The organism is Agromyces aurantiacus (assembly GCF_016907355.1).
Taxonomy (GTDB): domain Bacteria; phylum Actinomycetota; class Actinomycetes; order Actinomycetales; family Microbacteriaceae; genus Agromyces; species Agromyces aurantiacus.
Window position 1 is genome coordinate 3,613,938 of the sequence record NZ_JAFBBW010000001.1, and the last position, 53,991, is coordinate 3,667,928.

Genomic DNA, 53,991 nt, shown 5'->3' on the forward strand with positions numbered 1-53,991 from the left:
CTCGGCGCACCGGCATCGGGCCGCTGCGTGCTCGACTCAACTCGAATCGCGAGGAACTCGTCGCCGCGCTCGCAGCGCTCGGCGCCTCGAACATCCGCGTATTCGGGAGCGTCGCCCGCGGCGACGAATCGGCGTCCAGCGACATCGACCTGCTCGTCGACCTCGCCGACGACGTCGGCCTCTTCGGTCTCGGCACGATGCGCAGCACGGCCGAGCGGATCCTCGACGCGCCGGTCGACATCGTCCCGGCGTCGAGCCTGAAGGCGGATGTCGCCGACACCGTGCTGCGCGAAGCGAGACCGGTGTGAGCCGTTCGTCGCGTGCTCGCCTCGGCGACATCCTCGCCGCGTGCGCCGCCATCGAGGACTACGCCGCCCGATCAGACGACGATCCGATCGTCTTCGACGCGATCCGCATCCGCCTCGTCGAGATCGGGGAAGCGGTCAAGGATCTCGACCCGTCCGTCACCTCGGCGGAGCCCGACATCCCTGGGTCGAGATCGTCCGAATGCGGGACCAACTCGCGCACCGTTACTTCGACACCGCGCACTCGATCGTCATGACGACGGCGCGAACCGATATTCCTCGCCTGAAGGTCGCGGCCGAGCGACTGCTCGAAGCCGACCGCGGCGAGTAGCTCGTCGCGGGCCCGCGCAAGGGGGCATCGGGGTGATCGCGCGACACGCAGCAGGAAGGCTGTCGACGTGGGCGCTCTCGGCCGGGCTCGCCGCGCTCACCCTCTAGTCGGGTCCGCTCACCAAAGGATGGTGCCCGCCGATTCGGTCGTGCAGCGGTCGACCGCCGCCGCGTGCTGGGCTCGCGCGACCTCGTCGGCGGTGGGCAGGTCGGCGCCGACGCGACTGACCGTGACGCCGGCCGCGGCGGCAGCGAAGCGGCCGAGGCGGAGCAGGTCGGGTTCGCGGAGCTCGAGGAGCGGTTCGGTGCTGTCTCGGTTGAGTACTCCCGCGATGAGGGCGGCCATGAAGGTGTCGCCTGCGCCGACGGTGTCGCGAACGCGCACCGAGAGCGGCTCGACCTCGACTCGGGTCGTGCGGGTGGCGAGCAGGGCGCCGGCGCCACCGCGCGTCACCGCGGCGAGCGCGACGCCGAGCTCGAGGAGTCGGTCGAGCACGGCGGCGAGCGACTCGTCGGGGTAGAGCCAGGCGGCGTCTTCATCGCTGAGCTTGACCACGTCGGCGGCGGCCGCGAGTCGTTCGAAGGTCGCGCGAGTCGCCGTCTGCTCACCGAGCAGTGCCGGGCGGATGTTGGGGTCGAGCGAGACGAGCACGCCCTCGGGGCGCGCAACGAGCGCATCAGCGACGGCCTCGGCGCCCGGCTCGAGGAACAGCGCGATCGACCCCGAGTGCACCACCGCCGCCGAGCCGACGTGAATCGGCGAGGCCACGCGCCACTCGATGTCGAAGTCGTACTCCGCCGCGCCCTTGCCGTCGAGCACGGCGAGCGCGGTCGACGTGCGGTCGAGGCACATCGACTCCGGGTCGACGGCGACACCCGACTCCGTCAGCCGGGCGAGGATGGCGCGGCCGTCGTCATCGTCGGCGAGCGCGGTGCGCAGTCGCGTCGGAACGCCGAGGCGCGCCAAGCCGAGCGCGACGTTGGCCGGCGAGCCGCCCGGCGAGCGCGTGATCGAGCGGCCGTCGTCGACGAGGTCCATCAGCGCCTCGCCGATGACGAGGGCGCCCGACCGCGGCTCAGGCATCGGCGACCAGCTCGGCATCCGGGACAGACGGCGCACCAGACGCACCGGGCACCGCGACCTCCGCCACCATTGTCAGCCTCCCCTCGACCCACCCGACCGGCATCGGGTCGGTGATCTCCCCCACCCACGCGCCATCCGCCGTCGTGTTCTTGAAGGCCATCATCCACCACCGACCCGCGCGATCGCGCACGAGCCGCCCGACGTACAGCTCCTCGTCGGCAACGCGATACGCGGCAGCGACATCGAACGGCCCCGCCGGATCCTTCACGTTCACCGCCCAGATGCCGCCGCGCTCCCCCGCCGCCCGGCGGTCGGCCGCGAGCTCGGTGCCGAGACACGAGAAGAGCAGCACCCAGCGGCCGTCGACCTGCTCGAGCTGCAGCACCTCGAGCTGCCCGAAGCCTGAGACGGCGGCCGAGCGCGGCGGCTCGACGCGCCACTGCTCGAGGTCGGGCGACCACGCGGTGCCGACGACGCCCCGCGACGACGGGTCGCCGACGTTCGCGCGCGCGGTCACGAGCATCCGCCAGCCCTGGCCCGACGGGTCGCGGAACACCCACGGGTCGCGCCACGCCTCGTCGGGCCAGGCGCCGTCGGCCAGCCGCTCATACCAGCGCGAGTCGGGTTCGACGAGCGCGCGGCCGGTGGTCGACCAGGTCATGAGGTCGTCGGATGTCGCGACGCCGATGCGCTGCACGAGCCCGCCACCGGCGCGGTCGACGCCCGTGTAGAACATGCGCCACGTGCCGTCGTCGGCGCGCACGACGGAGCCCGTCCACGTCGCGACGTCGTCGAACGCAGGCGGGTCGGATGGCACGATCGCGTCGGCGACCTCCGCCCAGTGCACGAGGTCGGTCGAGACGGCGTGTCCGATCGTCGCGCGCCAGTGGCGGCGATTCGGGTCGTGCAGGGCCCGCGACGCCTTGAGGAAGAAGAGGTGGAACCGGTCGCCGTCGTCGGCGAACCAGAAGTCCCACACCCAGGATGCGGCGAGTCGGAGCATGTGCGGAGAGCCTTTCGTGTGCAGGGTACGGCGACCGGCGCGGCGTCGCGAGCGGGTCGGCCCGGTGAAGTCGGGAGCAGAAGCGGAAACAGAAACAGAAGGAGCAGCAGAGAGCGCAGCAGGGCTCAGCGAGCCGGGCCCGCGATCGACCCGCGCTCCACGATCGGACACGGCAGCAGCGTCGGCGCCGGCCCCGCGGCATCCGCCTCGTCTCGCCCCTCGATCATCGCGGCGAGCGTCGCGACCGCCCACGCGCCCATCTCGTAGTGCGGCAGCGCGACGGTCGACAGCGCCGGGAACAGGCTGCCCGCGATGGGCGCCTGGTCGTCGAAGCCGACGATCGAGACATCCGCCGGCACCGACAGCCCCAGCTCGGCCGCCGCGCGGTAGGCGCCCATCGCCATGCGGTCGTTGTAGCAGAACACCGCCGTGGGCCGCTCCGACGGCGAGCGCCCGTGGTCGAGCAGCGCCATCGTCGCCTCGTAGCCGCCGGCCGCCTCGGACACGGCCTCGACGACGTGCGCCGACGGGTCGAGCCCCGCGGCGATCATGCCGTCGCGGTAGCCGCGCAGGCGTCCGCGCGTGGCGGGCACGTCGACCGAGGTCGCGGCGAACGCGATGCGCCGGTGGCCCGTGCGCACGAGCAGGTCGATGACGGATGCCGCGCCCGCGCGCTCGTCGGGCATGATCGAGGGCACCTCGCCGTCGCGGTCACGAGCACCGATGAGCACGGACGGCACGGCGTGCATCTGTTCGGGCAGGATCACCTCGTCGTGGTAGACCGTGGCGTAGATGATGCCGTCGACCTGGCGGTCGAGGAACGCCTGCACCTCCGACGGCTCGACATCGGGCTCGTGCCGCAGCGTCGAGTTGATGATCGCGAGCGTGAGGTTGTGGCGGCTCGCCTCCTCCTGCGCACCGAGGATGATGCGACCCGCGTGCGGGGTCGTCGCGATCTCCTCGGTGATGAGGCCCACCATGCCGGACGCCTGCGTGCGGAGGCCGCGCGCGAGCCGGTTCGGGTGGTAGCCGAGCCGCGCCGCGGCCTCGCGCACGCGCGACTTCGTCTCGTCGCTCGTGCGCGTGTGGGGCGTGTCGTTGAGCACGTGCGAGACCGTCGTCACCGACACACCGGCTTCGGCCGCGACATCGCGGATTCCGACCTGCTTGCGAGGCATCCGTCTCCTCATCTCACCGCCTCCCTTCGTACCATCCCGAACCGCCTCGGGGCGGCGTCATCGCCGACGCCGCGCCGTCGGCGGGTGCTTCGGGCAGATCGATTCGTCATCGGATGCCGCCACGAAGCGCCTGCACGTTCGGTGACGCCCGCGTGGGCGGCTCGTCGTCCACCCACGGGGTCGGCCGGACGGCGTTCCACGCGGTGTCGACGACGAGCTGGTCGGCGCGGCCGGAGTCGAGGATCGTGTTGCGGGTCGACGCGGGGTCGACCCGGACGCCGATCACGTCGAGCGGCTGCGACTCCTCCGAGAGCAGGGCGTCGACCTGCGCCTCGAAGCACGAGTCGCTCGCCGTGGCCGTGACGTCCATCGCGACGACGTGGTTCGTCGAGACGAGATTGCCGTGCCCCTCGACGAGCCGGATGATCACGGGCGTCGCGCCGCTCGGCCGGATGCGGCCCGACTCGACGACCTCGGAGACGTGGTTGCCGATCACGGTGTTGTTGCTGCCGCTGATGCTGAGCAGGCCGAACACATCGTCGAGCCCGTTGTCGATGCCGAGGAACGGCGTCCACGGCTCGTGGTCGCGCAGGAGGTGGTTCGACGCCACCAGGTTCTCCGAGCTGTCGGCCGCGAGCACCACCATGCCCGGATAGAACGAGTGCAGGCGGTTGTTCGTCACGCTCGAGCGCCGCACCCCGTGCAGGTGGATGCTGCTCGCACCGCGCGGGAACACGTTGTTCGCGGTGATCAGCAGGCCGCCGTGGTGCTCGGCGTAGATCGAGTGACCGTGCGGGCCGGCGCCGATCAGGTTGTCGGTGATCTTCGACGCCTGGCCCCAGCCGCGCAGCTCGATGCAGCTGCCGCACTCCGCGATGAAGTTGTCGTGGATGGCGAGCGCGTCGGCGTGGTGGATCGTGAGCGCGTGCTCGAGGTAGACGAAGCCCATGCCGGTGATGCGCACCGAGTCGTTCGCCGTCTCCACGAAGATGCCGGTCTTGCCATTGACGTAGGAGTTCTCGGGGTTGCCGCCAGGGGCGCCATCCGGATGCTCCGCGGTGAAGTGCAGCCCGTCGATGCAGAAGTCGACGAACTCGACCGAGCTGATGCGGGGGCTGCCGCTCCGCGCGATGCGGAAGGCCGCGCCATCCGCTTGGCTCTGGATCTGGTGGGCCGGGATGTCGACCATGACGCGGCTGCCGCCGGGCCACAGTTCGTGCAGCCCGGGCCAGTCCGCTTCGGGGACGTTGAACCGGATGCTCGACGACGTGAAGCCGTGCCCCGCGCCCTGGATGCGCAGGAAGCTGAGGTCGATCAGCACCTGCGTGCGCAGGCGGTAATCGCCGGGCGGGATGTGGATCACCGCGCCGGGCTTGCCCCGGCCGTCGGCGTGCGATTCGGTCTGGCGCGTCTTGACGTCGGCGATGATGCCGTTGATCACCTCGCCGAGGTCGTCGTAGGGGTCGCCGTGCGGCCAGTCCGTCACGTCGTAGGTGTTCTCACCGGGCATGGATGGTGCTCCGTTCGGGTCTCGGCTTGTCAGCCCTTGACGGCGCCGAGGGTCAGCCCCGCGACGATGTGCCGCTGGAGCAGGAGGGTGAGCAGGATGACGGGAACCGAGTAGACCGCGGCGAGCGCCGTCATCCCGCCCCAGTCGAGGCCGAACTGCGTCTGGAAGTTGGCGATCACGATCGGCGTGGTCTGCGCCCGCACGCTCGTGAGGAGCAGGGCGAAGAGGAACTCGTTCCACGACGCGAGGAAGGCGAAGATCGCGGTGACCGCGAGGCCGCCGGTGACCACGGGGATCACGACCCGCCAGAGCGCCTGCAGCCGGCTGCATCCGTCGACCTTCGCGGCCTCGTCCAGCTCGTCGGGCACGGCCTCGAAGAAGCTCGCCATGAGCCAGATCGAGAGCGGCAGCGAGATGGTCGTGTGCGCGAGGGCCAGGCCGAACGACGTGTCGGTCAGGCCGAGGTTGCGCATGACCTCGACGAGCGGGGCGCCGACGGCGATGGTCGGCACCATCCGGGTCACGAGCGCGGCGACGATGAAGACGCGGCCGCTCGGGGTGCGGAACCGCGTGATCGCGTAGGCCGCCGGCACCGCGAGCACGAGCGAGAGCACCGTCGAGATCACGGCGGTGATGACGCTGTTGACCAGCGCCGCCGGCACGCCCTGGCGGCTGAGCGCCGAGACGTAGTTCTCGAGTGTCCACACCTCGGGCATCACCGTGGGCGGCACGGCAATCGCGTCGAGCGGGGTCTTGAACGAGGTCAGCAGCAGGTAGACGAAGGGGAACGCGTAGAGCACGATCGCGAAGGCGAGCAGCGACCAGAGGATGACGCGGCTCACGCGTCCGCGGGTCTCGAGGGGATTCATCGTGCGTTCCCTCCCGGGCGCCAGATCAGGGCGATCGCGGCGATCGAGACCGCCAGCATCGCGATGAGGTAGACCGTGCCCATCGCGCTCGCGAGACCGGGGTCGCCGAAGCGCGTGAGCGTGCGGTAGATGAGCAGGCTGAGCGTGGTCGTCGAGCCCTGGGGCCCGCCATCCGTCTGGATCAGGATGATGTCGAACGCGCGCGCCGCGTCGATGCCGCGGACGATGAGCGCGACGGCGATGACGGGGCGGAGCAGCGGGATGATGACGCTGACCAGGAGCCGCCAGTAGTTCGCACCGTCGATGCGCGCGGCCTCGACCACGTCGCCGGGGATGTTCTGAAGCCCCGCGAACAGCACGAGCGTGATGAACGAGGTCGTCAGCCAGATGTCGGGCAGCGCGACCGAGAAGAGGGCGATGTCGGGGTCGCTGAGCCACTGGATCTGATCGGGGCTGTCGAGGATGCCCCATTCGAAGAGCAGTTGGTTCACGATGCCGAAGTTGTCGATCAGCAGGAACCGCCAGAGCAGGCCCGCGACGACCGGGGCGATCATCAGCGGGTACATGAACAGCGTGCGGAACGCGTTCGACCGGCGGCCCAGTGCGGTGAAGAGCAGGGCGACCGCGAGGCCGAGCACGAACTCGGCCGTGACGACGATCAGCGTGTAGACGACCGTGCGCCACGCCGCGCCCTGGAACGCCTCGGACGCGAATGCCGTCGCGTAGTTGTCGAATCCGACGAACTCGCGCGGTCCGCCGGCGATCGGCGAGATCTCGAAGAAGCTGTCGGTGACGAACTTCACGAGCGGCCAGCCGACGAAGACCGCGAGGAACAGGGCGGCCGGGAGCATGAGCAGGAGCGCGAAGCGGCGGTCGCTGAGGCTCGTGCGGCGGCGGGGGCGGCCGAGGGCGCCGAGCTTGGGCGGGCCGGCGGGGGTGGTGCCGTTGGGGGCGGTGCCGGTGGGGCTGGTGCTGGTGGGGCTGGTGCTGGTGGGGCGGGTGGGGCCGGCCGGGTCGGCGGGGGTGACGGATGCCGCGACATCCGCCGCCCCATGCGAACCGGGGCCCGGGGCCGGGGCGGCGTTCGCCGCCCCGGCCGTCGTGCTGGTGATGGTGCGCATGGTCAGCCGACGATCGCCTCGATCTGGGCCTTCGCGTCGGTGAGGAGCGCTTGGTTGTCGGCGCCCGGCTCGACCGCCTTCTGCAGCATCGGCGTGAGCACGGTGTCGACGATCTCCTGCCACTCGGGCGTGGCCGGGCGGGCGAGGGTCTGCGGCGCGTTGAGCGTCTCGAGCAGGGCCGCGTAGTGCTCCTTGCCCTCCTCGCCCTGCTTCGACTCGAACGCCGAGATGCGAGCGGCGAGGCCGAGCCACGAGTCCATCGAGAGCTCGTTGTGCTCGTAGGCGTAGGCGATGAAGTCCTTCGCCTCCTCCTGCTTGTCGGTCGCGGTCGGCACCGAGAGGTACCACGCGCCCGGCACGCCGGCGACGCCGCCGGGGCCGGCGATCATCGGGGCGGCGCCGATGCTGTCCTTGACGACCGCGTCGTCGGGCGTGCCCGTGTAGGCGTGGCCCCAGAAGCGCATCATCGCGAGCTTGCCCTGGTAGAAGAGGTTCTGCGCGCCGGCCCAGTCGAGCTGCGCGGCACCGGATGGCGCGAACGGCAGGAGGCTCGTGTAGTAGTCGAGTGCCTCGAGGTGCTCGGCGTCGTCGATCGTGACCTCGCCCGACTCGGGGTCGAGCACCATGTGCTCCTCCCCGGCCTGCGAGACGGTCGCGAGCCACTCGGTCTCGACCGCGCCCTTCACGTCGGTGCCGTACAGGTCGACCTGGCCGTCGCCGTCGGTGTCGCGCGTGAAGAACTCGGCGACGTCGCGGTACTGCTCCCAGTCGGTGGGCGGCGCGAGGTCGTAGCCGTACTTGGCCTTGAACGCGGCCTGCTCGGCCGGGTCCTCGAAGAGGTCGGTGCGGTAGAAGAGGATCTCGGAGTTCGTCCAGACCGGCATGCCGACGAAGGAGCCGTCGACCTGCGCCTCGCTGACCAGGCCCGGGAACAGGTCGGACTTCACGTCGTCGGTGAACAGGTCGTCGAGCGGCGTGACACCGTCGGCGAAGGCGCTCAGCCAGATCGCGTCGAGCGCGGCGACGTCGAACGACACCTGGCCCGACTGGAGTTCGGACGAGATGCGGTCGTAGAGGCCGTCGTACGGCAGCTCGACGAGCGTGACGGTCGTACCGGTCTCCTCCTTGTAGGCGTCGGCGACCGGCTGCAGCTCGGCGAGGCCGCCGCCCTCGACGAGGACGGTCAGCTCGTCGCCGCCGGCTGCGGCGTCGCCGGTGCCGCCGACGCCGCAGCCCGAGAGTACGAGGGCGGCGGCGCTCATGGCCGCGATCGAGAGGGTGAGGGTGAGGCGGCGGCGCGTGGCGGGCGCGGTGGTGCGGGTGCGAAGCTCCATCACTTCGGCTCCATTCATGTCTGGGGTGCGTGGGCGGGGACGTGATCTGCTGTGTGCCTAAACGTTTTGCCAAAACGTTTGATCAGACAGTAAGGCGCGCGGATGGCGCTCGTCAACACTTCGCGGGTGCCAAAATCCCGCGGTCTCGGTTTGGCATGGGTAGGGCTCGAGTCGCGCCGCCACGGCGATACGAGCTCCACGCCCCGGCTATGACGGCTCCCCCCGCGCTCGAACTCCGTGGCGCTCGCGCCGCGGCGACACCGACTCCCCCGCGCCTGACCTACGTGGCGCCCGCGCCGCGGCCACACCGACTCCCTCGCGCCTGACCTACTTGGCGGCCCGCACCCCGGCCCCGCGCGCGACGCTCGCGTCGCGTCATCCGGTCGCGCTGAACTGCGCCTCGACTCGCTGGTCGCAGACGGTTTCCGAATGGCTCGTGTGAATGCGGCCTCATTTGAGGCGAGGTCGAAATGAGCGGACGGGAACCATCCTCGACCGACATCGGGGGCCGCATCCACGACCTCACGTGAGCTCGCGTCGCGACATCCGGTCGCGCTGGACTGCGACACGACTCGCTGGTCGCAGACGGTTCCGGATGGATCATGTGAACGCGGCCTCAATTGAGGCGAGGTCGAAGTGAGCCGACGGGAAACAATCCTCGACCGACGATCGGGGCTGCCTCCCCGACCTCACGTGAGCCCCAGCTGACGCCGACGTGCACCGGTCGACCGCGCCTCACGGTGCGACGAGCGCGTCGAGCTCGGTCGACGGAAGTGCGATCCATCCCTCGCGGTCGGCGCGTTCGCGCTGCGCAGCCGGCACCGGATGCGCGCTCCCCGTCGCATGCGCCCGCGCGATCAGCGCCGCGATGACCGCATCGAACGCGTCATCCGTTCGGATCATCTCGTCGGCGACGGCCGCGAGATCCAGCCACGCGTGCCGCTCGCGGAGCACGTCGAGCATCGCGGACCGCACCGACGCCTCGGTCTTGTACCTGGGCATGATCAGGCCCCACACGCGGAGCGCCGCCGCCGGGTACACCTCCACGACCGGTCCGGATCCGCTCCGAGCCACCGGTCCGAGCCGGTCGCCGAGCTCGTCGAGCAGGGCGGCGCAGTGCATCGCCGTGAGCCCGAGCCGGTCGGTCGCGACGCTCAGCGGTCGGAATCCCGTGCGGCGCTGGATGTCGCGGTCGGTCTCGCGGTAGGCGAGCCGTCGACGCCAGTCGGCGCCGCGATCGCGCGCGAGGTCGACCCGTTCGCCACGCGCGTGCCGGCTGACGAACTCGACGAAGTCGTCGGGCCACCCGAACGCGCAGTCGATGCCGATCGCGTCGACCTCGGCGGCCACCTCGACGATGCGGTCATCGCCGACCGCGACCTCGACCCGTTCCGCGACGCCCCGGCCCGACTCCCATCGCACCGTCGCGAGCGCGGTCTTCTTCGACTCGGCGGCGAGGTCGACTCCGGCGGTGCGCATGCTCGCATCGTAGGCGGCGACGGCACCGCGGCGATCCTCGAGCGATCGCACCAGCGGGGCGGCGGCTCACGCCGCGGCGGTCGGCGACCCCATCGCCGCCGAGGCGGTCTCGCGGTGCAGCCGGCCACCCGTTCGCTCGACAGGCCGCGCGGCCGCACGGATGTCACGACGTGCCGCCCGCACCGCTTCGCTCGCCAGGCCGGCGATGCGCTCGGCGGCCCCCATCGCCCGTCCGCGGTGCGCGTCATCGAGCGCGGCATCCGCGGCACAGCCGTCGAGGTGATGGCGCAGGTCGAGCCGGAGGTGCTCGGCGCGCGCGAACCGGTCCTGCGCCTCGGCGCCGATCACGCCCGGATGGCCGGCGACGACCTCGCGCGCACGGTCGAGGACACGGTCGGCATCCGCGACCGCGCGACGAAGCTGCGACGCCGACGGCACAGGACGCGCGGCGCGTTCGCGAGCTCCCGTGATCGCGGCATCCAGTGCCTGGCCGGCCGAGCGCAGCCGCTCGAGGTGGGCGATCGGGTCGGTGTTCACGCCGACGGCGGGAATCGCGGCGAGTGCGGCCCGCAACTCGTCGATCGCGTCAGCGACCCCGTGGCGGCGGGACTCGGCGAGCGCGGCCGCGAGACGTCGGCGGGACTCGTCCACCAGGGCACCCAGCCGCGACTCGGCCTGCAGCGCCTCGACCTCGAAGTCGTCGACCGCGTCGAGCAGCGTCGCCGCGCGATGCACCGCGTCGACCGACGCCTCGAGCGCGATCGACGCCGCCCCGTGCTGCCCGGCGGACCGGCGCCGCTCCGCCACGGCGGCCGAGTGCTCCGCGAACCCGAGCAGCTGCGCGGCCTCGGCGGGATGGCCCTCGATCCCGGCGAGCGCCGCCCTCGAATAGCGCGCAGCCAGCCGCTCGACGAGCTCGCGCGCCTCGGGCACCTGCGATCGCAGCCGCTCGATGTCGCCCCGCGCGGCGGCGACGATCTCGGGCGCACGGCGCGCCCGCGCCATCCGCTCGGCCAGGGCCGACGTGTGCTCGTCGAGCAGGCCCGCAGCCTCGTCGCACAATTGCACGACCCGGACCCGGTGACGCGCCGCCTCGCGGCCCGGCCCGGGCTGGTTCAAACGAAACGCCTCCGTCAGCAGCGCCTGCGCCTGGACGATCGCGCCGCCCAGGTCGCCGGTCGCGTCGGCCCCGAGTTCGGCCTCGGCGAATCCGAGCTCCTCGATCGCGCCGCGGAGGCGCTCGTCGGCCGCGATCAGGGCTGATCCGGCCCGCCGCGCCAGCTCGACGTCGGGGGCCTGAGGTTCAACGGCGTCGCGTCGGCGCCCGGCTCGGAACCCGGCCATGCTCCATCGTACGTCGGGCCGCGCACGAGCGGAGGAGGTGCGCCCGCGCCATCCGCCCTGCCGACCTACCCGTCGAAGAATCCGTCGAGGATGCTGCCGATGACCAGGCCGCCGAGGATGCCGCCCATGACGTCCGAGCCGCCGCTGCGGCGCCCGCCGCCCCAGCCCTGGCCGTAGCCGCCCGGTCCGCCCCACTGCCCGGGGCCCGGGCCGGGCGGGCGCGACGCGTCGATGTCGCGCTTCGCGAGCTGCAGCGCTTCGCCCGCGAGGTACGCCGCGCGGCGGGCCATGCCCATCGCCTGCTCGCGGTGGTCGTCGTCGATGACCGACACGGTCGCGGCGGGCGTGCCGAGGTAGTGGTCGAGGTCGAGGCGGATGCGCTCGGCCTCGGCGAGGCGCGTGCGGGCGTCGGCGCCGATCCATCCGCGGTACCCGGCGATGAGGTCGCGCGCGACCGCGAGCTGGCGGTCGGCGTCGTCGATCGCGTGGTGCACTTGCTCGAGCGGTGGGATGGGTCGGGCCGCCCTGGCGCGAGCGGCCGCGATCGCGGCATCCAGCCCCGCATTCGCCTCGCGGAGCCGGTCGAGGTGTGTGAACGGGTCGGTATTGACGCCCGCCGGCGGGAGTGCCTGGAGCGCGGCCTGCAGGGTGGCGATCGCGTCGGCGACGGCGGGCGAGTGCGGCTCCTTGAGCGCAACGGCGATGTCGCCGCGCGAGTCCTCGACGATGGCCGCGAGCGTCGACTCGGCGCGCAGCGCCTCGACCTCGAACGTCTCGACCGCGTCGAGCAGGGTCGCCGCGCGGCGCACCGCCTCGGTCGCCGCCTCGAGCGCGAGGTTGGCCTGCTCGCGCTGCCCGGACTCGCGCCGGCGCTCGGCGACGCCCACGCTGTGCTCGGCGAACCCGAGCAGCTGGTCGGCCTCGGCGGGGTTCGCGCCGACCTGCGCGAGCGCCTCTGCGGAGTAGCGCTTGGCGAGCCGGTCGGTGATCTCGCGGGCTTGCGGGATGCGCTCGCGCAGCAGCTGGATGTCGCCGCGCACGCCCGCGATGATCTCGGGCGCGCGCCGCGCCCGAGCGACCCGCTCGGCGAGCGCCGACGTGTGCTGTTCGAGCAGGTCCTCGGCCCACTCGCTGAGCTGCACGATGCGCGCGTTGCGCGTGCGCAGCTCTTCGGCGGTGTCGGGGATGTGGTCGTAGTTCAGCTGGTTCAGCCGGAACGCCTCGCCCATGTGCACCCGCACCGCGACGAGCGCCTCACGCAGCCCGCGGGTCGCGTCGGAGCCGAGCTCGGCCTCGGCGAAGCCGAGCTCGTCGTTCGTGACCCGAATGCGCTCGTCGGCGGCGACCAGCGCGGCGCCGGCGCGCTTGGCCAGGTCGGCGTCGCGCGCGTCGAGTTCCTGCTGTTCCTCGCGCTTGCGCTTGCCCCAGAAGCCGGCCATGCCTCGATCCTAGGGTCGCCGGGTGGGCGGGCGCTGGGGGTGGCCCGGCCGCGACGCCGGCGGGCCATCCGGATCCCTTGACGCTGTCCGCCGAGGGGAGAACACTCGGCGGCGGGGGAAGGGGGTGATCACCATGCCTGCGAACAAGTTGAGCCTCGACGACGCGATCACCGCGTATCTCGACGGCACTCGCGAGACGACGAAGCGGTCCGAGGACTTCGCCGTGTTCGACGACTTCACGTCGAGCGTCGAGTCCGTCGCCGAGAAGGAGTTCGGCGCGTCCGGCATCCACTGCCGGATGGAGCTGGTGTGCAACACGCAGGGAGTCTGCGAGATCAAGCTGGTCTGCGACTTCTGAGCGGACGACCGGGGGCGGGCCGCCGCGGCGACCCGCCCCCGACGGCGCGCGGACGGCAGCATCACGTGGCCGGCTCCATGCGACCGGCGTCGGCTGAGGGCCGGATGCCGCGACGAACGGCCGGGCGCACGATGACGTGTTCCGGCTGGCTCATTGCGGCGTGGCCTCATTTGAGGCGACGTTGAGATGAGCCAGCCGGAGACGGTCCCGCCGCGGCGGTGAGTCACGCAGACCGGGCGTAGGGGCGAGCACCCGCTACGAGACGCGCGTCCACCGGTAGTCGGCGAACAGCACCGCGTCGCTCGGCATCGGCGCCTGCACGTTCGTGAAGGTGAGGCCCGTCGCATCCACCGCGAAGTCGGCCACGAAGACCGTGCCGCCAGGGCCGCAGTCGCCGCCGCCACGGACCGAGATCGTCACGCGACCGCCGTCGACCGTGTAGCTGCCGTCGCAGTGCGCCGGGCCGCCGTTCGTGCCGTCGGCATCGAGCGCGAACGTGCCCTGATCGAACGTGAACCGGAACGTGCCGGCCGCCTTCGCGGCCTCCTCCGGCGGCATGCCGAGCTCGACGAGCTTCGCCTCGGTGAGCTCGGGCGTCTCGAACGCGCCGTCCAGGGCGGCGACGTCACCGGATGGCGCGGCCGCACCCACCGCGGCCGCCTCGCCCTCGCAGCCGGCGGGGATCTCGGGCACGGCGGCCGGGCCGCGCGCGTCCTTCAGCTCCTCGATCGCGTCGAGCAGCGGTGCGGCGGCCGGATCACCCGCGATCGCGTCGTACGACTCGGCGACGGCGTCGCGCATGGCCGCGAGCTCCGAGTCGGATGCCACCGCGAACCGCGCACCGGCCGTGCACGCCGACTCGATCGCCGCCTGGTCCATGCCGGCGAACTCGCTCGTGCGCTCGACGACGTCGGCCGCCGCCTCCTCGAGGATCGCCATCCCGCCCTCGCCGAGCTGCTCGGCCAGGGCCGGGTTCGCGATGAGCGCCGAGCTCCGCGGCCACAGGGCCAGGTTCACGGTCGCGTTGGGCACGATGTGCTCGCGATCGAGGTCGAGCATGACGAACGAGTTCTCGAGCGTCGAGATCGTGCCGTCGTAGAGTCCCGCGTCGCGCTCCTCGAACCCGACGTCGAGCGGCTCGGCGCCCAGCTGGCGCAACGCCTCGACCGCGGCCTCCGAATGGAACGAGGCGATCGTGCGGCCCTGCCAGTCGGCCAGCGTCCGCACCGGGGCATCCGACGCCAGCGGGGAGCGCAGCGAGCCCGGCAGCACCGCGATGCCGGCCACGCCGAGCTCGTCGAGGCCGCCCAGCGCCTCGCGCGCGGCGTCGCTGGCCGCGGCATCCTGCTGCAGCTCGTAGTCGTCGACGAGCATCGGCGCGGTCATCGCCGCGAGCGCGGTGACGCCGAGCTCGGCGAACACGCGCGTGCCGACCCAGCCGAGATCGGCGTCGCCGTCGGCCACCGCCGTGACCAGCTGCTCCTCGACGTCGATCGCGTCGCCGCAGCACGAGCGCACGACCTCGATGGTGATCGCGCCGTCCGACAGTTCGGCGACCCGGTCGACGTACCAGTCGACGGCGGGATCGAGTTCGGGCCCGCCGTCGATGTGGAACAGTTCGAGCGTGACGGGCTCGAGGTCGGCGGCGGGCGCGGTGCCCGTGGTGCAGCCGCTCACGGCGAGCACGATGGCCGCGGCGACCGCCGCGGCAGCCGCAGACGCTGGAGCGAGGGTGTGATCGGTGGCTCGCATGGTGGGTCCTTCCGTCCTGATTCCTCGGACGGTACGCAGCCGGCCAGCCTGCCGGATCGTGGCGACCACCCGATCGGCGAGCGGATGCCTCGTGGCCAGCCACGAGGCATCCGTTCGCCGCGGTCACTCCACGCGCCGCCACGGCCGGCTGCCCCACAGCACCTCGTGGAACGCCTGCCACGCCGGGCCGTCGGCCTCCGACCCGATGATGTCGGTGAAGCGCAGCGTCTCGCCGTCGAACGTCCATTCGGCGCTGAAGAGCATCGCGCCGGCGGCGGTGCCGCACGACTCGCCGACGGGACCGAGCCGCACGGTGACGCGGCCGTCCCGCACGCGGTAGGTGCTGCCCGGGCAGCCCGGGTCGACCCAGGTCCCGTCCTCGAACGTGAGCGACCACACGCCCGCGTGCTCGTACGCGGTGCTCTCGTCGACGCCCGCCGCGAGAAAGTCGTCGGCATCGAGCACCGCGCGGTACGTGCCTTCGGGGAACGCGGCGGTCTCGGCGTCGACGCCGGCCGCGGCATCCGCCTGGTCATCGGTCGCCAGCTCGCACGGCGCGACCGGACCCGCGGGCTCGACCCCGCGCTGCAGGGCCTCGATCGCGGCGATCGCCTCCCGCGTCACGGGGTCGGCCTCCAACCGCTCGCGCACGGGCCGCGCGGCCGCCTCGAACGCCGCGACCGCCTCGCGGCCCGCGTGCGCGATCGACCCGGCCGCGGCGCAGAACGTCGCGGCACTCTCGGCCTCGGTCGGGTTCGACTCGACGACAGAGCGCACCGTGTCGTCGGCGGCCCGGCGCACGGCCTCCTGCAGGGCGGGAGCGAGCCCGTCGAACCAATCGGCGTTCGCGACCGCGGTGTTGAACTTCGCGTACCAGGTGACGTCGCCCGTGAACGTGCCGCCGCGGGGCACGCTGCCGATCTGCGCGTACGACGAGTCGGCGCCCTGCGCCCGACCTTCGGCCACGGCGAGCGCGAACTCCTCGTTCGCGAGCTTCGAGGGGGTTCCGCCGAAGGCCTCGACGAGGTCGCGGCCCGTCGGGTCGAGCGAGCGCACGGTCGCGCCGTCGAAGTCCGCGACCTCGAGGAACGGGTCGGCGAAGCCGATCGGATGGCGCAGCGACTCGGGCAGCAGCGCGAGCCCGACCACGCCCAGCGCATCCAGTTCCCCGAGCATCCCGTCGCCGAGGTCGCCCGTGGCGACGGCATCCATCGTCGCCTGCTCGGTGATGAGGAACGGCGTCTTCACGGCCGCGAGCCCCATCGCCCCGCGTTCGATCCAGACGAAGTCGGGTGTGAGCGCGAGATCGACTGCACCGTCGACCACCATGTCGCCGACGACCGGGTACACCTCGCCGCTGGCCGCCGCCACGCGCGCGGTGTGCGCATTCCAGCGGATCTCGGGGACCAGCGCACCCTCGGAGTACTCCGCGATGAGGTCGGCCAGGCGCTCGGCGTCATCGCTCACGGGCCGACCCGGCGAATCGCCGAGCCCGATCACGATCGTCTGCGGCACGGCGCCTGGGCCCGCCTTGGAGACCGGCCCGCCCTGCCCGCACCCGGCGAGCACGACGGCGACCGCCGCCGCGCCGGCCACGATCGCGGACCTGCGCGCGATCGGCACGGCCGAACGCCGGCCGGGGACCGGGACTCGATCGAACGGATGCATGGCGCCCCCCCGAACCCGAGTATGGACCCGCCGCGCCTGAGCCGTCATCGTGGGTGCCACGGAGTCGCCGTCAGCGACCGGGTGGGATCATGTGGTCGTGGCGCTCTCGGCTGCGCGCGTCGGCGTGGCCCGGGCCGCACTCGCGGTCACGGGCGTGCTGCTCGCGCTCGCGACCGCGTGGATCGCCTGGGACGCCCGGAACGTGCCCGTGCTCGTGCTCGACCTCGTCGTCGGGCTCGCCTACGTCGGGCTCGCCGCCGCCGCGGTGCCGGTGAGCCGCCCGGCGGTGCTGCTCGCCGGGGCGGTCGCCGTGAGCTGGTTCGCCGGGACGGCGTGGACCGCGGCCGTCTTCTGGCACCGCGGCGCGATCACGTGGCTGCTGCTGGCGTTCCCGCTGCTGCTGCCGGGCACGCGCCTGGAGGGGATCGTCGCCGCCGGCGCGCTCGCCGTCTCGGTCATGCCGTTCGTATGGGCCGACCCGGTCGCGAGCGTCGCGATCGCCTCCGTGCTCGCCGCTGCCGGGGCGTGGTCGGCCGCGGGGGCCCGCCGGCGCAGCCGAGCCGTGCGTGCGCCCCGCCTGGCGCTGGTGGGCTTCGCCGCCGTCATCCTCGTCGGCGGCCTGCTCGAGATCGGGGGCGTCTCGGGCGCCGAGCTGCCGTACTTCGTCGCCTACGAGGTGACCGTCGGCGCGATCGCCCTGACGCTGGGCACCGCGCTTCCGCGTCGGACCGCGTCATCCGTCGCCGACCTCGTGATCGACCTCGACGGCGCCGGGACGGCCTCGATGCGCCAGCGCCTTTCCCGCGCGCTGGCCGAGCACGGCGTGAGGATCGCGTACTGGGATGACGCGACCCGCACGTACCGCGCCGACGACGGCCGCCCGGCCGGCCCGTCGCCGTCCCCGGACCGCGCCATGACGCCCCTCACCCGAGGCGGACGCCCGGTCGCGCTCCTCGAGCGCGACCCGGGCGCAGGGACGTCGGCCGAGCTCGTCGACGCGGTCGGCGCGGCCTCCGCCGCCGTGGACGAGCACGACCGGCTCACCACCGAGATCCGCGCGCGTGTGACCGAGGTCGAGGACACCCGCCGCCGCCTCGCGCGTGCCGCCGACCTCGAACGACGCGACCTGCGGGACCGGCTCACGCGCACCGTCGAACAGCCCCTCGAAGAGCTCATCTCGACCGTGCGCGAGGCGGCGTCGACGCCCGAGGGCGCGGCGCTCTCGCGCACCGAGGCGATCCTCGAGCGCGCCCTCGCCGAACTGGCCGACGCCGCGCAGGGCATCAGGCCCGCCGAGCTCGCCCTCGGCCTCGGCCCGGCCCTCGAGGTCCTCGCCGCACGCAGTCCGCTGGAGGTCGACCTCTCGCCCGGGTCGGGCACCCGCTCCCCGCCGGAGGTCGAGGCGGCGATGTACGCCGCGGTCTCCGAAGCCCTGCAGAACGCGGCGAAGCACGCCGGCGCCGAGCGCGTGCGCATCGACATCGACGACGCCGACGCCGACGCCGACGGCCCGCTCACGATCCGGATCGTCGACACGGGCTCGGGCGGGGCGGACCTCGCGCGAGGGCACGGACTGCGCAGCCTCGTCGACCGCGTGCGATCCGTGGGCGGCGACGTCCGCATCGACTCGCCGCCCGGCGGGGGCACGGTCGTCGAACTCGCCTACCGGCGGGGGCGCGCATGATCGCCGTCAGGTGGATCGTGCTCGCCGTGGCCGCGGCATCGGTGCTGCTCGCGCTCGACCGGCTCGCCGACCCTCGCGTCGTCGCGCTCGCGGTCGTCGACCCCGTCGCGACGACCGTCGCCGCCCTCGCCCTCCTCGCGGGCGCCGCTGCGATCATGCTGACCGAGACCGGAGGTGCCGCCGGCATCCTGCTGGCGTCGGCGGCTGTGGCCTGGACCGCGCCGATCGTCGAGGGCCATCAGGGCCTGCCCGACCCACTGCGTTCCGCGGCGGCCGTCGCCGGTGCGCTGCTCGTCCCGGTGCTCGCCGCCACGGCGATCCGCCTCGGCGCCGGCCCGCCACCGGGGCGCGCGGCGCGGCGGATGTCCCAGTGGGTGCTCGGCACGGCGTTCGTGCTCGTCGGGGCGATCATGCTCATCCGCGACCCGCTCGTCGACCCGGACTGCTGGGCGAACTGCAACGCCGGCTCGTTCGTGCTCGTCTCGCTTCCCGCTGCCGCGCGCGTGCTCGAGCTGGTGTTCGCGGGGTACCTCGTCGTCGCGTCGCTCATCGCCGCCTGGGTCGTCGGAGCCGGCGTGCGGCGCTCTGCCGGAACGGGACGACTCGACGCGCGCCTCGCGGCGAGCGTCGCCGCGGCCCTCGCGACGGTGAGCGCCACGGTGCTCGCCCTCGTGATGGCCGCCGCTCCACCGTACGGTGGCGCCGCGCTCGTCCACCGCCTGCCCGTCCTCATCACCGCGACCCTGCTCGTGCTGCTCGGCGCGGCCGTCGCCACCGCCGCCGTCGGCGAGCGCCGCCGCGCGACCGCGCTCGCCCGCTTCGCCGACGACCTGCGCCGCACGCCGCAGCCGGGCGGTCTCGAGACGGGCCTGCGCGAGGTGCTGCACGACCCGGGTCTGCGCGTGCTCTTCCCCGCCGGGCCGGACGGACGCTTCGTCGATGCGGCCGGCCGCGCGACGCCGCCGCCGGCCGAGCCGTCATCCACCACCGAGCTGCGGCGGGACGGCGCGGCGATCGCGGTGCTCGAGCACGCGGCTCCCGTCTCGTCCGCCGGCGACCTGGAGCTCCGGATCGGACCGGCGGCGAGGCTCGCCGTCGACAACGAGCGCATGCGCGCGCTCGTGCTCGCCGAGCTCGAGGAGTTGCGCGCCTCGCGGGCGCGCATCGTCGAGACGGGCGATGCCGCGCGGCGGGCCATCGAACGCGACCTGCACGACCGCGCCCAGCAGAGCCTGCTCGCCGCGCTGTTCGAGCTCGGCCTGGTGCGGGCGCGGGCGGCCGAGCAGGGCGATGCACCGCTCGAACGGCGCGCCGCCGAACTCCTGGCCCGAGTCGACGGCCTCATCGCCGACCTCCGCCGGCTCGCGCACGGCGTGTTCCCGGCCGTGCTCGACGACGCGGGCCTCGAGGCGGCGCTCGAGGACCTCGCGGAGTCGAGCACGGTGCCCCTCGAGATCCGCTGGGGCCTCGCCGGGCGGCTCCCGGCCCCCGTCGAACGCGCGGCCTACGCCGTCGTGCGTCGCGTGACCGAGTGCGTCGACGGGTCGGACCGGGCCGTCGAGGTCGCGCTCGGACGCGTGGGGGACGACGCGAGGCTCGCCATCCGCCCCGTCGTTCGATGCGACCTGGCGGGCGTGCGCGACCGAGTCGGGGCGATCGGCGGCTCCATGCTGGTCTCGGAGGATCGGATCGAGGTGGTGATCCCATGCGGGTGATCGTGGTCGACGACGCGCTGCTCACCAGGGAGGGCCTGGTTCGGCTGCTGCGCGAGGCCGGCGTGGACGTCATCGCCGAACGGCCCGACCCGGCCGGGCTGGTGCCGCTGGTCGCGGCCGAGCAGCCCGACGTCGTCGTGCTCGACATCAAGATGCCGCCGACGTGGACCGACGAGGGCCTCGTCGCGGCCTCGGAGGTGAAGGCGGCGGTGCCCGGCGTCGCGGTGCTCGTGCTGTCGCAGTACCTCGAGACGGCGTACGCGATGCGCCTCGTCGAGGAGTTCCCCGAGCGCACGGGCTACCTGCTCAAGGACCGCCTCTCCGACATCATGGTGCTCGTCGACGCGCTCCAGCGGCTCACCGCGGGCGAGACGGTGATCGATCCGACGATCGTCAACCGGCTCCTCTCGCGACGTCGGCGGGCCGATCCGCTGGCCGCCCTGACCAATCGGGAGCGCGAGGTGCTCGGCCTGCTGGCCGAGGGACTCTCCAACCGCGCGATCGGCGACCGGTTGTTCATCACCGAGCGAACCGTCGAGACGCACGTGACCAACCTGTTCACCAAGCTCGGGCTCGGCGACGATGAGACCACGCATCGCCGCGTGCTCGCCGTGCTCACCTTCCTGCGGCGCGGTGACGCGGCGAGCGCGCCGTAGCCTCCGCGAACGTCCGGCGCTGCCGGCACTCGTCCTCCACAGGGATGTGGCGGGCGGATTTCTCCACATCGATAGTGCTGATCAGGCCGCATTTTCTCCCGGGCAGGAGTGTCGGTGGGTCCGTGCAGGATGGAGACATGGAAGAGCCCCTGCACCCCCTCGAGCGAGACCTCGAGGTGCTGCGTGCGGCGTGGGCCGAGGCGATGCCGGCATTCGGGGCGATCAGCGGGGCGGCGCAGTTCGAAGTCGAGCAGATGAGCGACGCGGGTCTGGTCCAGGTGATCGATGCGATCGCCGCGGTGCGACGCGATGCCGAGGTGCTCCTCGCTCGGATCGCTGCCGAGGTGTCGAAGCGCTCCAACCGCGCGGCGCGCGAATCGAGCCTTGCCCGAGTGCACGGCTTCGCCAACCCCGTCCGGCTCGTGGCGGCGTCGACCGGCGCCTCGCGAAGCGACGCCGCGAGGCTGATCGCCGTCGGAACCGCGACCGCGGAGCGGCAGTCGTTCGGCGGCGAGCGGCTGCCGTCGAGGCATCCGCACGTCGCCGCGGCGCTCGACGAGGGGCGAGTCGGCGTCGATGCGGCATCCGCGATCACCTCGATGCTCGACCGGGTGCGACGTCGCGCCGATCCGGCGCTGGCCGAGGCGACCGAGGCGGCGCTCGTCGATCTCGCCGCGAGGGTGCCGCTCGAGCTGCTCATGCGCGGCATCCGCGAAGCCGAGGCACGGCTCGACCGCGATGGAGTCGAGCCGCGCGAAGAGGAACTGCGGATGGGTCGGTCGCTCACGATGCGCGAAGACGCCGCGGGCATGCTGCACGTCCACGCGCGGCTCGATCCCGAGAGCGCCGCGCCGGTCAAGGCCGCGATCGAGGCGCTGGTGACCGATGTGCTTCGTCGCCGCGCACCGGGCGAGGTCGATGTGGCCGGTCCGGTCGTCGAGGATGACCGCTCGATCCCGCAGATCCAGGCCGACTCGCTCGCTGCGATCGCGCGGCACGCACTGGGCTGCGCCGAGACGCTCGCGCCACTCGCGAAGGCGACGGTCGTCGTGCGCGTGGAGTACGAGACCCTCGTTGAAGGACTGGGTCACGCCCGCATCGACGGCATCGCCCAGCCGATCTCGGCGGCAACTGCGCGGCGCATGTCCGCTGAGGCGCAGATCATCCCCGCGGTGCTCGGCGGCGAAAGCGTGCCGCTCGACCTCGGGCGATCGGCTCGCCTCTTCAGCAGGTCGCAACGACTCGCGCTCGCCGAGCGCGACGGCGGCTGCGCATCATGCGGCCAAGACATCGCCTACGTCGACGCCCACCACATCAGTTGGTGGGAACGCGACGCGGGCCCGACCGACCTGAGCAACGGCGTCATGCTGTGCACCTTCTGCCACCATCGCATCCATCGTGAAGGATGGGGCATCCGAGCGAGCCGAACCGAGGTGTGGTTCATCCCACCGCCCCACGTGGATGTCGCGCAGACCCCGCGTCTCGGCGGTCGAGCGCGCTTCACACCACCACCGATCGCGGCGGCCGCGTGAGCACGCCCGCGCCGCCGCGCATCCGCCCTACGCTGGCGGCATGACCGAGACGACTGCAGCGACGCGCGCCCGCATCCGGTGGGGCTGGTTCATCGGATGCATCGTGCTCGGCCTCGCGAGCATCCTGGTCGGGCTGCTCGTGGCGCCGGCGGCCGACCAGGCGGCCTATCTCGCCGGCGTCCTCGGCGCGGTCGGCACCACGCTGCTGCTCGTCGGCGTCGTCGTGCTGCTCGAGCGACGGATCGTCGACACCGCCGTGCGCGCGGTGCGCGACGCCGCCGAGGAGGCACGGGTGCGGGCCGACGAATCGGTGCGCCGGCAGGTCCGCGACCTCGAGGACCGGTTGGCCGACCTCTGGGCCGGAACGGCGACGCCCGACGATGTGAGGCGCAACGAGGAGCAGACGCGTCGCATGACCGACGAGTTCACCAAGCGGGTCGCCGACGAGTACGGCGCCGAGGATGCGGCGCCATAGGCGGCCAGGCGGTCAGGCAGCTCGCACGGCTCAGACGGCTCGAACGACTCGAACAGCTCAGGCGGATCAGACCGTCCCGGCCGGCGGCCACACCCCGATGATGATGCCCATCACGACGAACGTGACGAGCTCGTGCGCGATGTTGATGATCGTCAGCGTCGACGGCCGGCCCTCGAAGGCGTCGTGCGTGATGAAACGCGCGGCGGTGAAGCCGGCCCACAGGATCAGCGCCGTGAACAGCGCCGACATGAAGTACGAACCGCCGTAGAAGTGCCACGAGATCGTCGACGCGCCCGCGAGCACCCACGCCGAGATGAAGCTGACGAGCAGGGTCACGACGAGCGGGAGCACCGCGTTGCCGCCGCGGTCCATGTCGACGCGCGCGAGCTTCGCCCAGCGCGTGCCGAACACCGGGCGCGCGTACCAGATCGCGCCCACGGCCATGCTCGAGAGCGTCGCCAGCAGCACCGCCCAGTAGTTGATCTCGGGGACCATCTCGCCTCCTCATCGCGGGCCGACCGCGGGTCGTCGTCTCATCGCTGCGTCATCGCAGTGCGTGTCACCGCCGTGCGTCACCGGATGTCGCTGGGCGCGAGCGTACTCCCGGCGCCGCGCGGGTCTCGGGCAGCGCGCCGCACTCCGCACTGACGGGTCGCTCGGTACGGGCGTATCCCCGGTTCGTTCTGCCGCGCGCCGCGAGCGCCCGACTACATGCCGTCGAGGCGCTCGTGCAGCCGCACGCACGTGCGCCAGCTGCGCATCGTCATCCGCTCGAAGATCGGCATCGCCATCAGGCGCTGGATGCGGGTCTTGGTCGCGAGCACCGCCACGCGCGAGAAGTAGATCGCGCCCGGGCCCGCGGCCACGGCATCGACCCCGTCGCGCAGTTCCGGGAACTCCGACAAGGCCTCCTCCGCCGAGAGCGGGTGCTTGAGGAAGATGACGTCGCTCCGCAGGTCCGGCGATCCATGCCCGGCGGGCGCGGCGTCGATGGTGGCCGCGAACTCGTCCTTCGAGCGGATGACCACGAGCAGTGGGACACCCAACCTCCGCTCGAGCATCGCCTCGACCTCGGTCTCGAGCTCGCGCGGGCCCGCGTCGGCACGGAAGAGCACGTTGCCGCTCTGCAGGTAGGTGCTGACCTCGTCGTAGTCGGCGTCGCGGAAGGCGTCGATGAGCTCCGCCATCCGGACCGCGTTGCGGCCGCCGACGTTGATGCCCCGCACGAGCGCGACGCAGGCCGAACCGGTGCCCGCGGATCTCCCCGTCGTCGTTCGAGCACTGGCGCTCATGTGCTCATGGCTACCAGAACGCGCCGGATGCCGCGACCGGCAGCGCGTCCCGATCGGCCGGGTGTCGGCGGCCCGGCGTAGCCTCGGGCCCATGACGGCGCCCGAGCCCTTCACCCTCCACGTGCCCGACGAGGTGCTCGACGACCTGCGCGCCCGGCTCGACCGCACGCGCCTGCTCGACGACTCGCCGCGGACGCCGCCATCAGGCATGAACGCGGCCTACCTGCGCGAGCTCGTCGATTCCTGGAAGCACTGGGACTGGCGCTCGCGCGAGGCGTGGCTCAACCGGCACCCGCAGTTCACCGCGCAGATCGACGACGCGCGCGTGCACTTCGCGCACCTCCGCTCCGACCGGCCCGACGTGCCCGCGCTGCTCGTCATGCACGGGTGGCCCCACACGTTCGCGCTCCAGCTCGACCTCGCCGACCAGCTGCCCGACGTGCACGTGGTCGTCGCGAGCCTGCCGGGGTTCGCGTTCTCGTCGCCGTACGCCGACGGCCCGATGACCGAGCGCCGCCTCGCCGCCTCGCCGCCACGATGCACCGCCTCATGACCGAGGTGCTCGGCTACGAGCGCTACGTCACCTACGGCGAGGATGTCACCGCCAACGTCAGTGACCTCATCGCCGCGACCTACCCCGACCGCGTCGCCGGCATCGTCGTGACCCACTCGCACTTCCCGACCTACGCCGAGCGAGATGCGCTCACCGACCCCGAGGAGCAGGCGTTCTTCGCGGCCCTTGCGGAGAAGCACGAGATGGATGGCGCGTACGGCCACGTGCAGTCGACCCGGCCCGACACGCTCGCGGTCGCCCTCAACGATTCCCCCGCTGGGCTGCTCGCATGGATCACCGAGAAGCTCGTCGAGTGGAGCGACACCCCGCCCGGCGACCCGAAGGCCGTCGAGCGCCGCATCTCGCGCGACCGCGTCCTCACCGAGGCGATGATCTACTGGGCCACGCAGACGATCCAGTCGTCGTTCCGGCCGTATCACGAGGGTGCCGACGCGCCCGACCCGATCCCGCCGGTCGACGTGCCCGCCGCGGTGTGGATCCAGCGGCACGAGGGCACCTACCCCGAGTCGCTCGCCAGGTCGTTCTACCGCGACCTGCGCTGGTTCGACCGCCTCGAGCAGGGCGGGCACTTCGCCGCCGCTGAGGTGCCCGAGGAACTGGCGGGCCGGATGCGTCGGTTCCTCGCCATGCTCGACTGAGACACTCCGCGCCGGACCGAGACGACCTCGCGAACATCCTTCGGGCACGATGTCGAGAATCCACGCCCGGCTCCGTCCCAGACGTGAACGCCCCGATCCGACCACAATGGCCGGAGGGCACGAGGAGGACATGATGGCGAAGTACCTGCTGCTGAAGCACTACCGCGGAGCGCCCGAGGCGGTCAACGACGTCCCGATCGAGCAGTGGACGCCCGAGGAGTTCGAGGCGCACATGCAGTACATGCGCGACTTCATGAAGCGACTCGAGGGCAGCGGCGAGTTCGTCGACGCCGACGCGCTGGCGCCGAAGGGCGAGTGGGTCCGGTACGACGGTCCCGGCCGCCCGCCCGTCACCGACGGCCCGTTCGCCGAGACGAAGGACCTGATCGCCGGGTGGATGATCATCGACGTCGACTCGCATGAGCGCGCGGTCGAGTTGGCCGGCGAGCTGTCGGCCGCGCCCGGCGCGGGCGGCCGCCCGATCCACGAGTGGCTCGAGCTGCGGCCGTTCCTCGCCGACGAGGCGCCCGCCGTCACGGAGTGACGCGGGTGGACGACGCGCTGCTGCGCAGCCTCATCCCCGAGGTCATCGCCATCCTCTGCCGCCGGGGAGCCGACTTCGCGGCGGCGGAGGATGCCGTGCAGGATGCGCTCGTCGAGGCCCTTCGCGTCTGGCCCGCCGATCCGCCGAGGGATCCGAAGGGCTGGCTCGTCGCGGTCGCCTGGCGGAGGTTCATCGATGCCGCGCGCGCCGAGGCATCCCGCCGGCACCGCGAGGAGCTCGTCGACCGCGAGCCGGCGCCCGGCCCGGTGACCACGACGGATGACACGCTGCAGCTGTACTTCCTGTGCGCCCACCCGTCGCTCACGCCGGCGTCGGCCGTCGCGCTCACGCTCCGCGCGGTCGGCGGGCTCACCACGCAGCAGATCGCCCGCGCCTATCTCGTGCCCGAGGCGACGATGGCCCAGCGCATCAGCCGGGCCAAGCGCACGATCGCGGGTGTGCGCCTCACCGCGCCGGGCGACCTCGCGACGGTGTTGCGCGTGCTCTACCTCGTCTTCAACGAGGGCTACTCGGGCGAGGTCGACCTCGCGGTCGAGGCGATCCGGCTCACGCGCCAGCTCGCCGGCATGACGACGGACGAGGAGGTCGCGGGCCTGCTCGCGCTCATGCTGCTCCACCACGCCCGACGCGCGGCGCGCACCAGCCCGGACGGACGGCTCGTGCCGCTCGCCGAGCAGGACCGCAGCCTCTGGGACACGCGACTGATCGCCGAGGGCGTCGACGTGCTGCAGGCCGCCCTCGCCCGCGACCGCCTCGGCGAGTACCAGGCCCAGGCCGCGATCGCCGCGCTGCACGCCGACGCCCTCACCGCCGACGAGACCGACTGGGTGCAGATCGTCGAGTGGTACGACGAGCTCGTGCGCCTGACCGACAGCCCGGTGGTGCGCCTGAACCGGGCCGTCGCGGTGGGCCAGGCGGATGGCGCGCGCGCGGGCCTCGCGGCACTCGCCGAGCTCGACCCCGCCCTCCCCCGCCACGCCGCCGCCGCGGCGTACCTGCACGAGCGCGACGGCGACCTGGTCACGGCGGCGCGCCTCTACGCGGAGGCCGCGAGCGCAGCGGCGAACGTTCCCGAGCGCGACCACCTCACGCGTGAGGCGGCGCGCCTGAACGCGCAGCTGCGCGCGCGCAGCTGAGCACGGGCGTCGCCGCCCCGCCGGCCCTGCCCGCCCCGTCGGGCGGCCGCGCTCGCTCGCGCGGGAGACTCAGTCCCCCTTCACGTTCACGATCTGCCGCAGCACGTGGCGCACCTGCACGAGCTCTGCCGAGTCGGCCATCACCCGATCGATCGGCTTGTACGCCTGCGGGATCTCGTCGACGAGCGCCTCGGTGTCACGGAACTCGATCCCCGCCATCGCGGCACGCAGCTGCTCGTGCGTGAACGTCGCACGCGCCCGGGTGCGCGAGTGGTGTCGGCCCGCACCGTGCGGTGCGGAGTTCAGCGACATCCGGTTGCCGAGCCCCTCGACCACGTACGAGGCCGTGCCCATCGAGCCGGGGATGACGCCCGGCCGCCCGCGGTCGGCCATGATCGCGCCCTTCCGCGAGACCCACACTCGCATCGCAGGATCGAGCGAATGCATGCGTAATGCATGCACCGAGCGGTACCGTAGGGAGATGCCGGTGAACATCACGATCAGGTCGGTCCCCGACGAGGTGCGCGACGAGTTGGCCGCGCGCGCGAGACGCTCGGGCCGCTCGCTGCAGGAGTACCTGGTGAACGAGCTCCGACGGATCGCCGCGAGCCCCTCGGCAGACGATGCGTTGGCCGCGATCCGACAGCATGCGCGCTCGTACCCTCCGATCTCCACCGACGACATCCTCACTGCGCGCGATGCCGACCGACGATAGGCCGGGCGGACCCGGCAGGGAGACCGGTCGAATCTCGACGGGTGCATCGATGCCGCGCCTGGTCGTCGTGGATGCGTCCTCGATGGCGGCGGTCCTGCTCGACGCGGACGCCGGCGAGCATGCCGTCATGCGCGGCGCGCAGCTCCTCGCGCCCAGCCTGCTGCCCTACGAGGTCGCGAACGTGCTTCGTCGCCTCGAGAGCGCCGGGCGCCTCGCGCCCGATCACGCCGACCAGGCGTTCCGTGACTTCACCGGGCTCGATCTCGAGCTCTGGCCATGGCCCGTCCTCGCCGACCGGGTGTGGCAGCTCCGGGCGAACCTGTCGACCTATGACGCCGCCTACGTCGCCCTGGCCGAGACCACCGGTGCGACCCTGCTCACTCGTGATTCGCGACTCGGCCGAGCACCCGGCCCCGGCTGCACGATCGAGGTCTTCGCCTGAGCGGTGGTGCGCGCCCGACTCAGTGCGAGCCGAGCGCCCGCCGCGCCACGCGGTACTTCTCGATCAGGCGCAGCTGCACGTCGTAGTCGAGGCGGCGCAGCCGCCAGCGGGCGGTGTTGTCGTCGATGTCGGCGAGCTTGACGCGGCGCGCGGCCGGGTGCGAGCGAATGCGCGCGTAGTACTCCTCGGGCGCGACATCCTTCGTGCGCGTCAGCAGCCGCACGATCTCGATGACCTCGGGCACGACGCCGGCCTCGAAGAGCTCCTCGGCGGTGATCGCGGTATCCTCGAGCACGTCGTGCAGCCACGCGGCGGCCGCCTCGACGGGCTCGGTGACCGGGTCGAAGCGCTCGGCGATGCGGCCCGGATGGTCGACGTACGGCAGCCCGCTGCGATCGAGCTGGCCGCGGTGCGCGATGAACGCGATGCCGCGTGCGAGGGCCACCTGCTCGACCGCCTCGGTCTGCGACCAGGTCCTCGGGCCGACCTGCGCGGGCGGGCGGGGCGCGTGCGCGTGCGTCGGGATGGGTTCGGACGCGGCGATCGGCAGGGACTCCTCGTCGGCGTCGGGTTCCGCGCCGCCGGCCCGCTGCGCCTCGCCCGCGGGCTGGTCGTCATCCGCGGGCTGGTCGGATGCCGCATCCGACGCCTCGCGGAACGTCGACCGACGCGCGGCGAGCACCATCTCCTCGAGCTCCTCCGTCACCGGGTCGACCGACGTTGACGCATCGATGCGGGGGTCGTGGGTCGCCGGGTCGATCGCGTCGGGCATCGTCGGCATCTCCTCGGGGTGGGGCGGAGCGTCCGCCGGGGTCTCGGGCGCGGCGGGCGTCGCCGCGGGCGCGGCGGGCGTCGCCGCGGGCGCGGCGGGCACGGTCGCGGGGGCGGGCAGGGGCTTGGGCGCGCCATCCGTCGCCGCCGGCACCGCCTCGGACGGACCATCCGACCCCGCTTGGGCCTGCGCGACCTCGGCCGCCGCGTCGCGGACCTCGGCGATCGGATCCCGCCCGCGCACCGGCCGCACGAACTCGAGTTCGGCCTCGAGCTCGCCGAGTTCGCGCTCGTCGAGTTCGAGCAGCGACCGCTCGCCGCCCTCGTTGCGCCGGTCGAACGAGGCCACGTCGATCTCGGTGAACCCCGAACCGTCGTGCGTCGTGAAGTAGCGGCGGCGCGTGCCATCCGTCACCGCCACGATCACGGCGTCGAAGTCGCCGCTCGGCTCGAAGCTGCTGAGGAAGTACCGCCGACGGTCGGCGTAGGGCGGGCGGGCGGTCTCGACGTGCTCGATCTCGACGGGCTGTGCGTGCGCGCCCGCGCGGCTGTCGTCGGCGTCGGGTCGCTCGGCCCAGTCCTGGATCCACGCCTCGGCCGCGGGCGCGCCGAAGCCGAATACGGGCTCGTCGTCGGTGGGGGCGGTCAACCGGACTCCAGGGGGATACCGGTCCGTCGGGGTCGGCGGACGGGGCGGCGCGGTCGTCGGATTCAGGATCGGATGCGGCGGGTGGGTGGCCCTCGCATCCTCCGATGGTACGGCCGCGCGCCCCGAGCACGCGATGCCCCGTCGGCATGGCGCGACGCGAATTCGTGCTCGCGCACGCCGTCGGAGGCGACATCCGCTCTAGGCTTCGGGACAGGGGTGCCCATGACGAGACGGATGCCGAAGGCGCTGTACGAGCGCGAACTGCGCGACCTGCAGGCGCAGCTGGTGGACATGCAGGCGTGGGTGCAGCAGTCCGGCGCCCGCATCGTGGTGATCTTCGAGGGGCGGGATGCCGCGGGCAAGGGCTCCACGATCAAGCGCGTCACCGAGTACCTCAACCCGCGCGTCACGCGCATCGTGGCGCTCCCGACACCGAGCGTGCGCGACAAGACCCGCTGGTACTTCCAGCGGTACGTGCCGCACCTGCCCGCCGCGGGCGAGATCGTGCTGTTCGACCGGTCCTGGTACAACCGCGCCGGCGTCGAACGCGTGATGGGCTACTGCACGAACGAGGAGTACCACCGGTTCCTGCACCAGGCGCCGATCTTCGAGCGGATGCTGGTCGAGGACGGCATCATCCTGCTGAAGTACTGGTTCAGCGTCTCCGACGTCGTGCAGGAGGAGCGGTTCCGGTCGCGCCTGAACGACCCCATGCGGCGGTGGAAGCTCAGCCCCAACGACGTGCTCTCGATCACGAAGTGGGAGGACTACTCGCGCGCGAAGGACAACATGTTCCTGCACACCGACATCGCCGAGGCACCCTGGTACGAGGTCGAGAGCGACGACAAGCGCCGGTCGCGCATCAACATGATCGCGCACCTGCTCTCGCAGGTGCCGTGGCAGAAGGTCGAGCCCGAGCGTATCGAGATCCCGGTGCGCCCGCCCGCCGGAGGGTACGAACGGCCGCCGCGGTCGTGGACGAACTCGGTGCCCGACTTCGCGGGCGAGCTGATGAAGCGGCACGCGGCGGAGGACTGACGAGCGCGGCGGTCCCGCGGCGGACGGCTCCGTCTGGTCGCCGCTGCGACCTCGCGGTGCGCTGACACGCGGGGCGATGTCGTCCGTGTGGCTCATGTCGACGCGACCTCATTTGAGGCTGCGCTGACATGGGCCATCCGGCCAGCGGGCGCCATGCGGCGGCGCAGGTACGCGGGCCTCATTTGAGGCTCCGCTGACATGACACATCGCTGAGCGACCCCACGCGGGGACGCACGTCAAGCGGGCCTCATATGAGGCTCCGCTGACATGACACATTCGGACGACGGCCCCACCGACGACGCAGGTCACGCGGGCCTCATTTGAGGTTCCACTGACATGACACATCACTCAGCGACCCCACGCGGGGACGCACGTCAAGCCGGCCTCATCCGAGGCTCCGCTGACATGACACATCCGGTCGACGGCCCCACCGACGACGCAGGTCACGCGGGCCTCATTTGAGGCTCGGCTCACATGGAACATCCGGCCAGCAGCGCTAAGCGGGGACGCATTTCAAGCCGGCCTCATCTGAGGCTGCGCTGAGATGGCACATCCGGACGGCATCGCCATGGGGGCCGTCATGTCGATTCGGCCTCATTTGAGGCTGCGTTGGCATGAGCCCTCCGGACGGCATCGTCGGGACCGGTCAGTCGGCGGATGGCGCGGCCAGCGCGGAGACGCACGCGCGGAGCGCAGTCCGCAGCGCCTGTTGCTGCTCGGCGTCCAGCCCGGCGCGCATCCGGTCCTCGACGGCCTCGACGACGCCGCTCGCCGATGCGAGTCGTTCGCGACCGAGCGCGGTGAGCTCGGCGGGCAGCACGCGCCCGGCCCCGGGCGGCACCGGGGGTCGGGCGACGAGACCCTCGCGCTCGAGGCCCTGGAGGAGCACGTTCATCGACTGCCGGGTGACGAACGCGCCGCGCGCGAGGTCGGAGTTCGACAGTCCGGGCCGCTGTGCGAGCAACTCGAGGCACGCGTACTGCGGCACCGTCAGGCCGAGCGGGCGCAGCGCGCCATCCATCGCCGAGCGCAGGGCGCTCGCCGCCTGCTTCAGCAGGTAGCCGAGCGAGGTGTCGAGGTCGACGCCGACACGGGAGGGCACATCCATGTCAGTAGTCTGACATAGGCTTTGAGTGTCAACATCCTGACACGCTAGGAGGAGCATCATGACCACCACCACCGGACCCGACTTCATCTCGCTGCAGGTGCGCGATCTCGAGCACTCGGCCGCGTTCTACGCGGCTCGGCTCGGCCTCACGCGCGCCGAGGTCTCGCCGCCCCACGCCGTCGTGTTCGACACGCAGCCGATCCCGTTCGCCGTGCGCGAGCCCCTCCCGGGCGTCGACCTCGAGGCATTCCCACGCGCGAGCGGAGGCGTGGGCGTCTGGATCCGCGTCGACGACGCGCAGCGCCTGCACGACGACCTCGTCGCCGCGGGAACGGCCATCGCGGCGGCGCCGCTCGACGGCCCGTTCGGTCGCACGTTCACGTTCGAGGATCCGGACGGCTACCTCATCACCATCCACGACCGCGGCTGAGCCGTGGGCGGCCGGCGACCCCGGGCGTCGCCGGCCGCCGCCCCACGGCGGGTCAACCGAGGAAGCGCGCGAGCTCGGCGAGCACGGCGTCGCGGCGATCTTCGAGCAGGGCATGCCCGGCGCCGTCGATCGGCACGAGCTCGGCATCGAACACGTCGACGTACTCCTCGGCGAACCGCGCCGGGATGTAGTCGCACGCGCCGCGGACCACGAGCATCGGCAGGTCGACCGACGACGCCTCCGCCTCGGTCACCCCGCTCAGGTCGGCATGCAACTGCGGCACCTGGCTCGCGAAGTAGCCCAGGTGCTCGGGCGGCGGCCGGATCTGCGACGCGTCGCAATGGAGCCCGGCCGCCGTCGACTCGTACAACCCGAGGAACCGCTCGTCGAGCTCGGCGTCGCTCGCGAACCACCGGGTCGCCCGCGGGTCGACGGCGGTGAGGGCGTACACGAACAGGTTCCGCGGCGACAGCGCACGCAGGTACGTGCCGGCCTGATCGGCCGCGTCGAGCCGGTCCTGCGGGCCGACGGGCTCGGCGGGGACACCCCGCCATGGGATGGCACCGGGCGAGATGAGCGCCATCCGCTCGACCCGTTCGGGGTGCTCGACCGCGAACACCGTCGCGACCGACGCACCCCACGAGTAGCCGAGCAGGTCGACGCGCTCGGCACCCGTCGCATCGACGACGCGCGCCAGCTCGTCGACCGCGTGGGCGAGCGTGTGCTCGAGCGGGTCGGCGAGCGGATCCGACCGCCCGGTGCCCGCCTGGTCGTACACCACGACCGCGCGGTCGCGCCCCAGCTCCTCGACCGCCGACTCCTCTATGTCCGACAACGGCACGCCCGGCCCGCCGTGCACGACGATCAACGGCGGGGCGGATGACGCGGCGTCGCCCGTCGTGCGGACGTCGACGCGCGGCGCGGCAGCCGCGCCCGGTCCGGCCGAGCCCATCGGGGCGAGGTCCAGCCGCAGGAACGTCACGAGCGACAGTAGTGACGCCGCGACCCACAGGCCGCCAGCGACCGGCAGCACCTTGCGGCGACGCGACGCCGATGCCGGAACGCGTGTCGGCACGGGCGAGGAAGCCGGCTGATCCGTCGTGGACAGGCCCCCGAACCCCCGACTGGGGTGCGGACCCCCGGCCCGCGCCGCCCGCCGAGCGCGCACCGCGCCGCGCACCGCGGCGAGCGCGAGGCACAGCAGTGCGACGACCGCGAAGGAAATCCACACTGTCGCTCCCGGCGCCGCCCCGAGCGCGATCAGTCCCAGCAGCACCGCCTCCTGCGCCGCCGAGAGCAGCACGACGACGAGCACGACGAGCGCGACCCGACCGACCGCGCGCACGTACCGCATCGCGTCCCCTCCCGACTCCGACGGCCCTCCGATGCCGATGCTCCCCGCATCCTCACCGCGTGAGCGGGCCGCCGCCACCCGTTGACTGCCGTTCCCCGGTCCGACCGCGCCATCCGCGCGACGCGCTGACCGCGCCGGAACCCCGCGTTCGGGGACTCCCCCGTCGGGCGCGGCGACTGGCAGGCTCGATCCGGCCCGCCACCCGCGGGTCGGGAGGAGCAGGCATGTGGACCGATGAAGCCGGCGAGCTGCACGAGACGCCCGTCGACTGGCGCACGACCGCGGTCGCCGACCAGGTGCAGGCCATGGTCGAGCGGCTGCCGGAGCACGCGCGCGATCGGTACTCCGACTGGATGGACGCCGAACTCGAGGTGCTTCGCGCCCACGCGCGCGAGCTCGTGGCCGGCGGGCTCGCCGAGGAGGCGGCCTACCGCGATCGACCGCTGCCCGCCGTCGAACTGCTGCGGATCCCCTGGGCGACGATCCGCGACGGCGCGGCGCTCGAGGCGGCGCTCGCGTCGGTCCCACCGAGGTGGCGTCTCGACGCGATGTTCGTCGTCGAGGACGCCTTCGACGCGAATCGCCCCGCCGCGCCGCGGTTCCGCCTGCGCGACCTCCTCGACGCGATCGGGTTCTGACCCGGCGGGTTCAGTTCGCCGCCCGCTGCTCCTCGAGGCGCACCGACTCGCGACCCCACCACGTCGTCACGTCGACCTTGTGGTTCTCGGCGTCGGCGAGCGTCCACCACTCGGGCGCGAACGAGTCGTCGACCATGCGGCCGCCCGCGGCGAGCGCCGCCGCGATGCGTGCGTGCACCTCGTCGTGCGGAACGCAGACGTCGACGTGCATGCGACCGCGGCCCGACGCGACCGTGTCGGTCGGCTGCAGGAACACCGATGAACCGCGACGCAGCGGATCCACGAGGTGCGTGTCGTTCGGCGGCACGTAGCCGAGCACAGCCCGCCAGAACGGCGTCACCTCAGCCGACTCGGGCGAGGCGATCGCGGTCTGCACGACCTGGAGCGCCGCGACATCCGCCACCAGCCCCTGCTCGCGCGCGACCGCGGAGATCGCGCGTGCCACCTCGAGGTCGCGAGTGCTGAGGTTCCGGATGTCGCGAGTGATGAGCTTCACGGCGACGCCCTCGTGGCGCAAGTCGACGTCGGGCTCGTGGCGACGCACGATCTCGAGCGCGGCGATGCTGCCGACGAATCGCGCGCCCGCCTCCCACGACGCCGCGCGGAAGAACGCGTGAGCACCCCAGTAGAGCACCCGCCAGTCGCCGACCCCGTCGGCATCGGCGAACTGCTGTGGTGTGATCGGCGCGACATCCATGCCGCCCATGCTCGCCGGTGCCGCCGACACCGGCAAGGCCGGCACGGGACGGCCTTCCGCCGCAACGCCGGAGAACGCCACGACGCCGGGCCGGGTCGGGGCCCCGCTCCCGGATACCCGCAGATCTCCGGAGACACGGTGCAGCGGGCGGGTGCCCCGCTCCCGGATACCCGCAGATCTCCGGAGACACGGTGCAGCGGGCGGGTGCCCCGCTCCCAGATACCCGCGGATCTCCGGAGACACGGTGCAGCGGGCGCGGTCCCGCTCCCGGAGACACGGCGCGGCGGCCGCGCCTCAGTACCGGAACCGCACCGCCTCGGCGACCGCCTCGGGCGCCAGTCCGCCAAACGCCTCCCACTCGTTCCGGCGCGTCGCGACGTACGCGTCGACCAGCACGTCGCCGAGCACGCGGCGGTGGAACCCGCTCGACGCGAGCCGGTCGAGCGCCGTGCCCAGGTCGGCGGGCAGCGAGCGGATGCCGCGGGCCCGTCGCTGCGCCGCGGTCAGCGTGCCCGGGTCGACCGTGACGGGCTTCGGCGGCACCGCCTCGCGCGTGATCCCGTCGAGCGCCGCGGCGAGGATCGCGGCCACCGCGAGGTACGGGTTCGCCGCGCCATCCGCCGGCCTGATCTCGAGGTTGGCCTGCTCGGCCGCCATCCCGGCCTGGCCGGGCACGAACCGGACTGCCGTCTCGCGATTCCCCGGCCCCCAGCACACGGCCGCGCCCGACCACGAGGCCGGCCGCAGCCGCGCGAACGAGAGCACGCTGCCGCCGAGGAGCGCGATGCCGTCGTCGAGCCGATCGAGGATGCCGGCGACCATGCGCCCGCCGTCGACGCCGAGCCCGTGACGCCCGCGCGGGGCCGGCTCCGCCAGCACGTTGCGCCCCTCGCGCCGCGCGGAGAGGTGCACGTGGCATCCGTTCGTCGCCTCGCCCACGATCGGCACGGGCGCGAACGAGATGCGCAACCCGTGCGCCTGCGCGACCCGGGTCAGCACGACTCGCGCCAGCGCGAGGTCGTCGACCGCCGTGAGCGCATCGCGGGGAGCCAACGCGAACTCGAGGCGGCCGTCGCCGGACGCCGGATGGAACTGCTCCACGGGCACGCCCGCGAACTCGAGCGCCGCCAGTGCCCCGAGCCCGAACGCCTCGACCTCGATCAGCGCGCGCGTCGAGGAGGCCGGCCCGGACGTCGCCGGCAGGTACCGCATCGTCTCGCCGACCTCGTCGGTGCCCGCTGCCCCCCAAGCCGCCGGGACCGGCGCCCGGAACACCGTGCACTCGAGCTCGAACCCCACCGAGAAGGTCAGCCGGGCGTCCTGCGCGTCGTCGACCACGCGGCGCAGCGCCGACCGGGTGCAGGCCGGATGCACCGTGCCGTCGAGCGCATACAGGTCGGCGGGCGCCCACGCGAGGCCCGACTCGGCGTCGAGCAGCGCCATCGACGAGATGTCGGCGATGCCGCGCACGTCGCCCACGACGGGGTCGAGCGCGGGCGTGCGGCTGAGGTGGTCGTCGACCGAGAACAGGAAGCCCACGCTGTTCGAGATCGTCACGCCGTGCGTGCTCGCCGAGAGCAGCCGGCGATGCGGCAGCACCCGCACCCGAGCGACGCCGGCGAGGTCGATGTGCGAGACGGCGAGCGCGCGGATGTCGTCGAAGCGGACGGCACGGTTCATCCGATTCACTCCTCCCTCGCCGGCCCCAGTATGCCGACCCCGCGTTTCGGGCAGTTTTCGGGGGAATGCCGGCCCTCGAGGCGTCAGTTCGTGCGCGAGAGGGTGGGGACGCCGGGCACCGGCCGGGGCGGCGGGTCCGGGCCGGCACCGTTGTCGTGCGGCCCCGCCGGGCGGATACTGGCGCCATGTCCACGGGTCCCGACGTGCCGACGGTCGACTGGGTCGCCCGCCACGACCGGCTCGCCGCCCGTCGTGACGAGCTGACCTCGCGCGAGCTCGACGAGCTCGGGCTCGCGGCGTGGTTCATCGGCCGCCCGGCCGAGAGCGAACGGGCGTGGGACGACGCGCACCGCGCCTACCTCGCCGACGGCGACACGGATGCCGCGATCCGCTGCGTGTTCTGGCTCGGCTTCACGCTCTCCGACCGGGGCGAGGCGGTCAGGGCGGGTGCGTGGATGGCGCGCCTGTTCGAGCTGCTCGGCTCGGTGCCGCACACACCCGACGCGGATGCCGCGGCGACCGTCGCGCGGTCGGCCGCCGCCTTCGCGGCCGGACGCGACGCAGAGGCGGCGTCCCTCGCCGAGCAGGCGGTCGCGCTCGCGCGCGACGCCGGCGACGCCGACCTCGAGGTGCTCGCGACCATGTCGATGGGCCGCGCGCTCGTGCACGCCGGTCGGCTCGTCGAGGGGTTCGCGTGCATGGACCGCGTGATGCTCGCCGTCGCGTCGGGCCGCGTCGGCGACCGGGCCGCGGGTCCGGCGTACTGCGCCGTGATCGCGAGCTGCCTCGACCGGTGGGATGTCGACCGCGCGCGCGTGTGGACCCGCGACCTCGGCGCGTGGTGCGACGCGCAGCAGGGGCTCGAGCCGTTCCGCGGCGAGTGCTCGGTGCACCGGGCGACCGTGCAGCGCCTGCTCGGCGAATGGGATGAGGCCGGGGCCACGCTCACCGCGGTGTGCGACCGCGAGCTCCGCGCGCAGACCCTCGAGAACGCGTACTACGGGCTCGCCGAGCTGTGCCGACTCACCGGGCGCCGCGACGAGGCGGAGGCCGCGTATCGGCGCGCGGCCGACCTCGGGCGCGAGGTGCAGCCGGGGCTCGCGCTGCTGCGCCGCGACCAGGGCCGGCTCGCGGCGGCACGGGCCGGCATCGCGCGAGCGCTCGCGGCGGGCGGCCTCCCGAGCACGCGCGCCGAGCTGCTCTCGGCGTGCGCCGAACTCGAGGCCGAGCGGGGCGGCGACCTCGGGCTCGCGCGCCGTGCGGTCGCCGAACTGCGCACGCTCGCCGACACCGTGGGCACCGACTACCTGCGCGCGCAGGCCGACCGCGCCGAGGCGCGGCTCCTCATCGGCACGGATGGCGCGCCCCGCGCACTGCCGCTGCTGCGCCGATCGTGGTCGGTGTGGCGCCACCTCGAGGCGCCGTACGAGGCCGCGACCACACGTGTGCTGATGGGCCGTGCCGCCCGCGCGGCCGGCGACGAGGAGGCCGCGCAGCTCGAGTTCGACGCGGCGCGCACGGTGCTCACTGGGCTCGGCGCGGTGCCCGACCTCGACCGACTCGAACGTGTCGCGGCGGGCGACGGCCGCCCCGCGGCATCCGCCGGGCTCACCCGCCGCGAGGTCGAGGTGCTGCGGCTCATCGCCGCGGGCCGCTCGAACCGGCAGATCGCCGACGAGCTCTTCCTCAGCGAGCGCACGGTCGCGCGGCACGTCAGCAACATCCTCGGCAAGCTCGGGCTCGCGAACCGCGCCGCGGCCACGGCGTTCGCGTTCGAGCACGGGCTCACCGCGACCGCGTGACGCGGCGCGGGCGGCGGCGCGGCCGGCGGCGCGGGCGGCGGTGCGACACGCCCCGCCGCGGCGCGGCCGAGCCCGCGGCCGTCGCGCCCACGACGCGAATTGGTCATTTCTGCCGAGGCGGCCGCCCCGCGGCATCCGTACCGTCGCCCGCATCACCGACCACATCGGCCGGGGGCAGCGACCGAGGAGGCCGTCATGGACACCACGATTCTCGACACCGCCGTCGTCGGCGCCGGCGCCGCCGGCCTGATGGTCGGCCGACGTCTCGCCGAACGCGGCGAGCGCCTCGAGCTCTTCGACGCGCACGCGCGCGTCGGCGACCCCTGGCGCGAACGCTACCGCTCGCTGCGGCTCTTCACGCCGCGGCCCTTCCTCGAGCTGCCGGGCCTGCCCATCGGCATCGGGCGCTTCGAGTACCCGACCGGCACCGAGATGGGCGACTACCTCGAGCGGTACGCGCAGCACATGAAGCTGCCCGTGCGCACCTCGACGCGGGTCGTGCGGCTCAGCCACGACGGCGACCGCTTCCGCCTCGAGCTCGACGACGGCGACGAGGTGCTCGCCGATCGGGTCATCGTGACCGTCGGCGTGCACCAGGTGCCCATCACGCCGGCCTTCGCGGCCGAGCTCGACGCGTCGATCCGCCAGGTCCACTCGCTCGACTACCGGGGGCCGGAGCAGTTCGCCGACGGACCGGTGCTCGTGGTCGGCGCCGGCAACTCCGGCACGGATGTCGCGCTCGAGGCCGCGCGCACCGGCCACGCCGTGACCCTCGCCGGCCGCCACCCCGGCCACGTGCCCGTCGACATCGACCGGCCGCTCGGCAACCTGCTCAGCGGGTTGTTCATCCGTCGCCTGCGTCGCCTCACGATCGACACGTCCAAGGGCCGCGCCGCGCGCGACGCGCAGCTCGGCCACGGCGTCATGCTGATCCGGAACTCGCCGAAGGACCTCGACCGCGCCGGGATCGTGCGGGTCGGGCGGATCGGCGGCGTCGAGCGCGGGCGCGCGGTGACGACGGACGGCACGGTGATCGACGCCGCGACCGTCGTCTGGTGCACGGGATCCAAGCCCGACCTCGGGTGGATCGACCTCGCGGGCGTCGTCGGCGCGAGCGGGTTCCCCAACGAGCAGCGGGGCCTGGTGACCGGATGGCCCGGGCTGGCGTTCGTGGGCATGCCCTTCCAGTACTCGTTCGCGTCGCCCACGCTCATGGGCATGGACCACGACGCGGAGTATGTGGTCGACGCGCTCGTGCCGGCGCGCGCGGTCGCCGCGGCAGCGACGTCGCCGGCCGGCCGGCGCGTGGCCCGGCGGGCGGCGGCCTGAGCCGCCCGCGCGTCGGTCGCAGGCCGCAGCGGCCGCCACGTCGAATTGCGCGAGCATCCGGCCGATGGACCCTCCAGCAGGCCCATCACCCGGATGCTCACGCGGAATGCAGGATGACACGCGCCAGAGCCTTGTCTGCACGGCCCTGACCGGCGTCATCCTGCAATCTCGTCGGCGCCGGGCCCCGAGTGCACTCCCCACGCCGAGTCCACGAGCATCCGGGTGACGGATCCTCCAGCGGGCCGATCCCCGGATCCTCCTGCGGATTGCAGGATGACACGCGCCACGTCCTCGTATGCCCGGCTCTGAGCCGCGTCATCCTGCAATCTCGTCCGCGCCGGGCCCCGCGCGCGCTCGCCGCGCGCCCGGGGAGGGCCGGCCCGACGCGAATACCGGCCCGCCCGGGCCGGGCCCGCTGGCGCGGAGACGGGCGCCGGTCCGCGCCCGGGCCCGGGCCCGGCGCGGCGCCGACCTACGCCGCGGCCTCGCCCGCCCGCACGGCCTTCGCGAGGTTCGCGACGAGCTCGTCGCGCGTCTGCGGCACGACGTACGCCGGCTGGTCGCGCTCGACGCGCCAGCTCTCGGCGAGCGGCCCGACGTTGACGGTGTCGAACCCGAACGCGTCGTACAGGTCGGTCACGAACCGCACGGCGTCGTCGAAGTCGCTCGACGTCGCGAGCGCGCGGCGGCCGGGGGTGCCCGCGGGGCGACCTTCGGTCGTGATGTCCTTCGCCATGATGTGGTTGAAGCCCTTCACGACGCGGCTCTCGGGCAGGTGCTTCTGCAGCATCCCCGAGACGGTGTCGCGGCCCTCGTCGAGCGCCGGCACGTGGCCGTCGCGCTCCCAGTAGTAGTTGTTCGTGTCGATCACGATCTTGCCCGCGAGCGGCTCGACCGGGATGGAGCCGTACGCCTTGAAGGGCACCGTCACCACCACGACGTCGCCGGATGCCGCGGCCTCCTCGACCGTCGCGGCGCGCGCCTCGGGGCCGAGCTCGTCGACCAGCGCGGCGAGCGTCTCGGGTCCGCGCGAGTTCGCGATCACGACGTCGTACCCGTTCGCGATCGCCGCCCGGGCGACCTGGCTGCCGATGTTGCCTGCTCCGATGATTCCGAGTGTCGTCATGTTGAGGGCCAACCGGATGGCGCGCCGAACCCTTCCCGCTCGGAGGCGATGCCCAGCCGCCGCGCAAGACGGATGCGTCGCCGAGCGCCGCGCGTCATGATGACGCTGTGGACGAGGCTCATGTGACGTCGGATGCCGACCGCCATCCCGAACGGGAGCAGGATGGGGTGACGGGCGACGTCTGCTGGCTCGCCTCGACCTGTACCGAGTGCGGCGCGCTGGTCGAGGGCGGAACCTGCTGGAACTGCGGCACACCCCGCGTGGAGTGACCGGCGACGAGGAGGAGCGAGATGACCGAGGCGACGACGAGGCTGACGCAACTGCTCGGCATCCGCCATCCGATCGTGCTCGGCCCGTTCGGCGGGCTGTCGTCGGTCGAGCTCACCGCGACCGTGAGCGAGCTGGGCGGCCTCGGCTCGTTCGGCCTCTTCGGCTACGACGCCCGGCACATCGTGCAGACGGGCGAGGCGATCCGCGCGGCGACGAGCGCGCCGTTCGCCCTCAACCTGTGGCTTCCGCTGCCGACGGATGGCGCGGCGCTCCCGCCGCGCGCGTTCGAGCAGGCCCTCGAGGCCGTGCGCCCGCTCTACGACGCCGTCGACACGCCCGTGCCCAGCGCGCCGCCCGAGCGCTACCTGCCCTCGTTCGGCGAGCAGTGGGAGGCGGTGCTCGAGGTGCGGCCCGCGGTCGCGAGCTTCGTCTACGGGGTGCCGCCCGAGCACGTCGTGGCCGATGCGCGCGCTCGCGGCATCCGGCTGGTGGGCACCGCGACCACGGTCGACGAGGCGGTCGCGCTCGAGGCCGGCGGCATCGACGCGATCGTCGCGACGGGCCTGGAGGCCGCCGGGCACCGGGTCGCGTTCCTCCGCCCGGCCGAGACCTCGCTCGTCGGCTCGATCTCGCTGATCCCGCAGGTGGTCGACGCGGTCTCGGTGCCGGTCATCGCCGCAGGCGGCATCGCCGATCGCCGCGGGGTGGCCGCGGCGATCGCGCTGGGCGCGGCGGGCGTGCAGGTCGGCACGGCGTTCCTGCGCACGCGCCAGTCGGCGGCGAGCGACGACCACCGCCGGGCGATCGAGGCGACCGCAGCCGAGGACACCGTGCTCACGCGCGCGATGAGCGGCCGCCTCGCGCGGGGCGCGGCGAACCGCGCGATCCGGGCGATCGAGGCCGACGGCGCGATCGCACCGTACCCCGTGCAGGGCTGGCTCACGGCGGGCTTCCGCGCCGCCGCGGCGAAGCTCGGCAAGGGCGAGCTGCAGTCGCTGTGGATGGGGCAGTCGGCGCGGCTCGCGGTGCGAGACGACGCGCGCGACGTGTTCGCCGAGCTGCTCGCGGGCGTGCAGGGCACGACCGGCGTGCCCGGCGAAACCGGGCCGCCGAGAGGCGTCGCGTGACGCACGTCGTCATCCGCCCGAAGGTGCTCTACGTCGGCACGCCCGTGTTCCTCGTGTCGACGGTGAATGCCGACGGCTCGTTCAACCTCGCGCCGGCCTCGTCGTACTGGGCGCTCGAGCAGATGCTCGTGCTCGGCCTCGAGACCGACGGCCAGAGCGCGCGGAACGTGCTCGAGCGGCCCGAGTTGACCGTGAGCTTCCCCCATCCCGAGCTCTGGCCCGCGGTCGAGCGGCTCGCCGACGTCACGGGCCGCGATCCCGTGCCCGAGGCGAAGGCCGGCCGCTACCGGTTCGAGGCCGACAAGCTCGCGGTGTCGGGGCTGGGCTTCGAGCCGTCCGAGCTCGTCGCTCCGCCGCGCGTCGCGGAGTGCCGCCTGCAGTTCGAGGCGCGCGTGCGCCGCGCGACCCCCGGGCTCGGCGCGTACCTCCTGGTCGAGGCCGAGGTCGTGCGGGTGCACGCCGACCCCGCGATCGTGGTGCCGGGCACCGAGCACGTCGACCCGCGTGCATGGCATCCGACGATCTACAGCTTCCGGCACTACTTCGACATCGGCGCCGAGGTGGGATGGCGGGCGACGAGCGAGACCACCGGCTGATGGCCGGGTGAGCGGATGCCGCGGCAGCACGCATCGGCGTGCGACCGCAGCGCGGCATCCGCTCGGGCCCTCCGGGCGCGCTCAGCGCACGACGTCGAACACGTGCTTCACGACGCCGTTGGAGTACGCCTCGTGCTCGACGAGCTTCAGGCTGCCCTGCTCGTGCCCGTTGAACAGGCGCTTGCCCTCGCCGAGCACGACGGGGAAGACGAGCAGGTGGTAGCGGTCGACGAGCCCGGCCTCGGCGAGGCCCTGCGCGAGCGTGGGGCTGCCGTGCACGAGGATCGTGCCTTCGCCGTCGGCCTGCTTGAGCTCGGCGACCTCGTCGAGCGACCGCAGCACACTCGTGTTGTTCCACTCTGGGTCGGTGAGGGTCGACGAGACGACGTACTTGGGCATCGCGTTGTACTCGGCGAACTCGTCCATCTTCGGCCAGATCGGGGCGAACTCGTCGTAGCTCACCCGGCCGATGAGCATCGCGCCGGCCTCGGTCTGCTCGCGGCCCTTGATCTCGTAGGCCTCCTCGACGAACGGGACCTCCTTGAAGGTCCAGCCGGCGCGCGGGTGGTCGCCGCCGCCGGGCGAGTCGACGATGCCGTCGAGGGTGATGAACTCGGTGACGATGAGGGTGCGCATGGGGGTCTCCTGTCGGGTCCGGTTCGGGGCGGACCATCCGCCCCTCATTCTGGCGTCGAACGAGCCTCCGCGCGATCGACATCGCATCGGACGAATCTCGCGAAGCTGTGAGTGCGCACATCTCATCGGCCTACGCTCCGGAGATGAGCACAGCCGACGTACCGTCGCACCAACCGACCTCGCCCCCCACCACCGATGGCCAGGGGGCCCAGCGCTTCGCGCCGTTCGCGGTCGATCGCATCCTGATCGACCAGCTCCCGTCATCGCTCGGCACCGTCGAGGCGCCCGAACGCTACACGGTCATGGCCGTCTTCACGCGCAGGCCGCTCCCTCAGGAGCTCGCGCTCCTCGGCGAGCCGGCCGTCGAGCGGCAGCTCGCGGAGGCGGGGTACCCGCGCGTCACCCTCACCACCGCGGATCGGCGGCTCATGATCGCGAACACGAACCTGCACGAGCTGAAGGTCGGCCTGGCCCGCACCATCGGCCTGATCCTCGACGACATCGGCAAGCGCGTCGCCGTCACCAGGTCGGCGCAGGCGCGGGATGCCGCGGAGCTCGCGACCCGGGCGGCCGAGCGAGCGAGCCACGTGCTCGACGAGGCGGCGCAGATCGACTTCTCGCCGCGGGTCTCCCACTACACCTGATCGGCGTCGCCGGCACGCGGCAGCGCCCGAGCGCCCCGCACGAAGCAGCGCCCGATCCGTCCTCAGCTCCGGTGCGGCGGGACGCCGTGCTCGGCGAGTGGTTCGTGCGACTGCTCGGCGCCGGCTTCCTCGGGCCCTTCGGCGGCGACCGGCTCCCGCCGCTTCCGCGTGACGAGGTAGGACCCGAGCAGGACGAGCCCGAATCCGAGGATCGTCCAGACGGTGACGCGCTCGCCAAGCACGAGCACGCCCGCGACGATCGCGACCGCCGGGTTGACGTAGGTGATCGCGGTCGCCTTCACCGGGCCGATCTCGCCGATCAGCGCGACCATGAGCAGGAACGCGAGCGCGCTGCACACCACGGCGAGCACGACGATGGAGACCACGACGGCCGTCGAGGGCCACGCCGAGGGCCACGCTCCGGTCGCGAGCACGAACGGCACGTACACGACCGCGGCGGCCGCGAGCGAGACCGCGACCACGCCCACGCCGGGCAGGTCGGGCATCCACCGCGAGAGGATGGCTGGGCCGAGCGCGTAGCCGACCACGACGACGGCCATCTGGGCCACGGCGACCAGGTCGGACCCGGCGACGTCGAGGCCGACGAGCGCCGCGACGCCGAGCATGCCGAGGGCGATGCCGAGCCAGTTGAGCCGTGAGAGCCGTTCGGGGCGGCCCATGAGGAAGGCGATCGCGACGCCGGCGAGCGGCACCGTGGCCAGCAGGAGCCCGGCCGTCGAGCTCGGGAGCCGCTGCTCGGCGGAGCTGAGGAAGTACCACGGGAGGATGATCTCGACGAGCGTGTAGGCCGCCATCGGCTTCCAGCGCCGGACGACCTGCCAGACCTCGCGCCGGTAGAACGCGAGCGGCATGAGCAGGAGCGCCGCGAGCGCGGACCGGCCGAGCACGACCATCGCCGGATCGAGCTCGCTCACCGCAACCTTGATGAACAGGTACGGGATGCCCCAGGCAACGCCGAGCGCAGCGAACAGGATCAGGCCACGACGAGTCACCGGTTCAGTCTGAGGGGTGCCCCCGACACGGCGCGACGCGCGGGACTGCCGATCGAGCGCGGGAAACCGCCAGATCGGGTCGGCTCAGCGCCCCGCGACGAGGTCGGCGACGCGCGCGATGGGCGAGGTCGTCGCCCGCCCGCGGAGCTCGGCGCGGTCGGCCGCGTGGTATGCGCCGTAGATCGCCTGGACGGCGAGCCAGCGCAACGGCTCCGGCTCCCACTTGCGCACGCGGTGACCGACCCACGGCAGGCGCGTGAGGTCGGTGTCGCGCCCGAGCACGAGGTCGGCGAGCGTGCGGCCGGCGAGGTTCGTCGCGGTCACCCCGGTGCCGACGTATCCGCCCGCCCAGCCCAGCCCGGTGGCCCGGTCGAGGCCGACGGTCGCGGACCAGTCGCGCGGCACGCCGAGCACGCCCGCCCAGGCGTGCTCGATCGCCGCGTCGCGCGTCGCGGGGAAGAACCGGCGCAGCAGGGCGGTGAGGCTCTCGATGGTGCGCTCCTGCGTCGCCCCGTCGTCGTCGACGCGCGAGCCGTAGCGGTACGGCACGCCGCGCCCGCCGAACGCGATGCGGTCGTCGGCGGTGCGCTGGGCGTACATGTAGACATGGGCGAAGTCGCCGAGCGTCTCGCGGCCGTTCCAGCCGATCTCGTCCCAGGCGGATGCCGCGAGCGGCTCGGTCACGATCATCGACGAGTTCATCGGCAGCCAGGTGCGGTGCTCGCCGCGCAGGTCGGGCGTGAACCCCTCGGTCGCGCGGATCACGAACTCGGCGCGCACGGTGCCGTGATCGGTGCGCGCCTCGCCGGGCCGGATCTCGGTGACGGTCGTGCCCTCGTGGATCTCGACGCCGAGCCGCTCGACCGCGGCGGCGAGGCCGCGTGCGAGCTTCGCCGGGTGCACTCGGGCGCAGTGCGGATGCCACACCCCACCCAGCACGCCGGCCGCGTTGATGCGCCCGGCGGTCTCGCGCGCGTCGAGTTCCGCGACATCCGTCCCGGGCCACGACCGCTCGGACGCGGCGAACGCTCGGAGCCGCGCGAGCTGCGCGGGCGTGTACGCCACCTCGAGCTCACCGCCCTTGTGCACGTCGGCGTCGATGCCCTCGCGCGCAGCGACCGCGATGACCTCGTCGACGGCGTCGTTGAGCGCGCGCTGCTGCGCGATCGCGGCGTCGCGGCCGTGGGTCTTCACGTACTGCTCGCGCCCGCCCGTGACCGAGTTGGTGAGCCATCCGCCGTTGCGACCCGACGCGCCGAAGCCGGCGAAGCGCTGCTCGAGCACGGCGACGCGCAGGTCGGGCTGCTCGCGCTTGAGGGAGTACGCGGTCCAGAGGCCGGTGTACCCGCCGCCGACGATGGCGACGTCGACCTCGCGGTCGCCGGGCAGCGCCGGACGCGGCGCGGGAACGCCGAGCTGCTGCCACCAGAACGAGACGCCTCCGTTGGCGGTCATGATCCTCCTCGTGAGAAAGCACTGTTTTACAACAGTGTTTGGAAACGTAGCCGTGGTCGTGGGAAGGTGTCAACATGCCGATCGAGGTCGACACGAGCGAACGCCTCGCCGACATCGCGCGCGCGACGATCGAGGTCGCGAGCGAGCGAGGCACCCAGGCCGTCACGCTCCGCGCGGTCGCCGAGCGCCTGGGCCGCTCGACCGCCTACATCACGAACTTCGTGCCGTCGCGCGCCGACCTCATGGCCAACGCCCTCGAGCACGCCCGCGCCCGCTGGGACGAGGAGCGCAGGGCACATCTCGGTGAGCGCGTCGGCGTCGAACGGCTCGCGGAGCTCGCGCGATGGATGTGCTCGACCTCTCCGGAGGAGCAGGTGCTGCGCAGCCTCTGGGTCGAGGTGATCGCCGACGTGCACGGTGCGAACCGGCGCGCCTACGAGGTCGTGCGGTCGGTGACGGATGCCACGTACGAGAAGTTCCTCGCCGGCGCCGGGGAGGTGCGCGCCGGGTCGGGCGCCGGGCGCGGGGACGGGGACGGCGACGCGACCGTCGACCGCACGGAGGCGGCGCGCATCGCCGACATCCTCTACCTCTACTGCCGAGGCTCGGAGGTCAAGTCGATCGAGGATCCCGCCGCCTGGACCGACGCGCGCATGCAGGACTCGCTCGAACTCCTCCTCGACTCCCTGGTCTTCCGCCGCGCCTGACGAGTATCCCCGGCCCGCCCGTCCGACGCCGTTCGGAGACTCCTTCCGTACGGCTCATGTCAACGCAGCCTCAAATGAGGCCCGACTCACATGAACGACCAACCCGACCCGCGCCCGGACCCAGCACGATCGTGCGCACTCATGTCAACGCAGCCTCATATGAGGCCCGACTCACATGAACGCACCCAGCCGACGCACGTTCACGGCACGATCGGGGCAGTCATGTCAGCGTGGCCTCATGTGAGGCCGCGTTCACATGAGCCGATCGGACGACATCGCCCGCGGAGCGGTTCCCGGCGCCGGCGCCGGCGCAGGCGCCGGAAGGACGCTCCCACGGGAATGCGATCGCGCCGGCGGGGGCTCCACTCCCCCACCGGCGCGATGTCGGTGCCGGCCGGCCCGGGGTACCGCCCCCCGGGCCGACCGGAGTCGGTGCCGACCGGAGCCGGCGAGCGCGGTCAGCCCGCGAGCAGCAGCAGCGAGTCGATCACGCGGTTCGAGAAGCCCCACTCGTTGTCGTACCAGGCGACGACCTTGACGTGCTTGCCGTCGACACGGGTCAGCTCGCTGTCGAAGATCGACGAGTGCGGGTTGCCGACGATGTCGCTCGAGACGAGCGCCTCGTCGGAGTACTCGAGCACGCCCGCCAGCGGACCCTCGGCCGCGGCGCGGTAGGCGGCGAGGATCTCCTCGCGCGTGACGTCCTTCGCGACGGTCGCGTTGAGCTCGACGATCGAGCCGACCGGCACGGGCACGCGCATGGCGTCGCCGTTGAGCTTGCCGTCGAGGTTCGGCAGCACGAGGCCGATGGCCTTCGCGGCGCCGGTCGAGGCCGGCACGATGTTCTCCGCGGCGGCGCGGGCGCGACGCGGGTCGGCGTGCGGGGCGTCCTGCAGGTTCTGGTCCTGCGTGTACGCGTGGATGGTGGTCATGAAGCCGTGCTCGATGCCGGCGAGGTCGTCGAGCACCTTCGCGAGCGGCGCGAGTGCATTGGTCGTGCAGGAGGCGTTGGAGACGATGACGTGCTCGGCGGGGTCGTACGCGTCGGTGTTCACGCCGTAGGCGAGCGTGACGTCGGCGCCCTTGGCGGGAGCGCTCACGAGCACCTTCTTCGCACCGGCGGCGATGTGGGCTCGCGCGGCCTCGGCGTCGGTGAAGCGGCCGGTCGACTCGAGCACGATGTCGACGCCGAGCTCGCCCCACGGCAGCTTCGCCGGGTCGCGCTCCGCGAGCACCTTCACGCGACGGCCGTCGATGACGAGGGTGTCGCCATCCACCTCGACCGAACGGCCGAACCGGCCGGCGACGGTGTCGTACTTGAGCAGGCGCGCGAGCGCGGCGGGGTCGGTGAGGTCGTTGACGGCGACGAGCTCGAGGTCGACGTCGCGCTCGATGAGCGCGCGGACGACGTTGCGGCCGATACGACCGAATCCGTTGACGGCGATGCGGGTCATGGCGGAGTGGTTCCTTTCTTTCCGCCGTCCACCTTCGTCGCGACGCGAGGCGGTTGGAAGTGGCCTGAGCGACAGCATGCGCAAGGATCTCGCCACTCCGCCCTCGAAGCCGCCGCACTGTGGACGCAGAGGGGGCTCTGAGGCATGATTCAGGCAGAATCGAGATGATGAAGCGCATGCGCCCCTCCCGCAGAGCACTCGTGTTCCTGGTCCTGTACCTCGCACTCGTGCTCTGGGCGACCCTCGGACCGGTGCCGTGGTCGGGCCACGGCTACCAGTCGCCGAACGGCGTGCTCGACTGGCAGAACTGGCTCGAGCCCGAGACCTGGACCATCGGTCTCGAGAGCGAGATGTTCCTGAACGTGGTGATGTTCGTGCCGATCGGCGCCCTGCTCGCGTTCGCCCTGCGCGGCATGCCCGCCTGGGTTCCCGTCGCCGCGGCCTTCGGCACCAGCCTGGCCATCGAGCTCGCGCAGATCCCCATGGCCGACCGGATCTCCGACCCGCGCGACCTCGCCGCGAACGCCGGCGGCGCGCTCATCGGCATCGTCATCGCCCGCATCGCCGACGGTCTGCGCATGGCCTTCGCCCGGCCGGCGGCGCCGCAGGAACGCGCCGCGACCGAGCGGCGCCTCACCACCACCGCTCGATAACCACCGGGGCAAGGGCGACCGCGCGCCGTTCAGGCCGCGAACGTGTGCCGGTACTCGCTCGGCGACGTGCCGAGGATGTGCTGGAAGTGCAGCCGCAGGTTCGCGCCCGTGCCGAGCCCCACACGGTCGGCGATCTGCTCGACGCCGAGGTCCGTGCGCTCGAGCAGCTCACGCGCCAGGTCGATGCGGGCGCGCAGGATCCACTGCATGGGCGTGTAGCCCGTGTCATCGACGAACCGCCGCGAGAACGTGCGCGGCGAGACGTTCGCGTTGCGCGCCAGGTCGGCCAGCGTGAGCGGCTCCCCGAGGTGCTCGAGCGCCCACTGCCGGGTCGCGGCGAACACGTCGCCGAGTGGTTCGGGCAGCGCGCGCGGCACGTACTGCGCCTGGCCGCCACTGCGGTACGGCGCCGCGACGAGGCGGCGGGCGGCGTGGTTCGAGACCGCGACGCCGTGGTCGCGCCGCACGAGGTGCAGGCAGAGGTCGATGCCGGATGCCGCGCCCGCCGATGTGAGCACCTGCCCCTCGTCGACGAACAGCACGTTCTCGTCGACCCTGACGAGCGGATGCCGCGCCTGCAGCGCGCGCGTGTAGTGCCAGTGCGTCGTGGCCCGCCGCCCGTCGAGCAGGCCGGTCGCCGCGAGCGCGAACGCGCCCGTCGAGATCGCGGCGATGCGCGCACCCCGGTCGTGCGCGGCGAGGAGTGCGTCGACCACCGCGGCCGGCGGGTCCTCCCGGTCGGGGTGGCGGTAGCCCGGGATGAAAATCGTCTCCGCCCACTCGAACGCCTCGAGGCCGTCGGCCACGTGGTACGAGAGCCCGTCGCCGCCCGTGACCGGTCCGGGCTGCGCGCCGCACACGCGCACCTCGTACGGCATGCTCGCGCGCGTGGTGAAGATCTGCGCCGGGATGCCGACGTCGAGCGGCTTCGCGCCCTCGAGCACGAGTACCGCGACGCGGTGATTCCGTCGTGTCATCCGCCCCTCCGCCGGTCGGTCGTGGTCGGGACCGCCATGGCAAGGATGCCACTGATCGCAAGGATCGTGCACTCAGTGGCGACGGCCGCCCGCGGCCGCGGGCGCGGGCGACGCCGGGCGCTCCGGCAACCACGACGCACTGGCGAGGTCGAGCGCCTCGACGAACGCCGCGTCGAACGAGCCCGGAGGGCGCGCGAAGTCGCCGCGCGCCCGCGCCCGCCGTCGCTCGAGCAGGTAGGCGCCGTGCGCGTACCCGGGGATCCGGCTGAGCCCGCTCGCCCGGTCGAGGCGCACGTCCTCCACGCCCGGACCGTAGAGCCGCGCGAGCGGACCGCCGAACCAGTCGCCGAAGAAGCCCCAGCGAGCGGGGTACCAGAGGTTCGTCCATCGCACGAGCGCGAACGGCGCGGCCTCATGGAGCGCGCGCCGGCCGTCTCGGCGACGCCACAGCAGCGAGAACGGGCGCTGCGACGCGGCGGTCGCGGCAGCGCCGGCGGGAGCCGGATTCCTCGGCTCGGTGCTCGGCGGGCAGGTCACGATCTCGCGCCGGCCGACGCGCCGGTCGAACTCGCCGAGGTCGCGCGTGTACAGCTGCTCGGCGAAGTTCATTGGGCTGCCGAACGTGACGAGGTCGGTGATGAGCCACGGATGGTCGGCCGCGCGCAGTCGACCCCAGAGCTCGCGCTGCGCGCTGCGATACTCCGCGCGAGGGCCCGCGAGCGCGGCCCACGCGCGCCGGGCGCGCCGGCGACCCGGCCGTGGTTCCCACGCCTCCGCGAGCTGCCCGGCGGCGGCCTCGAGCCGGCGCAGGTCGTCCGCCGAGGCCGGCGCCGCGCGCCCCGTGACCGTCCACAGGTACGAGATCGCGTCGTAGGCGACGTAGGAGCCCAGGCTGTGCGCGACCACGATGATGCGCGAGTACCGTCCGCTGGACTGGAGCCCGTCGAGCAGGTCGACGACGCCCTTGCGGATGGCGTGGCGCACCTCGTACGACCGGGGCGAGGTGTCGAGGTAGCGGACCACGTCGACGAAGCTCTTCACGAGCCATCCCGGCAGCACCCGGCTGATCAGGTAGGCCACGATCGCGATCGCCGAGGCGCTGCCGACGAGGATCTCGGCGACGCTCGGCGCGCCGAGGGCGTCGCGCAGCGGCGGGAAGGCGATGAACCCGTACGCGAGGGCGGCCGCGGCCAGCCAGACGATCACCCAGAGGCCGAGCAGGCCCGGCGGCACGCTGCGCCCGAGCACGAACCCGAGCCCGAGCACCGTCGCCCCCACGAGGACCCAGCCGCTCGCCTCCGCCCCGCCGCCCGGCGGCGCCCAGTACCCGGAGGCCCAGGCGATGCCCACCGCGAGCGCGACCACGAAGCCCAGCGCCGCGACGGTCATCGGGATCCCCGTCACCGGGAACATCATGCGGCGGAACGTGGGCCACAGGTCGTCGAGCCGGTTGCCGGTCATCAGGTAGGCCCAGTGGTACTCGTAGAGGTCGGTCTGGACGTCGAAGGGCTCGCGAACACCGTCGTGCTCGGGCGAACGCGGGATCACGTGCACGCGCGACTCGAACGCGTCGCGGATGCGGGTCGGGCGCGAATGGAACGGCTCGCCGTTCGTGATCACCTCGCTGAACGCGTTGAGCGTCTCGACCGGGCGCTGCTCGCCCATGCCGTGGATGACGACGACCGCCTGCCGGTGGTAGGCCGGGCGGGCCGCACCGGGCGCCGCACCATCCGTCCCGGCCTGCGCGCCCGCCGCACCCGCGTCCGCGCCCTCGGTTGCGTCGTCCTCGACCGACTCGCCCATGGCATCCCCCTGTCGCCGAGCCCGGGTCGCGCGCATTCTCCACCCGGGCGAAGCGGGTCGGCATCAGGGCTGGCACTGATGCGCGTGGGTCACCGCTCGGCCGGCATCGCGCCTAGGTCAGCCGCGACGCGGCCACCAGCCCGGCATGAGCGTCCCGATCCGAGCGGCGGATGCCGCGGCATCCGTCTCGTCGCCCATCGCCCAGGTCTCGATCGCCCCGACGAGCCCGCCCGCGATGAAGGCCGCCGCCTCGTCGATCGCGGCGTCGGCGACGGGCGCGCCGGGCACGCGCTGGGCGCGCCACACCTCGAGCGCGATCCGCGCGCGCCGCCGCATCCGCTCGTCGAGCGCGGCCCGGAACACGCCGCGGCTCGTCGAGCCGAACAGCGCCCGGTACCCGGCCCGCTCGTCGGCGACGTGCACGAGCACGCGCCGGAGGGAGTCGAAGTAGCGCTCGGCGACGTGCTGCGGGGTCTCGACCGCCGGTTCGACCGCGACGGCGGTGAGCTGGTCGAGGTCCTGGGTGAACACGGCGAGCGCGAACGCGTGCACGCTCGGCGCGTGTCCGTAGAAGGTCGTGCGGTGCACGCCCGCCTCGCGGCACAGCGCGGCGACCGAGATCTCGTCGAGCGGCGCGTGCTCGAGCAGGCGCACGAGCGCCTCGGTCAGCGCCGCGCGCGTGCGGAGCAGGCGCGGGTCGTCGCCCGCGGGCGGGAGGCCTGCGGCCGGTGCGCGGGTCGGCCCCGCGGCATCCGCTCGGCTCATGCCGTCACCCTATCCACGCGCGCACGCGAGCGCGGCGCGCGGGCCGGAGCGGCGGGTAGAGTCCGAGCGTGGGGAGCGCATGAGCGGCGAACTGGTCGTGGTCACCGGCGGAACGGGCTTCGTCGGCATCCACTGCGTGCTGCGGCTGCTGGCCGGCGGCGGCGGCGGGACCAGCGGCGACGGCGACGACGCCCCGCGCGTGCGCGCGACCGTGCGCGACGCCGCCCGCGCCGACGACCTGCGCGCGCTCGTCCGGCTCGGCGGCGGCGACCCCGAGCGTGTCGAGGTGGCCGCAGCCGACCTCCTCGACGACGCCGGATGGCGCGACGCGCTCGCCGGCGCGACGCACGTGCTGCACGTGGCCTCCCCCTTCCCGGCGCGGCAGCCGAGGGACGAACGTCGGCTGATCGAACCCGCTCGCGACGGCACGCTGCGCGTGCTGCGCGCGGCACGCGACGCGGGTGTGCGTCGCGTCGTCGTCACGTCGTCGTTCGCGGCTGTCGGCTACGGGGCGCACCCCGGCCGCCCGTTCACCGAGGACGACTGGACGGACCCCGACCGGCCCGGCCTCACCGCGTACGTGCGGTCGAAGACGCTGGCCGAGCGCGCCGCGTGGGAGTTCGTCGACCGCGAGGGCGGCGGCCTCGAACTCTCGGTCGTGAACCCTGTCGGCGTCTTCGGCCCGGCGCTGGGCGCGGACCTCTCGAGTTCGCTCCTGCTCCTGCAGGTGCTGCTCGACGGGCGGATCCCCGCCGTGCCGCGCGGCAGCGTGAACGCCGTCGACGTGCGCGACGTCGCCGACCTGCACGTGCGCGCGATGCGACATCCGGATGCCGCGGGCGAGCGGTTCCTCGCCGTGTCGGGCGACGCGTTCACCTACGCCGAGCTCGCGGCCCTGCTGCGCGCCGAGCTCGGCCACGCCGCGCGGCGCGTGCCGACGCGGACCATCCCCGACTGGGTGATCCGCGCCGGCGCGGCGTTCAGCGCCGACCTGCGCGGGCTCGTCGCCGACCTCGGCTCGCGGAAGGACGCCTCGCACGACAAGGCCGCGCGGGTGCTCGGCTGGGACCC

The 53,991-nt window shown here is 73.1% G+C and carries 54 protein-coding genes and 1 pseudogene (2 of these 55 running past the window's edge); 27 read left to right on the forward strand and 28 right to left on the reverse strand.

The window, feature by feature from the left end; translation table 11 throughout:
* The 3 genes in view from JOD46_RS17040 to JOD46_RS18725 are tightly spaced (each overlapping or abutting the next) and all read left to right on the forward strand, a layout consistent with a single transcriptional unit that may run on beyond the window.
* Positions 1 to 308 carry the 3' portion of a nucleotidyltransferase family protein gene (locus JOD46_RS17040; protein ID WP_204395648.1) on the forward strand. It extends 193 nt beyond the left edge of the window, so the window shows 308 of its 501 coding nt (coding positions 194-501); its start codon lies beyond the left edge, outside the window; the stop codon is at positions 306 to 308.
* Positions 305 to 562, forward strand: coding sequence for a HepT-like ribonuclease domain-containing protein (locus tag JOD46_RS17045; protein WP_239564347.1), 258 nt, complete (start codon positions 305 to 307; stop codon positions 560 to 562). The genes JOD46_RS17040 and JOD46_RS17045 overlap by 4 nt, the downstream gene beginning before the upstream one ends.
* Complete coding sequence (locus JOD46_RS18725) at positions 508 to 636, forward strand: HepT-like ribonuclease domain-containing protein (protein ID WP_239562861.1); 129 nt, start codon at positions 508 to 510, stop codon at positions 634 to 636. The genes JOD46_RS17045 and JOD46_RS18725 overlap by 55 nt, the downstream gene beginning before the upstream one ends.
* 117 nt (positions 637 to 753) lie before the next feature.
* Here JOD46_RS18725 and JOD46_RS17050 read toward each other — a convergent pair whose 3' ends face one another.
* From JOD46_RS17050 to JOD46_RS17095, 10 genes are all read right to left on the reverse strand, one after another.
* On the reverse strand, positions 754 to 1,719 hold the full coding sequence (locus JOD46_RS17050) for a carbohydrate kinase family protein (RefSeq protein WP_204395649.1): 966 nt from the start codon (positions 1,717 to 1,719) through the stop codon (positions 754 to 756).
* On the reverse strand, positions 1,712 to 2,722 hold the full coding sequence (locus JOD46_RS17055; protein ID WP_204395650.1) for a glycoside hydrolase family protein: 1,011 nt from the start codon (positions 2,720 to 2,722) through the stop codon (positions 1,712 to 1,714). Before JOD46_RS17055 ends, JOD46_RS17050 begins: the two co-directional genes overlap by 8 nt.
* Before the next feature lie 125 nt (positions 2,723 to 2,847).
* On the reverse strand, positions 2,848 to 3,900 hold the full coding sequence (locus tag JOD46_RS17060) for a LacI family DNA-binding transcriptional regulator (protein WP_204395651.1): 1,053 nt from the start codon (positions 3,898 to 3,900) through the stop codon (positions 2,848 to 2,850).
* 106 nt (positions 3,901 to 4,006) lie between these two features.
* Entirely contained in the window at positions 4,007 to 5,410 is a 1,404-nt protein-coding gene (locus tag JOD46_RS17065) for a NosD domain-containing protein (protein ID WP_204395652.1), read from the reverse strand.
* A 29-nt stretch (positions 5,411 to 5,439) separates the two neighbouring features.
* Positions 5,440 to 6,279: a carbohydrate ABC transporter permease gene (locus JOD46_RS17070; RefSeq protein WP_204395653.1), complete on the reverse strand. Its 840-nt coding sequence runs from the start codon at positions 6,277 to 6,279 to the stop codon at positions 5,440 to 5,442.
* Positions 6,276 to 7,400: a carbohydrate ABC transporter permease gene (locus tag JOD46_RS17075; protein WP_239562863.1), complete on the reverse strand. Its 1,125-nt coding sequence runs from the start codon at positions 7,398 to 7,400 to the stop codon at positions 6,276 to 6,278. Before JOD46_RS17075 ends, JOD46_RS17070 begins: the two co-directional genes overlap by 4 nt.
* Before the next feature lie 2 nt (positions 7,401 to 7,402).
* Entirely contained in the window at positions 7,403 to 8,734 is a 1,332-nt protein-coding gene (locus JOD46_RS17080; RefSeq protein ID WP_204395654.1) for an ABC transporter substrate-binding protein, read from the reverse strand.
* Positions 8,735 to 9,469: 735 nt separating this feature from the next.
* Entirely contained in the window at positions 9,470 to 10,213 is a 744-nt protein-coding gene (locus JOD46_RS17085; RefSeq protein ID WP_204395655.1) for a DUF429 domain-containing protein, read from the reverse strand.
* Between the two features lie 66 nt (positions 10,214 to 10,279).
* The gene (locus tag JOD46_RS17090) at positions 10,280 to 11,557 is read right to left on the reverse strand and encodes a hypothetical protein (RefSeq protein WP_204395656.1); all 1,278 of its coding nucleotides are present in this window, start codon (positions 11,555 to 11,557) and stop codon (positions 10,280 to 10,282) included.
* A gap of 65 nt (positions 11,558 to 11,622) precedes the next feature.
* On the reverse strand, positions 11,623 to 12,996 hold the full coding sequence (locus tag JOD46_RS17095) for a hypothetical protein (protein WP_204395657.1): 1,374 nt from the start codon (positions 12,994 to 12,996) through the stop codon (positions 11,623 to 11,625).
* Positions 12,997 to 13,129: 133 nt separating this feature from the next.
* Here JOD46_RS17095 and JOD46_RS17100 point away from each other — a divergent pair, with 133 nt between their 5' ends.
* Entirely contained in the window at positions 13,130 to 13,354 is a 225-nt protein-coding gene (locus JOD46_RS17100; protein WP_204395658.1) for a hypothetical protein, read from the forward strand.
* 255 nt (positions 13,355 to 13,609) lie between these two features.
* On the opposite strand, the gene JOD46_RS17105 is transcribed toward JOD46_RS17100, so the two are convergent.
* On the reverse strand, positions 13,610 to 15,106 hold the full coding sequence (locus tag JOD46_RS17105; RefSeq protein WP_204395659.1) for a TRAP transporter substrate-binding protein: 1,497 nt from the start codon (positions 15,104 to 15,106) through the stop codon (positions 13,610 to 13,612).
* Positions 15,107 to 15,229: 123 nt separating this feature from the next.
* Positions 15,230 to 16,729 (reverse strand): type 2 periplasmic-binding domain-containing protein, encoded by a 1,500-nt coding sequence (locus JOD46_RS17110; protein ID WP_204395660.1) that lies wholly within the window; start codon positions 16,727 to 16,729, stop codon positions 15,230 to 15,232.
* 142 nt (positions 16,730 to 16,871) lie between these two features.
* Between JOD46_RS17110 and JOD46_RS17115 the strand changes: the two genes are divergently transcribed.
* The 5 genes from JOD46_RS17115 to JOD46_RS17135 all read left to right on the forward strand — a co-directional run bounded on the left by JOD46_RS17115 (position 16,872) and on the right by JOD46_RS17135 (position 22,836).
* Positions 16,872 to 18,458 (forward strand): sensor histidine kinase, encoded by a 1,587-nt coding sequence (locus JOD46_RS17115; RefSeq protein ID WP_204395661.1) that lies wholly within the window; start codon positions 16,872 to 16,874, stop codon positions 18,456 to 18,458.
* A complete protein-coding gene (locus JOD46_RS17120; RefSeq protein ID WP_204395662.1) occupies positions 18,455 to 20,173 on the forward strand; it encodes a sensor histidine kinase in 1,719 nt (572 codons plus the stop codon). Before JOD46_RS17115 ends, JOD46_RS17120 begins: the two co-directional genes overlap by 4 nt.
* Positions 20,164 to 20,829, forward strand: a complete 666-nt coding sequence (locus tag JOD46_RS17125) for a response regulator transcription factor (RefSeq protein ID WP_204395663.1) — start codon at positions 20,164 to 20,166, stop codon at positions 20,827 to 20,829. The genes JOD46_RS17120 and JOD46_RS17125 overlap by 10 nt, the downstream gene beginning before the upstream one ends.
* A gap of 137 nt (positions 20,830 to 20,966) precedes the next feature.
* Positions 20,967 to 22,361, forward strand: a complete 1,395-nt coding sequence (locus JOD46_RS17130; RefSeq protein ID WP_204395664.1) for an HNH endonuclease signature motif containing protein — start codon at positions 20,967 to 20,969, stop codon at positions 22,359 to 22,361.
* 40 nt (positions 22,362 to 22,401) lie between these two features.
* Entirely contained in the window at positions 22,402 to 22,836 is a 435-nt protein-coding gene (locus JOD46_RS17135) for a ribosome-recycling factor (protein WP_204395665.1), read from the forward strand.
* A 66-nt stretch (positions 22,837 to 22,902) separates the two neighbouring features.
* Here the strand turns inward: JOD46_RS17135 and JOD46_RS17140 are convergent, their stop codons facing one another.
* Positions 22,903 to 23,331 (reverse strand): DUF1761 domain-containing protein, encoded by a 429-nt coding sequence (locus JOD46_RS17140; protein WP_204395666.1) that lies wholly within the window; start codon positions 23,329 to 23,331, stop codon positions 22,903 to 22,905.
* A 212-nt stretch (positions 23,332 to 23,543) separates the two neighbouring features.
* On the reverse strand, positions 23,544 to 24,128 hold the full coding sequence (locus JOD46_RS17145; protein WP_204395667.1) for a DUF1697 domain-containing protein: 585 nt from the start codon (positions 24,126 to 24,128) through the stop codon (positions 23,544 to 23,546).
* A 91-nt stretch (positions 24,129 to 24,219) separates the two neighbouring features.
* Between JOD46_RS17145 and JOD46_RS18730 the strand changes: the two genes are divergently transcribed.
* The 4 genes from JOD46_RS18730 (at position 24,220) to JOD46_RS17160 (ending at position 27,041) form a co-directional block, all read left to right on the forward strand.
* Positions 24,220 to 24,681 (forward strand): epoxide hydrolase N-terminal domain-containing protein, encoded by a 462-nt coding sequence (locus tag JOD46_RS18730; RefSeq protein ID WP_239562867.1) that lies wholly within the window; start codon positions 24,220 to 24,222, stop codon positions 24,679 to 24,681.
* Positions 24,678 to 25,340: a hypothetical protein gene (locus JOD46_RS18735; RefSeq protein ID WP_239562869.1), complete on the forward strand. Its 663-nt coding sequence runs from the start codon at positions 24,678 to 24,680 to the stop codon at positions 25,338 to 25,340. Before JOD46_RS18730 ends, JOD46_RS18735 begins: the two co-directional genes overlap by 4 nt.
* A 133-nt stretch (positions 25,341 to 25,473) precedes the next feature.
* The gene (locus JOD46_RS17155) at positions 25,474 to 25,884 is read left to right on the forward strand and encodes a YciI family protein (protein WP_204395668.1); all 411 of its coding nucleotides are present in this window, start codon (positions 25,474 to 25,476) and stop codon (positions 25,882 to 25,884) included.
* A 5-nt stretch (positions 25,885 to 25,889) separates the two neighbouring features.
* Positions 25,890 to 27,041, forward strand: a complete 1,152-nt coding sequence (locus tag JOD46_RS17160; RefSeq protein WP_204395669.1) for an RNA polymerase sigma factor — start codon at positions 25,890 to 25,892, stop codon at positions 27,039 to 27,041.
* Between the two features lie 69 nt (positions 27,042 to 27,110).
* On the opposite strand, the gene JOD46_RS17165 is transcribed toward JOD46_RS17160, so the two are convergent.
* Positions 27,111 to 27,536: an RtcB family protein gene (locus tag JOD46_RS17165; RefSeq protein WP_275588276.1), complete on the reverse strand. Its 426-nt coding sequence runs from the start codon at positions 27,534 to 27,536 to the stop codon at positions 27,111 to 27,113.
* Here JOD46_RS17165 and JOD46_RS17170 point away from each other — a divergent pair.
* A complete protein-coding gene (locus tag JOD46_RS17170; RefSeq protein ID WP_204395670.1) occupies positions 27,523 to 27,756 on the forward strand; it encodes a FitA-like ribbon-helix-helix domain-containing protein in 234 nt (77 codons plus the stop codon). The genes JOD46_RS17165 and JOD46_RS17170 overlap by 14 nt on opposite strands.
* A 49-nt stretch (positions 27,757 to 27,805) precedes the next feature.
* Positions 27,806 to 28,198, forward strand: a complete 393-nt coding sequence (locus tag JOD46_RS17175; protein WP_204395671.1) for a type II toxin-antitoxin system VapC family toxin — start codon at positions 27,806 to 27,808, stop codon at positions 28,196 to 28,198.
* Positions 28,199 to 28,217: 19 nt separating this feature from the next.
* Here the strand turns inward: JOD46_RS17175 and JOD46_RS17180 are convergent, their stop codons facing one another.
* Positions 28,218 to 29,618 (reverse strand): bifunctional (p)ppGpp synthetase/guanosine-3',5'-bis(diphosphate) 3'-pyrophosphohydrolase, encoded by a 1,401-nt coding sequence (locus JOD46_RS17180; protein ID WP_204395672.1) that lies wholly within the window; start codon positions 29,616 to 29,618, stop codon positions 28,218 to 28,220.
* Positions 29,619 to 29,840: 222 nt separating this feature from the next.
* On the opposite strand from JOD46_RS17180, the gene ppk2 reads away from it, so the two are divergent.
* Positions 29,841 to 30,656 (forward strand): polyphosphate kinase 2, encoded by an 816-nt coding sequence (ppk2, locus tag JOD46_RS17185; RefSeq protein ID WP_239562871.1) that lies wholly within the window; start codon positions 29,841 to 29,843, stop codon positions 30,654 to 30,656.
* A 646-nt stretch (positions 30,657 to 31,302) separates the two neighbouring features.
* Here the strand turns inward: ppk2 and JOD46_RS17190 are convergent.
* Positions 31,303 to 31,764: a MarR family winged helix-turn-helix transcriptional regulator gene (locus tag JOD46_RS17190; protein WP_204395673.1), complete on the reverse strand. Its 462-nt coding sequence runs from the start codon at positions 31,762 to 31,764 to the stop codon at positions 31,303 to 31,305.
* Between the two features lie 58 nt (positions 31,765 to 31,822).
* On the opposite strand from JOD46_RS17190, the gene JOD46_RS17195 reads away from it, so the two are divergent.
* On the forward strand, positions 31,823 to 32,194 hold the full coding sequence (locus JOD46_RS17195; protein WP_204395674.1) for a VOC family protein: 372 nt from the start codon (positions 31,823 to 31,825) through the stop codon (positions 32,192 to 32,194).
* A 52-nt stretch (positions 32,195 to 32,246) separates the two neighbouring features.
* Here JOD46_RS17195 and JOD46_RS17200 read toward each other — a convergent pair whose 3' ends face one another.
* Positions 32,247 to 33,548: an alpha/beta fold hydrolase gene (locus tag JOD46_RS17200; protein ID WP_204395675.1), complete on the reverse strand. Its 1,302-nt coding sequence runs from the start codon at positions 33,546 to 33,548 to the stop codon at positions 32,247 to 32,249.
* 224 nt (positions 33,549 to 33,772) lie between these two features.
* On the opposite strand from JOD46_RS17200, the gene JOD46_RS17205 reads away from it, so the two are divergent.
* Complete coding sequence (locus JOD46_RS17205; protein WP_204395676.1) at positions 33,773 to 34,186, forward strand: hypothetical protein; 414 nt, start codon at positions 33,773 to 33,775, stop codon at positions 34,184 to 34,186.
* Between the two features lie 10 nt (positions 34,187 to 34,196).
* On the opposite strand, the gene JOD46_RS17210 is transcribed toward JOD46_RS17205, so the two are convergent.
* Entirely contained in the window at positions 34,197 to 34,883 is a 687-nt protein-coding gene (locus tag JOD46_RS17210; protein ID WP_204395677.1) for a VOC family protein, read from the reverse strand.
* Between the two features lie 294 nt (positions 34,884 to 35,177).
* Positions 35,178 to 36,563, reverse strand: coding sequence for a type I glutamate--ammonia ligase (locus JOD46_RS17215; RefSeq protein WP_204395678.1), 1,386 nt, complete (start codon positions 36,561 to 36,563; stop codon positions 35,178 to 35,180).
* A gap of 185 nt (positions 36,564 to 36,748) precedes the next feature.
* Here JOD46_RS17215 and JOD46_RS17220 point away from each other — a divergent pair, with 185 nt between their 5' ends.
* Both JOD46_RS17220 and JOD46_RS17225 read left to right on the forward strand, forming a co-directional pair.
* Positions 36,749 to 38,365 carry a LuxR C-terminal-related transcriptional regulator gene (locus JOD46_RS17220; protein ID WP_204395679.1) on the forward strand — a complete coding sequence of 539 codons (1,617 nt, stop codon included), beginning with the start codon at positions 36,749 to 36,751 and terminating at the stop codon, positions 38,363 to 38,365.
* Positions 38,366 to 38,560: 195 nt separating this feature from the next.
* Positions 38,561 to 39,694, forward strand: coding sequence for a flavin-containing monooxygenase (locus tag JOD46_RS17225; RefSeq protein WP_204395680.1), 1,134 nt, complete (start codon positions 38,561 to 38,563; stop codon positions 39,692 to 39,694).
* Between the two features lie 472 nt (positions 39,695 to 40,166).
* Here the strand turns inward: JOD46_RS17225 and JOD46_RS17230 are convergent.
* Positions 40,167 to 40,922: pseudogene (locus JOD46_RS17230) on the reverse strand (NADPH-dependent F420 reductase); the annotation flags it as partial.
* Positions 40,923 to 40,927: 5 nt separating this feature from the next.
* On the opposite strand from JOD46_RS17230, the gene JOD46_RS19020 reads away from it, so the two are divergent.
* From JOD46_RS19020 to JOD46_RS17240, 3 genes are read left to right on the forward strand one after another with little or no spacing between them, the layout of a single operon-like run.
* Complete coding sequence (locus JOD46_RS19020) at positions 40,928 to 41,089, forward strand: hypothetical protein (RefSeq protein WP_239562875.1); 162 nt, start codon at positions 40,928 to 40,930, stop codon at positions 41,087 to 41,089.
* Between the two features lie 21 nt (positions 41,090 to 41,110).
* Entirely contained in the window at positions 41,111 to 42,217 is a 1,107-nt protein-coding gene (locus tag JOD46_RS17235; RefSeq protein ID WP_204395682.1) for an NAD(P)H-dependent flavin oxidoreductase, read from the forward strand.
* On the forward strand, positions 42,214 to 42,813 hold the full coding sequence (locus JOD46_RS17240; RefSeq protein WP_204395683.1) for a flavin reductase family protein: 600 nt from the start codon (positions 42,214 to 42,216) through the stop codon (positions 42,811 to 42,813). Before JOD46_RS17235 ends, JOD46_RS17240 begins: the two co-directional genes overlap by 4 nt.
* 81 nt (positions 42,814 to 42,894) lie before the next feature.
* Here the strand turns inward: JOD46_RS17240 and JOD46_RS17245 are convergent, their stop codons facing one another.
* Positions 42,895 to 43,449: a dihydrofolate reductase family protein gene (locus JOD46_RS17245; protein WP_204395684.1), complete on the reverse strand. Its 555-nt coding sequence runs from the start codon at positions 43,447 to 43,449 to the stop codon at positions 42,895 to 42,897.
* A gap of 143 nt (positions 43,450 to 43,592) precedes the next feature.
* Between JOD46_RS17245 and JOD46_RS17250 the strand changes: the two genes are divergently transcribed.
* The gene (locus JOD46_RS17250; RefSeq protein WP_204395685.1) at positions 43,593 to 44,093 is read left to right on the forward strand and encodes a hypothetical protein; all 501 of its coding nucleotides are present in this window, start codon (positions 43,593 to 43,595) and stop codon (positions 44,091 to 44,093) included.
* 62 nt (positions 44,094 to 44,155) lie between these two features.
* Here the strand turns inward: JOD46_RS17250 and JOD46_RS17255 are convergent, their stop codons facing one another.
* Positions 44,156 to 45,106: a DMT family transporter gene (locus JOD46_RS17255; protein ID WP_204395686.1), complete on the reverse strand. Its 951-nt coding sequence runs from the start codon at positions 45,104 to 45,106 to the stop codon at positions 44,156 to 44,158.
* A gap of 84 nt (positions 45,107 to 45,190) precedes the next feature.
* Positions 45,191 to 46,561, reverse strand: coding sequence for an NAD(P)/FAD-dependent oxidoreductase (locus tag JOD46_RS17260; protein ID WP_204395687.1), 1,371 nt, complete (start codon positions 46,559 to 46,561; stop codon positions 45,191 to 45,193).
* A gap of 74 nt (positions 46,562 to 46,635) precedes the next feature.
* Between JOD46_RS17260 and JOD46_RS17265 the strand changes: the two genes are divergently transcribed.
* Positions 46,636 to 47,268, forward strand: a complete 633-nt coding sequence (locus JOD46_RS17265) for a TetR/AcrR family transcriptional regulator (protein ID WP_204395688.1) — start codon at positions 46,636 to 46,638, stop codon at positions 47,266 to 47,268.
* Positions 47,269 to 47,726: 458 nt separating this feature from the next.
* Here JOD46_RS17265 and gap read toward each other — a convergent pair whose 3' ends face one another.
* Entirely contained in the window at positions 47,727 to 48,722 is a 996-nt protein-coding gene (gap, locus tag JOD46_RS17270; RefSeq protein ID WP_204395689.1) for a type I glyceraldehyde-3-phosphate dehydrogenase, read from the reverse strand.
* Positions 48,723 to 48,889: 167 nt separating this feature from the next.
* On the opposite strand from gap, the gene JOD46_RS17275 reads away from it, so the two are divergent.
* Positions 48,890 to 49,375, forward strand: coding sequence for a VanZ family protein (locus tag JOD46_RS17275; RefSeq protein ID WP_204395690.1), 486 nt, complete (start codon positions 48,890 to 48,892; stop codon positions 49,373 to 49,375).
* 29 nt (positions 49,376 to 49,404) lie between these two features.
* On the opposite strand, the gene JOD46_RS17280 is transcribed toward JOD46_RS17275, so the two are convergent.
* From JOD46_RS17280 to JOD46_RS17290, 3 genes are all read right to left on the reverse strand, one after another.
* Positions 49,405 to 50,352 (reverse strand): GlxA family transcriptional regulator, encoded by a 948-nt coding sequence (locus tag JOD46_RS17280; protein WP_204395691.1) that lies wholly within the window; start codon positions 50,350 to 50,352, stop codon positions 49,405 to 49,407.
* Positions 50,353 to 50,424: 72 nt separating this feature from the next.
* On the reverse strand, positions 50,425 to 52,155 hold the full coding sequence (locus JOD46_RS17285; RefSeq protein ID WP_204395692.1) for an MFS transporter: 1,731 nt from the start codon (positions 52,153 to 52,155) through the stop codon (positions 50,425 to 50,427).
* A gap of 117 nt (positions 52,156 to 52,272) precedes the next feature.
* The gene (locus tag JOD46_RS17290; RefSeq protein ID WP_204395693.1) at positions 52,273 to 52,920 is read right to left on the reverse strand and encodes a TetR/AcrR family transcriptional regulator; all 648 of its coding nucleotides are present in this window, start codon (positions 52,918 to 52,920) and stop codon (positions 52,273 to 52,275) included.
* A 79-nt stretch (positions 52,921 to 52,999) separates the two neighbouring features.
* Between JOD46_RS17290 and JOD46_RS17295 the strand changes: the two genes are divergently transcribed.
* Positions 53,000 to 53,991 carry the 5' portion of an SDR family oxidoreductase gene (locus tag JOD46_RS17295; protein WP_204395694.1) on the forward strand. 70 nt of this gene lie beyond the right edge of the window, so only the first 992 of its 1,062 coding nucleotides appear in the window; it begins with the start codon at positions 53,000 to 53,002; the stop codon falls past the right edge of the window.

Excerpts from the sequence above, each read along its gene's own strand:
- JOD46_RS17050 (WP_204395649.1), bottom strand. The coding sequence starts at position 1,719 with ATGCCTGAGCCGCGGTCGGGCGCCCTCGTCATCGGCGAGGCGCTGATG.
- gap (WP_204395689.1), bottom strand. The coding sequence starts at position 48,722 with ATGACCCGCATCGCCGTCAACGGATTCGGTCGTATCGGCCGCAACGTC.
- JOD46_RS17250 (WP_204395685.1), top strand. The coding sequence starts at position 43,593 with ATGAGCACAGCCGACGTACCGTCGCACCAACCGACCTCGCCCCCCACC.
- JOD46_RS17155 (WP_204395668.1), top strand. The coding sequence starts at position 25,474 with ATGGCGAAGTACCTGCTGCTGAAGCACTACCGCGGAGCGCCCGAGGCG.
- JOD46_RS17275 (WP_204395690.1), top strand. The coding sequence starts at position 48,890 with ATGAAGCGCATGCGCCCCTCCCGCAGAGCACTCGTGTTCCTGGTCCTG.
- JOD46_RS17105 (WP_204395659.1), bottom strand. The coding sequence starts at position 15,106 with ATGCGAGCCACCGATCACACCCTCGCTCCAGCGTCTGCGGCTGCCGCG.
- JOD46_RS17205 (WP_204395676.1), top strand. The coding sequence starts at position 33,773 with ATGTGGACCGATGAAGCCGGCGAGCTGCACGAGACGCCCGTCGACTGG.
- JOD46_RS17140 (WP_204395666.1), bottom strand. The coding sequence starts at position 23,331 with ATGGTCCCCGAGATCAACTACTGGGCGGTGCTGCTGGCGACGCTCTCG.
- JOD46_RS17085 (WP_204395655.1), bottom strand. The coding sequence starts at position 10,213 with ATGCGCACCGCCGGAGTCGACCTCGCCGCCGAGTCGAAGAAGACCGCG.
- JOD46_RS17100 (WP_204395658.1), top strand. The coding sequence starts at position 13,130 with ATGCCTGCGAACAAGTTGAGCCTCGACGACGCGATCACCGCGTATCTC.
- JOD46_RS17245 (WP_204395684.1), bottom strand. The coding sequence starts at position 43,449 with ATGCGCACCCTCATCGTCACCGAGTTCATCACCCTCGACGGCATCGTC.
- JOD46_RS17170 (WP_204395670.1), top strand. The coding sequence starts at position 27,523 with ATGCCGGTGAACATCACGATCAGGTCGGTCCCCGACGAGGTGCGCGAC.
- JOD46_RS17145 (WP_204395667.1), bottom strand. The coding sequence starts at position 24,128 with ATGAGCGCCAGTGCTCGAACGACGACGGGGAGATCCGCGGGCACCGGT.
- JOD46_RS17210 (WP_204395677.1), bottom strand. The coding sequence starts at position 34,883 with ATGGATGTCGCGCCGATCACACCACAGCAGTTCGCCGATGCCGACGGG.
- JOD46_RS17290 (WP_204395693.1), bottom strand. The coding sequence starts at position 52,920 with ATGAGCCGAGCGGATGCCGCGGGGCCGACCCGCGCACCGGCCGCAGGC.
- JOD46_RS17080 (WP_204395654.1), bottom strand. The coding sequence starts at position 8,734 with ATGGAGCTTCGCACCCGCACCACCGCGCCCGCCACGCGCCGCCGCCTC.
- JOD46_RS17280 (WP_204395691.1), bottom strand. The coding sequence starts at position 50,352 with ATGACACGACGGAATCACCGCGTCGCGGTACTCGTGCTCGAGGGCGCG.
- JOD46_RS17090 (WP_204395656.1), bottom strand. The coding sequence starts at position 11,557 with ATGGCCGGGTTCCGAGCCGGGCGCCGACGCGACGCCGTTGAACCTCAG.
- JOD46_RS17095 (WP_204395657.1), bottom strand. The coding sequence starts at position 12,996 with ATGGCCGGCTTCTGGGGCAAGCGCAAGCGCGAGGAACAGCAGGAACTC.
- JOD46_RS17135 (WP_204395665.1), top strand. The coding sequence starts at position 22,402 with ATGACCGAGACGACTGCAGCGACGCGCGCCCGCATCCGGTGGGGCTGG.
- JOD46_RS17220 (WP_204395679.1), top strand. The coding sequence starts at position 36,749 with ATGTCCACGGGTCCCGACGTGCCGACGGTCGACTGGGTCGCCCGCCAC.
- JOD46_RS17285 (WP_204395692.1), bottom strand. The coding sequence starts at position 52,155 with ATGGGCGAGTCGGTCGAGGACGACGCAACCGAGGGCGCGGACGCGGGT.
- JOD46_RS17265 (WP_204395688.1), top strand. The coding sequence starts at position 46,636 with ATGCCGATCGAGGTCGACACGAGCGAACGCCTCGCCGACATCGCGCGC.
- JOD46_RS17120 (WP_204395662.1), top strand. The coding sequence starts at position 18,455 with ATGATCGCCGTCAGGTGGATCGTGCTCGCCGTGGCCGCGGCATCGGTG.
- JOD46_RS17055 (WP_204395650.1), bottom strand. The coding sequence starts at position 2,722 with ATGCTCCGACTCGCCGCATCCTGGGTGTGGGACTTCTGGTTCGCCGAC.
- JOD46_RS18730 (WP_239562867.1), top strand. The coding sequence starts at position 24,220 with ATGACGGCGCCCGAGCCCTTCACCCTCCACGTGCCCGACGAGGTGCTC.
- JOD46_RS17260 (WP_204395687.1), bottom strand. The coding sequence starts at position 46,561 with ATGACCGCCAACGGAGGCGTCTCGTTCTGGTGGCAGCAGCTCGGCGTT.
- JOD46_RS17060 (WP_204395651.1), bottom strand. The coding sequence starts at position 3,900 with ATGCCTCGCAAGCAGGTCGGAATCCGCGATGTCGCGGCCGAAGCCGGT.
- JOD46_RS18725 (WP_239562861.1), top strand. The coding sequence starts at position 508 with ATGCGGGACCAACTCGCGCACCGTTACTTCGACACCGCGCACTCGATC.
- JOD46_RS17070 (WP_204395653.1), bottom strand. The coding sequence starts at position 6,279 with ATGAATCCCCTCGAGACCCGCGGACGCGTGAGCCGCGTCATCCTCTGG.
- ppk2 (WP_239562871.1), top strand. The coding sequence starts at position 29,841 with ATGACGAGACGGATGCCGAAGGCGCTGTACGAGCGCGAACTGCGCGAC.
- JOD46_RS17165 (WP_275588276.1), bottom strand. The coding sequence starts at position 27,536 with ATGTTCACCGGCATCTCCCTACGGTACCGCTCGGTGCATGCATTACGC.
- JOD46_RS17200 (WP_204395675.1), bottom strand. The coding sequence starts at position 33,548 with ATGCGGTACGTGCGCGCGGTCGGTCGGGTCGCGCTCGTCGTGCTCGTC.
- JOD46_RS17075 (WP_239562863.1), bottom strand. The coding sequence starts at position 7,400 with ATGCGCACCATCACCAGCACGACGGCCGGGGCGGCGAACGCCGCCCCG.
- JOD46_RS17130 (WP_204395664.1), top strand. The coding sequence starts at position 20,967 with ATGGAAGAGCCCCTGCACCCCCTCGAGCGAGACCTCGAGGTGCTGCGT.
- JOD46_RS17225 (WP_204395680.1), top strand. The coding sequence starts at position 38,561 with ATGGACACCACGATTCTCGACACCGCCGTCGTCGGCGCCGGCGCCGCC.
- JOD46_RS17195 (WP_204395674.1), top strand. The coding sequence starts at position 31,823 with ATGACCACCACCACCGGACCCGACTTCATCTCGCTGCAGGTGCGCGAT.
- JOD46_RS17235 (WP_204395682.1), top strand. The coding sequence starts at position 41,111 with ATGACCGAGGCGACGACGAGGCTGACGCAACTGCTCGGCATCCGCCAT.
- JOD46_RS17065 (WP_204395652.1), bottom strand. The coding sequence starts at position 5,410 with ATGCCCGGTGAGAACACCTACGACGTGACGGACTGGCCGCACGGCGAC.
- JOD46_RS17125 (WP_204395663.1), top strand. The coding sequence starts at position 20,164 with ATGCGGGTGATCGTGGTCGACGACGCGCTGCTCACCAGGGAGGGCCTG.
- JOD46_RS17190 (WP_204395673.1), bottom strand. The coding sequence starts at position 31,764 with ATGGATGTGCCCTCCCGTGTCGGCGTCGACCTCGACACCTCGCTCGGC.
- JOD46_RS17175 (WP_204395671.1), top strand. The coding sequence starts at position 27,806 with ATGCCGCGCCTGGTCGTCGTGGATGCGTCCTCGATGGCGGCGGTCCTG.
- JOD46_RS18735 (WP_239562869.1), top strand. The coding sequence starts at position 24,678 with ATGACCGAGGTGCTCGGCTACGAGCGCTACGTCACCTACGGCGAGGAT.
- JOD46_RS17215 (WP_204395678.1), bottom strand. The coding sequence starts at position 36,563 with ATGAACCGTGCCGTCCGCTTCGACGACATCCGCGCGCTCGCCGTCTCG.